Genomic DNA, 55,975 nt, shown 5'->3' with positions numbered 1-55,975 from the left:
CTGCATTTTTCGTCATCATAAAAAACACCGCCCTTCTGATATTTATTATATCAGAAAAGCGGTTCCAACAATAGCAAAACCCTGCAAAAGCAGGGCTTTGTCTACAGTCTGAAATGGCGGACATCACTATGAAGTGATGCCCGCCATTGCTTTTGATGTCATAGTATGCAAGAAAAATTGTCGGTGGCAAGTTCTCTGGTTGCGGTAATTTAGTTGTCAGCGGCGTCTTCTTCGTTAACCTGGAAGACGTGACGTTTTTTAGCCATTTCATCACTTGCGAGATATTCGTCATAAGTGGTGATCTTGTCAACCAGTGTACCGTTTGGAAGGATTTCCATGATACGGTTTGCAGTAGTCTGTACGAACTGATGGTCATGAGAGGTGAAAAGAATAACTCCCGGGAATTTGATAAGACCATTGTTCAGTGCAGTGATGGACTCCATATCAAGATGGTTGGTCGGTTCATCCAGAATAAGAATATTGGCTCCGGAGATCATCATCTTGGATAAGAGACAGCGGACTTTTTCACCACCGGAAAGTACACGGACTTTTTTGACACCGTCTTCTCCAGGGAAGAGCATTCTGCCAAGGAAGCCACGAACATAAGTGGCATCTTTGATTTCGGAATACTGAGTCAGCCAGTCTGTGATAGTAAGATCGTTGTCAAATTCAGCAGTGTTGTCCTTCGGGAAATATGCCTGAGAAGTTGTGACACCCCATTTGTAATTTCCTTCGTCCGGTTCAAGCTCTCCCATAAGAATACGGAAGAAAGTAGTGATTGCCTGTTCGTTTGCACCCACGAATGCAACTTTGTCGTCATGACCGAGAGTAAAGGAAATATTGTCCAGGACCTTTACTCCGTCAATTGTTTTGGAGAGGTTTTCTACCATAAGTACTTCATTTCCGATTTCACGATTCGGGCGGAAATCAATATACGGGTATTTACGGCTTGAAGGACGCATGTCGTCAAGCTGGATTTTTTCAAGGGCACGTTTACGTGATGTTGCCTGCTTGGACTTGGAAGCGTTGGCACTGAAACGGGAAATGAATTCCTGAAGTTCTTTGATCTTTTCTTCTTTTTTCTTATTGGCTTCCTTCATCTGCTTGATAAGAAGCTGACTGGATTCAAACCAGAAATCGTAGTTACCAGCATAGAGTTGAATCTTGCCATAGTCAATATCAGCAGTATGAGTACATACTTTATTAAGGAAGTAACGGTCATGAGATACAACGATGACAGTATTGTCAAAGTTGATCAGGAATTCTTCCAGCCATTCGATAGCAGGAAGATCCAGGTGGTTGGTAGGCTCATCGAGAAGAAGGATATCCGGGTTTCCGAACAGAGCCTGTGCGAGAAGAACCTTAACCTTCTGGCTTCCTGTAAGGTCAGCCATCTGGCTGTAGTGGAGATCTGTTTCGATTCCAAGACCATTCAGGAGAGTAGCTGCGTCAGATTCTGCCTCCCAACCGTTCATCTCTGCAAATTCACCTTCAAGTTCGCTTGCACGGATACCATCCTCATCTGTGAAGTCTTCTTTTGCATAGATAGCTTCTTTTTCTTTCATAATCTCGTAGAGTCTTGCGTTTCCCATGATAACAGTATCAAGTACGTTATATGCGTCGTATTTGAAGTGATCCTGCTGCAGGAAAGAAAGACGCTGGCCAGGTGTAATGACAACATCACCCTTGGTAGGTTCTAGCTGTCCGGAAAGAATCTTGAGGAAAGTAGATTTACCGGCACCGTTGGCACCGATAAGACCGTAACAGTTTCCTTCTGTAAATTTGATGTTGACATCCTCAAAAAGTGCTTTTTTGCCAACACGTAATGTAATATTATTTGCTGAAATCATAAGGTACCTCTTTTCTTCATTATGGTTTCGTTGATTTTCGTTGTCAGGCATTTTGCCATACATAACCCATTGTACAGTAAACCTGGGATTTTGCAAGTATAAAAAGCATTTAAATAGAAAAAAGAATGTAACTGCTCACAGACAATGTCCGGCGAGGTGTTTTGGAATGGATTTTGACCAAGTTGCTGTGAACGGAGTGAACAGTAACAAAAGAATGTTACGAATACAGATAATAATATGTTTATTATGAATAGATAATTCATACTTGTGAAAATAATGATCGTTTTATAAGTGAATATGAGATAAAAACTGAAAAAATATTGAAATTACATAAAAGAACTGATATACTGGCTAATGGTGGGGAAAATATGAAAAAAGAAAGAAAACATGAGAATTTTCAGAAAATACAGGGAGTGTAGAATATGTTTATAACCAGAGAATGCGATTATGCTGTAAGAGTAATTCGTGCACTGGCGGGAGAAAAAAGATTAAGTGTCGGAGAAATCTGTGAAAAAGAAGCTATTACAGCACCTTTTGCTTATAAAATACTGAAAAAACTCCAGAAATCAAAACTGGTAAAGGGTTACCGGGGAGTACATGGTGGATATTCACTGAACAGAAGCCTGGAGGAAATGACTCTTTTTGATATTTATTCAGCAGTTGATCCGGAACTTCTGATCATAGACTGTATGGAAGACGGTTATGATTGTGTAAGAAATAATGGCAGTGAAGGCAACAGCTGCAAGGTTCATTATGAACTTGAAGAGATACAGAAAGAACTCTGGAGGATGCTGAGACGCCGTACAATGGGAGAACTTCTCTGAGAAAATATGATATATAGCAGGATAGTCCGAAAAGTTATAGTTCACAAAAGTTTGTGCACTGTAACTTTTTTTACGGGCAAAAATGATGCTTTGTATGTAATTATATACAGAAAATCAGGTAATCCCAGTTGAATAATTCAAGGATTGTATGCTATAATAATACACGGAATTTTAGGTCTTATACCAGACCTAGAAAAATAAATAATTTTCATCATACCTTTAAGGAGGAAAACAAAACTATGGCAAGAAAGATGAAAACCATGGATGGTAACCATGCAGCCGCTCATGCATCATATGCTTATTCTGATGTAGCTGCTATTTACCCGATTACCCCTTCTTCTGTTATGGCGGAAGCAACAGATGAGTGGGCTACCCAGGGAAGAAAGAACATCTTCGGACAGGAAGTACAGGTTACAGAGATGCAGTCTGAGGCTGGTGCTGCAGGTGCAGTACACGGATCTCTGGCAGCAGGTGCTCTGACTACTACTTATACTGCATCACAGGGTCTTCTTCTTATGATCCCGAACCTTTACAAAATCGCCGGTGAGCAGCTTCCGGGTGTTATCAACGTATCTGCCCGTGCACTTGCTTCTCACGCACTTTCCATTTTCGGAGATCATTCCGACGTTATGGCCTGTCGTCAGACCGGATGTGCAATGCTCTGCGAATCTTCTGTACAGGAAGTTATGGACCTGACACCTGTTGCTCATCTTGCAGCAATCAAAGGTAAAGTTCCATTCATCAACTTCTTCGATGGATTCCGTACATCTCACGAAATCCAGAAAATTGAAACATGGGATTATGAAGATCTGAAGGATATGGCTGATATGGAAGCTATCCAGGCTTTCCGTGATCATGCTCTTAACCCGAATCACCCATGCCAGAGAGGTTCAGCTCAGAACCCGGATATCTTCTTCCAGGCAAGAGAAGCATGTAACCCGTACTATGATGCTCTTCCGGCAGTAGTTCAGGAATACATGGACAAAGTAAATGAAAAGATCGGAACAGATTACAAACTGTTTAACTACTACGGAGCTGAAGATGCTGAGCATATCATCATCGCTATGGGTTCTGTAAATGATACAATCGAAGAAACAATCGATTACCTTGCAGCAGCAGGCAAAAAAGTTGGTGTTGTTAAAGTTCGTCTTTACAGACCATTCTGCGCACAGGCACTGATCGATGCTATTCCGGATTCCGTTAAACAGATTAGCGTTCTTGACAGAACAAAAGAGCCAGGAGCTCTTGGTGAGCCTCTGTACCTTGACGTTGTTGCTGCATTAAAAGACAGCAAATTCAAAGATGTTAAAATCTTTACAGGACGTTATGGTCTGGGTTCCAAAGATACTACACCGGCACAGATCGTTGCAGTATATGAGAACACAACAAAAGAAAAATTCACTATTGGTATCGTTGATGATGTTACAAATCTGTCTCTTGAAACAGGCGCTCCGCTTGTTACAACTCCGGAAGGAACTACAAACTGTAAGTTCTGGGGTCTGGGAGCAGACGGTACAGTAGGTGCTAACAAAAACTCCATCAAGATCATCGGTGATAATACAGACATGTATGCTCAGGCATATTTTGATTATGACTCCAAAAAATCTGGCGGTGTTACAATGTCTCACCTTCGTTTTGGTAAGAAACCGATCAAATCCACATACCTGATCCACAAAGCAAACTTTGTTGCATGTCATAATCCTTCTTATGTAAATAAATACAACATGGTTCAGGAACTTGTTGACGGTGGTACATTCCTTCTGAACTGTGCATGGGATATGGAAGGCCTTGAAAAACATCTGCCAGGACAGGTTAAAGCATTCATCGCTAACCACAATATCAAATTCTACACTATCGATGGTGTTAAGATCGGTATTGAAACTGGTATGGGACCAACACGTATCAACACAATCCTTCAGTCTGCATTCTTCAAACTGACAGGTATCATTCCGGAAGATCAGGCAATTGAACTGATGAAAGCAGCTGCAAAAGCTACTTACGGACGTAAAGGTGATGACGTTGTTCAGAAAAACTGGGCAGCTATCGATGCTGGTGCAAAACAGGTTGTAGAAGTTGAAGTTCCGGAAAGCTGGAAAGATGCAGCTGATGAAGGTCTCTTCATGGCTCACGCTGACCATGGTGCACAGGAAGCTCAGGACTTCGTAAATAACATCCAGTGCAAGATCAATGCACAGGAAGGTAATACACTTCCTGTATCTGCATTCAAAGAATATGTTGATGGTACTACACCGTCCGGAACAGCTGCATACGAAAAACGTGGTATCGCAGTAAATGTTCCTGTATGGCAGCCGGAAAACTGTATCCAGTGTAACCGTTGTGCATATGTCTGCCCACATGCAGCAATCCGCCCGGTAGCACTTACAGAAGAAGAAGCTGCAAATGCACCTGAAGGAATGGCTACTCTGCCTATGACAGGTATGAAAGAATACAAATTCACCATGACTGTATCAGCTTATGACTGTACAGGATGTGGTTCCTGTGCTAACGTTTGCCCAGGTAAGAAAGGTGCAAAAGCACTTGCTATGGAAAACATGGAAGCAAACGCAGGACTTCAGAAATTCTTTGATTATGGAAGAGAACTTCCGGTTAAAGAAGATGTTATTGCTAAATTTAAAGAAACAACAGTTAAGGGAAGCCAGTTCAAACAGCCTCTGCTTGAGTTCTCCGGAGCATGTGCAGGTTGTGGTGAAACACCTTATGCTAAACTGATCACTCAGCTGTTCGGTGACAGAATGTACATTGCAAATGCTACAGGATGTTCCTCTATCTGGGGTAACTCTTCACCGTCCACTCCATACACAACAAACGCTAAAGGACAGGGTCCTGCATGGGCTAACTCACTGTTCGAAGACAACGCTGAGTTTGGTTATGGTATGCTTCTTGCTCAGAGAGCTATCCGTGATGGCCTGAAAGCAAAAGTAGAAGCTGTTGTAGCTGATGGTAAAGACGAAGCAGTTAAAGAAGCTGGTCAGGAATGGCTGGATACATTTGCTGTAGGAGCAACTAACGGTGCAGCAACAGACAAACTCATCGCAGCTCTGGAAGCATGCGGATGTGATGCAGCAAAAGAAATCCTTGCTCAGAAAGATTATCTGTCCAAGAAATCCCAGTGGATCTTCGGTGGTGATGGATGGGCTTACGATATCGGATTCGGTGGTGTTGACCATGTTCTCGCAAGCGGACGTGACATCAACGTAATGGTATTCGATACAGAAGTTTACTCCAACACAGGCGGACAGTCTTCCAAATCTACACCTACAGGTGCAATCGCTCAGTTCGCAGCTGGCGGAAAAGAAACTAAGAAGAAAGATATGGCTTCCATCGCAATGAGCTATGGTTATGTATACGTAGCACAGATTTCCATGGGTGCTGACTTCAACCAGACTGTAAAAGCTATTGCTGAAGCAGAAGCTTATCCGGGACCGTCTCTGATTATTGCATACGCTCCATGTATCAACCATGGTATCAAGAAAGGTATGGCAAAAGCTCAGACAGAAGAAGAACTGGCAGTTAAGTGCGGATACTGGCATAACTTCCGCTTCAACCCGGCAGCAGACAAGAAATTTGCTCTGGATTCCAAGACACCAGACATGGAGAACTATATGGACTTCCTGAACGGCGAAGTTCGTTACAACTCTCTGCAGCGTCAGAACCCGGAAAAAGCAGCAAGACTGTTTGCTAAGAATGAATCTGAAGCAAAAGCAAGATATGCATATCTGAATAAACTCGTAGCTATGTACGGCGAAGAAGAATAATTCGGATTAACAGGCCGCGGTACTTTTTGTACCGCGGCTTTTTTAAGAGAGAATGATATGAAGAAAAGACTACAGAAAACAAAAAATACAGATTTTTATCTGATCTATACGATAGTTTTTCTGGTAATCTCGGCTTTTTTGATATCCAGATTTTATCTAAATGGAAAGTCACTTATATGGAAACATGACGGTGTACCACAACATCTGAATTCACTGGCATATTATGGAGAATATCTGAGAAAGATTCTTTACAGCCTGTTTGTGGAACACAAATTCAGTATCCCTATGTGGGATATGCATATAGGATATGGATCAGATATTCTTACTACACTGCATTATTATGTGATTGGAGATCCGTTGACATTACTTTCTGTGTTTATAAAACCGGAACACACAGAAGCACTGTACGGATTTTTGATTTTTCTGCGTATTTATCTGGCTGGAATTGCTTTTAGCAGATACAGTTTTTATCACAGGAATTCCAAGCAGGCTACATTTATGGGGACTATGATTTACATATTTGCAGGCTGGACAATCTATGCTTCCATGAAACACCCGTATTTTGCCAATCCAATGATTTATCTGCCTCTGATTTTGATGGGAATTGACAAAATCTACAAAAAAGAAAAACCATATGTTTATATATGGTCAGTGGCGATTGCAGGGCTGTCGAATTTCTATTTTTTCTATATGATCGTTATTTTTATGGTACTGTATGCGGTGTTCCGTTTTTTTCAGATTTTTCAGGACCATTCACTGAAAAATATAGGACACTGGCTGGGCGTATTTATTGTCTATTCTGTGATCGCATTACTGATTGCAGCAGTGATATTACTTCCCGTGTTGCTTCCTGTGTTTGGAACGGAACGGTTCAATGCGTCTAACTATGTGCCGCTGTTTTATGACAGAATTTACTACGAAAAATATCTGGGATGTCTGATCGGAGAAAATATGATTCAGTGGGGTGTTGCGGGATATTCTGCAATATCTCTTGCAGGTGTGTTTGTACTTTTTTCAAAAAGAAAAAAATACAGTACACTGAAGGCAGGATTTATTCTTTTGAATCTGTTTCTTCTGATTCCGTTTGCCGGACATGTCCTTAATGGATTTTCTTATGTATCCAACCGCTGGATATGGGCATATGGAATGATGATTTCATACATCTTTGTAAAAATATATCCTGATATATTTGCACTTACGCTAAAAGAAAAACGAAGAATTTTTGTGATGCTTCTGGTGTACTGCGGACTTGTACTTCTCCCGGATGCTGCGAGAACACCGAGAAATATGATTGGAGTTCTGATTCTTACACTTTCTGTTTTTGTGATCCTGACTTACGGATCAGTATTTGTAAAGAAGAAAAATCTGACAGTTATGTTGTCGGGACTTTTAATTGCGGGAATTGTTTTTAATATTTATTATCAGTACTCCATGGAAAAAGATTATCTTTCAGAGTATGCAGAAAAAGGAGAAGCACTTGAAAAACTGGAAGCCGGAACAGATTTTGCTGTTCTGGAAACAGGAGATAAAACGGTATATCGATACGATCAGCTGGATTCACTGACCTATGATAACTCATCCATGCAGATGGGAACTAATGGAACTTCTTATTATTTCAGTGTGGCAAGTGAGTGTATCGGTAAATTTTTTGAGGAAGTATTTTTGAATGCCCCCAAAGAACACCGTTATGAAAATCTGGATGGAAGAACAATCCTGGATCGTCTGGCGGCAGTGAAATATTTTGTCGTAAGAGAAAAGGGAACCGGATATCTTCCGTATGGATATTCAAAAAAAGCAGGAAAAGCAAAAAAAGATAACAAAAAATATCTGGCATATGAAAATGAACACAGTCTTCCGATAGGATATACTTATGATTCTTATATTCCGAGATCTGAATATGAAAAGATGTCTGCTACAGAAAAACAACAGGCACTGCTTCAGGGAGTTGTACTTGAAGACAGTTTCCTTCCGGAGACAGAACCTGTTTTCAGTGACAGAAAAATCGCTTATAAGGTTTCAACTGGTGAAGGATGCCATATGAAAGATGGTAAAATAACTGTTACAGAGGAAAATGCCAAACTTAAACTTACATTTCATGGGCTCCGTAACAGTGAAACTTATCTGATCACCGAAAATGTGGATTATGAAGCACTTTCTCCTCTTGAAATGGTAAGTGACAAAAAATGGAACAAAATGACGAAATATGAGCAGAATCAGCTCCTTTATGAAAACAGCAAATGGCGTTACTGGAAAGAAAGCCAGCAGGCTACGATTGATATAAAAGGATCTTTCCCTGAAAAAACTATTAGCATTTTTACAGATAAATACAATGCATACAGTGGAAAACATAATTTTATCTGCAATACGGGATATTCTGTAAATGGCAAAAGTTCAATTACATTAACATTTGAGAATACAGGTGTATACACCCTGGATGATCTGGAAATTGTATGTCAGCCAATGAACAAAGTAGACAGTCAGACAGATAAGCTTGCAGAGGAATCACTGACGGAGGTACAGATGAAAACAAATGAGATCACCGGAAAAATATCGGTGTCTTCTCCGAAAGCTCTTCTGATCGCCCTCCCTTATAATAAAGGGTTCAAAGCTTATGTAGATGGCAGAGAAACAGAAGTTAAACAGGCAAATACCATGTATATGGCAATTGAACTGTCTGAAGGAAGTCATGAGATCAGACTCGTGTACTGTACGCCGTATCTGAAGACAGGCCTTGGCTTGACTTGTATTGGTATCCTGTGCTACAGTTGGGTAGTATTTATGAACAGAAAGGGAAAAAGAAAGTATAAATGAGTCTGTTATCAGTAGTAATTCCTGCTTTTAATGAAGAGCAGATGATCAGCAGGATGTGTGATGAAGTGCGCAGAGTGCTGGAAGGAGCAGACATTTCCTATGAACTTGTTTTTGTTAATGACGGTTCAACAGACCGCACGGCAGAAGAAATTTCGAGTCAGGCGGCAAAAGACTCACGGATAACGGGAGTTCAGTTTTCGAGAAATTTCGGAAAAGAGGCCGCAATTCTTGCCGGCCTGGCATATGCCACAGGAGATGTAACAGCTGTTATGGACTGTGATCTTCAGCATCCGCCGGAAACACTTGTGAAAATGTACCGCAAATGGCAGGAAGGATTTCAGGTTATAGAAGGAATCAAGAAAAACCGTGGTGAGGAGAGCGTCTTTCACAGGGAAAGTGCAGGCTTCTTTTACAGAATTATGTCCGGAATCATGAAAGTAGATATGGAGAATACGTCTGATTTTAAAATGCTGGACAGGCAGGTGGTAAAGACAGTTCTGTCTATGCCTGAGCAGAAACTGTTTTTCAGGGCGATATCTTCCTGGGTGGGATATCAGACGACAACTGTTGAATTTGAGGTTCATGAACGGGCTGCTGGCATGTCAAAGTGGACGGTAGGTTCTCTTATCCGGTATGCTTTCACAAATATTGTATCATTTACAACAATTCCGCTGCAGTTTATCAGTATAGCAGGGGGAATCTGTTTTGTGGGTTCACTGGTCCTGATCATTTATTCACTTGTACAGTATTTCCGTGGACATGCAGTAGAGGGATATACAACGACGATCCTTGTGATGCTTCTCATAGGAAGCGCAATAATGCTGAGTCTTGGTATAATCGGATTTTATATAGCTAGGATTTATGAAGAAGTCCGACGAAGGCCGAGATATATTGTTTCCAGAATCATAAATGGAAATGCAGGAGAAACAAACGATAAAAAATAACAGGAGTAAAAAATGAAACCGATTAAATTTCTGATTCAGCTTTTCTGGAAATGTTACAATAATGATATTCTCAGATATATTTTCTGGGGAGGGTGTACCACACTGGTAAATCTGATCTGTTTTTACGGCCTGAGAAAAGCAGGACTTGAACTTACTGTTGCAAATATTATTTCAATCATTGTTGCTATTATTTTTGCGTATGTGGTAAACTCGAAATTTGTTTTTGAAGATAAATGTGAGACTCTGAAAGATCATATTCAACCGTTCTTCAAATTTGTGAGCGCCCGTCTTGTTACCATGGTAGTAGAAGTTGGCGGTGTATGGCTTCTGGTCGAAAAAGTCGGACTTGCAGATATGGCAGGAAAATTTATCACACAGTTTATTGTGCTTGCGCTGAATTATATTTTCAGTAAGTTTTTTGTATTCACAACAGGAAAATAAAAAGGCGGGAAAAAGAAATGTTATTGGAAGAAACACTTAAGAAAATAAAACCACTGGATAAAAGTGCAATGAAGAATGCCTCAAAACGTTGGGACAGTATTGCAAAACCGCTTCACTCACTTGGAAAAATGGAAGATCTGGTGATTCAGATCGCCGGAATTGAAGGAACAGCAGATGTTTCCATCGGAAAACGTGCTCTGGTGGCAATGTGTGCGGACAACGGGGTGGTAGAAGAAGGGGTGACCCAGACAGGACAGGAAGTTACGGCAATTGTTGCCAGAAATTTTCTGAAAGGAGATACGTCAGCCTGTGTTATGTGCAGACAGTGTCATACAGACGTATTTCCGGTAGATGTGGGAATGGTTGTTGATACAGAAGTTCCTACAGATCTGAAGGTCACTATGGGAACACGTAATATGACAAAAGGACCTGCAATGACAAAAGAAGAGGCGGTAAAAGGCCTGGAAGCAGGTGTTGAGATGGTTGTAAGGCTGAAAGAAAAAGGTTACAACCTGCTTGCAACCGGCGAGATGGGCATCGGTAATACTACAACAAGCAGTGCTGTGGCATCTGTTCTTCTTGATGAACCTGTAGAAAAAATGACCGGCCGTGGAGCAGGGCTTTCAAGTGAAGGCCTGCTCCGCAAAATTGAAGCCATCCACAGGGCAATCGAAATTAACCGGCCGGATCCTTCAGATCCGGTAGATGTGCTGGCAAAAGTAGGCGGACTTGATATTGCGGGAATGGCTGGCGTCTTTCTCGGAGGAGCGGCCCTTGGTGTTCCGGTTGTGATCGATGGATTTATTTCCTGTGTTTCTGCGTTGATCGCAATGAGAATCTGTCCACAGGCAGGAGATTATATGATTGCCTCACATGTATCGAAGGAACCGGCGGCAAAACTGATTCTTGAAGCTCTGGAAAAAGAAGCGGTGATCCATGGTGATATGTGTCTTGGTGAAGGCAGTGGCGCAGTGGCGCTTTTCCCTTATCTTGATATGGGAATGGCAGTTTACAACACCATGAGTACTTTTGAGGATATTCATGTAGATCAGTATGAGGAGCTGAAATAAATATGATGATTCTTGTAACCGGAGGCAGCGGCAGTGGAAAATCAGCATTTGCAGAGGACTGTGTACTGGCTCTTGGTGAGAAAAAAAGAATTTATATTGCAACCATGTTTCCTTTTGATGAAGAAAGCAAAAAGCGAGTGGCACGGCACAGGAATATGAGGAGTGGCAAGGGATTTGAGACTGTAGAGTGTTATACAGGCCTGCAGAATGTAAAGGTTCCGGAACAAAGCACTGTATTGCTGGAATGTATGTCCAATCTGGTTGCGAACGAAATGTTCCAAAAAGATGGTGCAGGAGAAAATACTGTTGAGGCGGTTCTGGAGGGAATCAGGAGCCTTTGCAGGCAGGCCGGAGATATTGTGATTGTCACAAATGAGATTTTTTCGGAAGCGGTAGTGTATGAAGGGGAAACAGAAACTTATCAGAAGTATCTCGGGCTGATCAACCAGAAACTTGCCAGGTTGGCAGATCAGGTTGTGGAAGTGGTATATGGAATTCCGGTGTATCACAAACAGGAACTTCCCCTGTTGGATTTCAGTGAAATACATAAGATAAGAGAGGAACTTTCATGAAAAGTTTATGGAACAGTTTTAAAATCGCATTTGCCATGTTTTCAAAAATTCCGATGCCCCAGGCTGATTGGAGTAAAGAAAATATGAAATACATGTTTTGTTTTTTTCCATTCATCGGAGCTGTGATCGGAGCGGTTTCCCTTCTGGCTGCAAAAACCGGCTGGTATTTTGGAATCGGAAACGGATTTCTTACAGTAATCCTTGTGCTTATTCCTGTCGTAATAACAGGTGGGATTCACGTAGATGGTCTTCTGGATACTTCAGATGCGTTAAGTTCCTGGCGTGATCGTGAAAAACGCCTGGAAATACTGAAAGATTCTCATGCAGGTGCATTTGCGGTGATCACAGCCTGTGTGTATTTTATGGCTTTTTACGGTGGTTACAGTCAGATAAACGATAACTGGAAGGCACTTTGTATTATGGCACTCGGGTTCTGTATTTCACGGTGTCTGTCAGGACTGGGAGTATTAAGCCTGCCTAAAGCAAATGCCTCCGGTACAGTGGCAGAGTTTTCGCGTAAAGCAGAAGACCGCCCTGTAAGGATCACACTTATAGTTTATCTGATCTTTCTTCTGGCAGCAGATGTGTATATACAGCCGATATGGGGTATTTCGGCATTTATAACAGCGCTTTTGGTGTTTGTTTTTTACAGATATAAGGCAATGAAGTATTTTGGAGGAACAACCGGAGATCTTGCAGGATATTTTCTCTGTCTCTGTGAAGTATGGTCAGTGCTGATACTGGCAGTTGTTACAGTTGTTTTTCCGTAACTGATGGGAGAAGATTTAATTATGAAAATGATCATTGGAGGAGCTTTCCAGGGCAAAAAAGAACTGGCAGAAGCAGAATATCCGGATATTACATGGGTCAGGGGCGAAGAAGCTGACCTGGAAACGCTTTTAAGAGCAGATGGAGTTCTGGGATTTCATGAATTTATCCGGAAAGAACTGAAAGAAGGCCGTGAAGTCGGCGACCTGGCCGGAAAATTAATCCGGAATAATCCAGAAATAATTCTTGTGTCTGATGAGGTCGGATATGGCGTAGTTCCCATTGATGCCTTTGACCGCAGGTACAGGGAAGCAGTGGGAAGGGTCTGTACAGAACTGGCGCTTTTTTCAGAAAAAGTAACAAGAGTTGTATGTGGTATCGGGACGGTGATCAAAAATGCTTAAAATCTGGCTGATACGGCACGGAATGACAGAAGGAAATCTTAAAAAACGATATATCGGAGTGACAGATGAGCCGCTTTGCCCGCAGGGAAAGGCTTTTCTTCGGACGCTGGTTTATCCGGAACCTGAAATGGTTTTTGCAAGTCCGCTGCGAAGATGTATGGAGACTGCGGAGATCCTTTTTCCGGATTTTGAAGTGGAAACAATAAAAGAACTTTCGGAGTGCGATTTCGGAGAATTTGAAAACAGAAATTATCTGGAACTCACTGACAATCCTCATTATCAGGAATGGGTGGACAGCAATGGAACATTGCCGTTTCCCGGAGGGGAGAGTCGTGAGCAGTGCAGGGACAGGAATCTTTGTGGATTCCACAGGGTGCTCACAAAATGTCTGGAAACAGGAATTCATGAGGCTGCCATGGTTGTACATGGCGGTACGATCATGAACGTACTGGAAGCTTATGGGGAACCGGCACGTAGCTTTTATGAGTGGCATGTGGGAAATGGAAGAGGATATCTTGTGGAAACGGAGCCGGCAGACTGGAAGGACAGCGCAGGAAGACTGAAAGTATTGAAAACATTATAAAAGTAAGTTATAATAACAGAAGCAACGGAGCTGAGAATGTTCGGTTGCTTTTTTTGTGTAAAAAAATACAAAAATTTTTAGAAAAGAAAAAAGATTTTGTGCTATAAGGTTGAAATAACCGGTGCAGTATGATACATTAATAGTATAAAATTCCTAAAATAGTTGGCGTATTTGTTTTAACATTGGGAAAAATTTACAAGACAGGGAGGGCTTCAGATGCTGGTTGTAGGAAACGGAAGGTTAATTACAAGAGATTCAGCCAATACATATATTGAGAACGGAGCTGTATTGATCAATGGCAATGTCATAGAGACAACAGGAACCACAGAAGAAATAAGACGTATGTATCCGGCTGCAGAATATATAGATGCAGCCGGTGGTGTTATTATGCCGGCTTTTATCAATACACATGAACATATTTACAGTGCTTTTGCAAGAGGACTGAATGTTAACGGATATAATCCTGAAGGTTTTCTGGATATTCTGGAGGGTATGTGGTGGAATATAGACAGGCATCTGACTCTGGAACAAACAAAACTTTCTGCATATGCCACCTATATTGACTCTATCAAAAACGGTGTGACTACTGTATTTGACCATCATGCAAGCTTTGGACATATCAGAGGATCTCTGAATGCGATAGAGGAAGCTGCGAAAGATCTGGGTATCCGGACATGTCTCTGCTATGAGATCTCAGACAGGGACGGAATGGAGAAATCACGTGAGTCTGTGATGGAAAATGTGGATTTTATCAGACATGTCCAGAAAGAGAATAATGACATGGTCGCTGCAATGATGGGAATGCATGCTTCTTTTACCATTTCAGATGAAACAATGGAACTCTGTAATGAACTGAAACCTGAGGGAGTGGGATACCATATCCATGTTGCAGAAGGGATTTATGACCTTCATCAGTGTCTGAAAGAACATGGCAAACGTATCGTGGACCGTCTTTATGACTGGAATATCCTTGGTCCGAAGACTCTTCTCGGTCACTGCATTTATGTGAATGAACATGAAATGAATCTGATAAAAGAAACAGATACCATGGTTGTACATAATCCTGAGTCAAATATGGGAAATGCCTGTGGCTGTCCTCCTACCATGGAAATCGTGCATAAAGGAATTGTGACAGGACTTGGAACAGATGGATATACCCATGACATGATGGAATCATGGAAAGTGGCAAATATCCTTCACAAACATCATCTCTGTGATCCAAAAGCAGCATGGAGTGAAGTACCGCAGATGCTTTTTGAGGGGAACAGAGAAATTGCAGGCAGATATTTCAGGAGCAGACCGGGAAGCCTGGAAAAAGGCAGTGCCGCAGATGTGATCATTGTAGATTATGATCCGCTGACACCGATAAATAAAAGTAACTTTAACAGCCATCTGCTGTTTGGAGTAAATGGAAGTATGGTAAGGACTACAATCTGTAACGGACAGGTACTTATGAAAAACAGAGAACTCTGCGTATGTGATGAGGAAAAAATCATGGCCGAGTGCAGACAGGCGGCAGGAAAACTGGCAGAGAGTATCAACGGATAAACAGCCAGGATCAGAAGGAGGCAGGAAATATGAGTGATATTATGAAAAGTATTCCGTTTGGACAGCTGATGGAATGGATACTTGAAGAACATAAAAAAACAGGACAGATATTTGGAATCCAGAAAGCCTATGTGGCAGATCCGGACAGAACCGTGGAAATTTTCGGAAGAAAACTTGAGACACCTGTGGGACCGGCAGCGGGCCCGCATACACAGCTGGCACAGAATCTTGTAGCGGCATATTATGCAGGCGGACGTTTTTTTGAACTGAAGACAGTACAGAAAATGGACGGACCGGAACTTTCCGCATGTATTCCGAAACCCTGTATAGTGGCAGAAGATGAAGCATATAACTGCGAATGGTCAACAGAACTTTATGTTCCGCAGGCGATGGAAGAATACGTAAAAGCCTGGATGGCCATTCATGTGATCGCAAAAGAATTCGGACTTGGAAGCCCGGATGGATTTCAGTTCAATATGTCCTGCGGATATAATCTGGAAGGCATTCAGGATCCCAAAATTGATGCATTTATCGAAGGGCTGAAAGATGCAAAAGACACTGAAGTATTTAAGGAATGCAGAATCTGGCTTCTGGAACATGCGGAGCTTTTTGAGCATGTGACCAAAGAAGATATTGAGGCAATTCCTTCAGAGGTGTGCAACTCCATCACGCTTTCAACCATGCATGGATGTCCTCCACAGGAAATTGAAAATATTGTCATGTACCTTCTTAAAGAAAAACATATCAATACTTATGTGAAATGTAATCCGACACTTCTTGGATATGAGTTTGTAAGAAAAGCCATGGACGGGCTGGGATATGATTACATGGCATTTACAGATTTTCATTTTAAAGATGACCTTCAGTATGAAGATGCAGTGCCTATGCTGAAACGCCTTATGGCTGCAGCTGAACAGGAAGGACTTGCATTCGGTGTGAAACTTACAAATACTTTCCCTGTAGATATTAAGAGACAGGAGTTGCCAGGAGAAGAAATGTATATGTCAGGCAAGGCGCTTTTCCCACTTTCCATTTCTGTTGCGGCACGGCTGTCAGAATCTTTTGGCGGAAAACTTCCAATGTCTTTCTCTGGCGGAGCCGATCAGAAAAATATTACTGAGATCGTGGAAACTGGAATCTGGCCTGTGACAGTGGCGACAGTTCTTCTGAAACCGGGCGGATATAAATGGCTGACTAAAATTGCGGAAAAAACAGAAGAATGCAATATCGGGAAAACGGGTGAAGTTATAACTGAAAAGGTCCGTGAACTTGCTGAAAAATCTCTGACAGATATTCATTACCAGAAGAGTCAGAAAAAGACAGCAGGAAAAAGAACTGAAGAAAAATCGCCTCTTCTTGACTGTCTGAAAAAGAAAGATGCTATAGAGAAAGAAGAATTTACCGCACATAAACGTGTCTGCGGAAACTGTGTGGATGTATGTCCAAACCGTTCCAATGTACTGATCGAGGTACCATCGATGGAACTCCTCCAGGTACTTCATGTGGATTATATGTGTAATGAATGTGGAAACTGTCATTCTTTCTGTCAGTATGCAGGAGCACCATATAAAGATAAGTTTACTTTGTTTGCGTCAGAAGAGGACATGAACAACAGCGCAAATAACGGCTTCGCTGTTCTTGACAGAGAAGCAAAAGAAATCAGGATACGTATTGATAAAAAAGAAGAAACTGTAAAAGCAGATCAGCCGTCCGGAATTCTTACAGAGGGACTGTCTGAACTCATCTGCACAGTGATCAATGATTATGCTTACCTCCTGATGTAAGCTGGAAAAGGAGAATCCGCCATGGCAACATTTATGGTAAACGGACAGACTGTGGAAACTTCCGTAAATCAGAAACTACTAAGGTTTCTTCGGGATGAACTTCACCTGACTTCTGTCAAGGATGGATGCAGTGAGGGTGCATGTGGAGCCTGTACGGTGATTATCGACGGGATGACCTGTAAGGCCTGTGTTCCTGACACTGATTCACTGGAAGGGAAAAATATAATAACAGTAGAAGGGCTGCCTGAATGGGAAAGACAGGTATATACTTATGCATATGGAAAAGCAGGTGCAGTGCAGTGTGGATTCTGTATTCCTGGAATGGTAATGTGTACCAAGGCACTTCTGGATATAAACAGAACGCCTTCCGATGAGGAGATCAGGTATGCACTTCGAAATAATTACTGCCGCTGTACCGGTTATGTAAAAATCATAGATGCAGTACGTCTGGCAGCAGCCATTCTGGAAAAAGGAGTACTTCCGGATGATGGAGATCCTTCCTGGACGCTTGGCAGCAGAGTATCAAGGGTAGATGTAGAAGAGAAAGTACTTGGAACAGGAAAATATCCGGATGATTTTTATCTGGAGGGGATGCTTTACGGAACGGCACTCAGAAGTAAATATCCGCGTGCGAGAGTTTTGTCAGTAGATACTTCGGCGGCAAAGGCACTTCCGGGAGTAGAAGCTGTCGTGACAGCTGAGGATATACCAGGAGAAAATAAAATAGGTCATCTGAAGCATGATCAGTACACGCTGATTCCTGTGGGTGGACTTGTTCATTATCTGGGAGATGCGATAGCACTTGTGGCAGCCAGAGACAGAGAAACAGCAGAAAAGGCAAAGAAACTGATCAGGGTAGAATATGAAGTACTGCCTCATATACATACAATAGAGGAAGCAGCAGCTCCGGATGCGCCAAAAGTATTTGACGAAGAAGAGAACAATATCTGCGCATATAAGCATATCAGCAGAGGAAATGCTGATGAGGCGATCAGAAATTCCAAATATGTGATTTCACATTATTTTGAGACACCATGGACAGAACATGCATTTCTTGAACCGGAATGTGCAGTGGCTTTTTATGATGAGGATGGAGATGTATTTATTTATTCTACAGACCAGTCTGCGCATCAGACACTTCATGAGTGTTCTCTGCTTCTTGGGACAGACAGGGTAAAAGTCCAGAATGCTCTGGTAGGAGGCGGCTTCGGAGGTAAAGAAGATATGACAGTACAGCATCTGGCTGCGCTGCTTACCTATGTGACGAAGAAACCGGTAAAAGTGAAACTCACAAGACAGGAGTCGCTTCTGGTGCACCCGAAACGTCATCCGTTTTATATGAATCTGACGATGGGATGTGATGAAAACGGAAACATCATGGGGGTAAAAGCTTCCGTAAAATCAGATACAGGAGCATTTGCGTCCCTTGGCGGTCCGGTGCTGGAACGTGCCTGCACACATGCGGCAGGCCCTTATCATTATGAGAATTTCGAGATTGAGGGAACTGCATATTATACAAACAATCCACCGGCAGGAGCTTTCAGGGGCTTTGGAGTTACCCAGACCTGTTTTGCAACAGAAACACTTCTGAATATGATGGCGGATAAAGTCGGGATAACACCATGGGAGATCCGGTACCGTAATGCCATTCGCCCGGGAGAGACTCTTCCGAACGGTCAGATTGTTGATAATTCCACAGGGCTTGTAGAAACTTTGGAAGCTGTAAAAGAAGACTATGATAAAGCACTTGCAGAAGGTAAACCTGTGGGTATTGGCTGTGCCATGAAAAATGCAGGTGTCGGTGTAGGAATTCCAGACACAGGTCGTGTGAAACTGATCGTGGAAGACGATGAAAAACTTCATATTTACACCGGTGCTTCCTGTATCGGCCAGGGACTTGGGACAGTTCTTGTCCAGATGGTAGTTACAAATACAGATCTGTCACATAACGATATCGTATATGAGAGAAGTAATACCTGGATTTCACCGGACTCAGGAACAACTTCAGGATCCAGACAGACCCTGATAACAGGAGAAGCCTGCCGCAGGGCCTGTGAGAAACTGATGGAAGACAGGAGAGCAGGTAAATCTCTGAAAGATATAAAGGGAATCGTATATTACGGAGAATACCTTGCAAAAACAGATCCGCTTGGTGCAAATGTACCGAATCCTGTTTCACATGTGGCTTATGGTTACGCCACACAGATGTGCATTCTGGATCCGAAAACAGGTAAACTTGAAAAAATGGTTGCTGCACATGACGTTGGAAAAGCAGTAAATCCGTTATCCTGCGAGGGACAGATAGAGGGTGGAGTAGTGATGTCCATGGGCTTTGCGCTCCAGGAACAGTATCCTATTGATGAAAACTGCCGGCCAATTGAAAAATTCGGATCTCTTGGACTGTTCCGTGCGCATGAGGTTCCGGAAGTCAAAGCGATTGTGATTGATAAACCGGGATTGAATGTCGCATGCGGAGCCATCGGCATAGGGGAGATTACCTCCATTCCTACAGCACCGGCGATTGCAGATGCATACTGCAGATATGACGGAGTACGCAGATACAGTCTGCCTCTTAGTGGAACTCCCTATGAAAGGAAGCATTAGTATGGCTAAAAAGAAAAAATTTCCATACAGGGCAGCAGTTGTTGCCTGCAATGGTGGATGCCGGGCGGCAGAAGGCGAAAATGCCTGTAAAGACGGCTGTATTGGTTGTGGAGCCTGCGTAGAAAAATGTAAATATGATGCTGTTTTTATAAATGAATATGGTGTTGCTCAGGTGGATGAAGAAAAGTGTATTGCGTGTGGAGCCTGTACACGTGTGTGTCCGCAGAAGGTGATACATATCCATGAGTGCGCAAATTATATTGTAGTGAAATGTTCCAACAGACAGAAAGGACAGGCTGCAAAAAAACAGTGTGAAGTAAGCTGCATCGGATGTGGGATCTGTGAGAAAACATGTACGGCAGGCGCCGTAAAAGTAGAGGATAACTGTGCAGTGATCGATGAAAAATACTGTCTCAGCTGTGGAATGTGTGCAGTGAAATGTCCACGACATGTGATACACGATCTCAGGGGACTTCTGACGCCAGAAAAATAGTAACAATTGTTACGAATGAAATGTTCGGTGATAGTATTGTTACTGTTCACTTCGTTTACAGTTAATATTATTTATACAATTTCAAAATGACAATAAAATATTGAAAACCATATATGAAATATGATAGAATGTTGTTAACAATTATTGAAAGCAACTGAATAGCTGCTGATTTTCAGCGGTAAAAAATAGCATGGTTCGGAGCCGGACGTCAGTTCAGAGGGGAACAGGAAGTTTCTTGGAATTGGTCCGGCTTTTTTTATAAAATTAAAAGAAAGGGTGAGAGATTATGACAGGTAAAAGTATTCCGCGTGTGGATGCTTATGAAAAAGTAACGGGAAGGGCAAAATTTACAGATGATATTGCCCCGGCGGGCTGTCTTGTAGCAAAAATCCTTCATTCAACTATCGGAAATGGAATCGTTACGTCCATTGATACAAGCGCAGCAGAAGCTCTGGAAGGTGTCGTAAAGGTAGTTACATTTAAAGATGTTCCCGATCACTGTTATCCTACACCTGGACATCCCTGGTCAGTGGAACTGGCACACCAGGATGTGGCAGACAGAAATATTCTCACAGGCCGTATACGTTATTATGGAGATGACATAGCAGCAGTTGTTGCAGAAGATGAGGTGACAGCTGCAAGAGCACTGAGATTAATTAAAGTAGAATATGAAGAATATCCGGTAGAGACCAATCCACGGAAATCCATGTACGGCTCTCATCCGCCAATCCATTTTGATAAGAAAGATAATGTACTGGTACGTTCCAACTATTTTATCGGAAATGTGGATGAAGCTCTTGAAAAATCAGATTTTGTGGTAAAAGGCACATACAAAACGCCTATGGTTCAGCACTGCCATATCGAAAATCCGATTTCCTATGCCTATATGGAAAAAGAACGTATTGTAGTTGTTGCATCTACCCAGATTCCACATATCATGCGCCGTGTCATAGGACAGGCACTTGGGATTCCGTGGGGCAGAATCCGTGTGATCAAGCCATATGTAGGAGGGGGATTTGGAAATAAGCAGGATGTTCTTTATGAGCCCCTGAATGCTTTTCTCACTATGCAGGTGGGCGGACGCCCGGTGAAACTTGATGTTTCCAGAGAGGAAACCTTCCGGAATACCAGAACACGACACTCAATAGAATATGACCTGACAGCAGGTGTTGATAAAGAAGGTCATCTTCTTGCAAAAGATATGAAAGAGTACTCAAATCAGGGTGCGTATGCTTCCCATGGTCATGCAATAGCTGCCAACGGCCTGACTTCCTGGCGTCTCCAGTACGCATGTCCGAATATACGTGGCGAGGCATATACAATTTATACCAATACACCTGTAGGCGGTGCGATGCGCGGCTATGGAATTCCGCAGGTATGTTTTGCAATAGAGTGCTTTATGGATGATATTGCATATCAGCTTAAGATGGATCCGCTGGAGTTCCGTAGAAAAAATCTCATTAAAGGTTATTATGAAGATAAATATCTGAAACCGATCGCAGCTAATACAAATGGAATTTTTGAGTGTCTGCAAAAAGGTGCCGAATATATTCACTGGGATGAAAAGCGTAAAGAATATGCAAATCAGACCGGAAATTTAAGAAGAGGTGTCGGATTGTCACTGTTTTCCTACAAAACAGGTGTGTGGCCAATTTCTCTGGAAATTGCAGGTGCAAGAATGTCCCTTAACCAGGATGGCAGCGTGCAGCTTCAGGTTGGAGCAACGGAGATCGGACAGGGTGCAGATACTGTATTCACCCAGATGGCAGCAGAAACACTTCATATGGAGCCGGAACAGATACATATTGTCAGTTTCCAGGATACAGACGTGACACCTTTTGATACAGGGGCCTATGCTTCCAGACAGTCTTTTGTTACAGGAACGGCAATAAAAGAGTGTGCAGAGCAGCTTTATGATAAAATTCTTGCCTATGCAAAAACACTTCTTCCTGAAATTGACACAAGAGATCTGACTCTTGAAAATGGCTGGATCTGTGCGGCGGGAGAACCGGCACTTGCACTGGAAGCACTTGCACAGGAATGTTATTACAGCCTTACAAATTCTTCTGTTATCACAGCAGAGGTATCCAGACAGGTGAAGAAAAATACCATAGCTACAGGTTGCTGTTTCGCAGAAGTAGAAGTAGATATATCTCTTGGAAAAATAAAAGTACTCCATATCATAAATGTTCATGACAGTGGCAAACTTCTGAATCCACAGCTGGCAGAGATGCAGGTTCACGGAGGCATGTCCATGGGTATGGGATATGGCCTGAGTGAACAGATGATCCTTGATAAGAAGACAGGAAGACTTCTGAACGGTAACCTCCTGGATTACAAGCTTATGACTGCACTTGATACGCCGGATATCAAAGCGGATTTTGTGCAGCTGGATGATCCGATGGGTCCATATGGTAATAAGGCTCTGGGTGAACCGCCGGCAATTCCGAGTGCACCTGCAATACGAAATGCCGTACTTCATGCAACAGGTGTGTCATTCCACGAAAATCCCCTGACACCGCAGAGACTGATTGACGGATTTAAAGAAGCAGGTCTGATCTGAAGGAGGAAGAGCCATGTATGATATTGAGAATTATTATAATGCAAAAACAACAGATGAAGCATCAGCTCTTCTGAAAGAGCATCCGGGTGCGAGAATTATATCCGGAGGAAGCGATGTACTTATAAAAATCAGAGAAGGTAAAATGGCAGGGACATCTCTTGTGTGTATCCGGGACATTGAAGAAATGAAAGGCATCACAGTAAAAGAAAACGGAGATATCTGGATCGGCGCAGGAACTGTTTTTTCGCATATTACCAGAGATCCTGTTATACAGGAGAGAATACCTGTACTTGGTGAAGCTGTTGACCAGGTAGGCGGACCACAGGTGCGAAATATCGGGACCATTGGCGGGAACATCTGCAATGGAGCAGTTAGTGCGGACAGCGTACCGACGGTTTTTTCATACAATGCAAAACTTCGTATAGTAAACACAGGTAAAGAGCGTATTGTTCCAATAAGAGAATTTTATCTTGGACCCGGAAAAGTAAAGCTCGAACAGGGAGATGTGATGACGCATGTTATTATCCCTTCAGAAGAATACCAGGGATATCAGGGACATTATATAAAATATTCCATGCGAAGAGCTATGGATATTGCCACTTTAAGCTGTTCTGTGGTAAGTAAGATAGAAGATGATATTCTTGAAGATGTGAGGATTACTTTTGGCGTTGCTGCTCCTGTGCCGTGGAGATGTACAGAGACAGAAGAACTGTTGAAAGGCCGTAAAATTACAAAAGAACTTTATCAGGAACTGGAAAACAGTATCCGCAGTGAGATCAATCCAAGAGATTCCTGGCGTGCTTCAAAGGCATTTCGTATTCAGATCGCAGGTGAAATTGCGAAAAGGGCATTGTACCGTACAGCAGTTCTTGCAGGAGTGCCGGAGGAACCATCGTTTGATTTTGCTGAAGAGTTTGGGGAGGTGTGACAGGTCATGAAAAAACAGATGCAGCTTGTACAATGTGTTGTAAATGGTAAAGAAGTTGCTGAATATGTTGATGTCAGAGAATCACTTCTGGATATGCTCAGGAACCGGCTTGGCCTGACTTCTGTGAAAAAAGGCTGCGAAGTAGGAGAATGTGGAGCATGTACAGTTATCATAGATGGAGAGACTGTAGATTCCTGCATATACCTTGCAGTGTGGGCAGAAGGCAAAAATATCCGTACACTGGAAGGGCTGGAAAAAAATGGAGAGCTTACCAGAATTCAGGAGGCTTTTATTGAAGAAGGCGCAATTCAGTGCGGATTCTGTACACCTGGATTTGTAATGTCTGCAACTGTACTTCTGGAACGTGGGGAAAAACTATCGAGAGAAGCAATAAAGAAGCAGATGTCCGGAAATCTCTGCAGATGTACAGGTTATCAGAATATTATCAATGCAGTGGAAAAGGTAAATAACGAAAATCAACAGAAAGGAACCGCTGGAGAATGAAAAAGCAGAATACCAGACTTGTTGTCAGAGGCGGTGGTGACCTTGCAAGCGGAGTGATACACCGTCTGTACCGTTCGGGTTATCATGTACTGATACTGGAAGGCAGAAAACCGAGTGCTATCAGAAGGAGAGTCGCTTTCTGCGAGGCGGTCTATGACGATGAAACTGCTGTAGAAGGTGTAGTGAGTCAGCTGATCAGTGATATGACCAGGTGTGAGGAAGTATGGAAAGCCGGCAAAATTCCGATAATGACAGATGAGTCAGGGGAAGCAATAAAGAAAATGAAACCGGATGCAGTGATCGATGCTATCCTTGCAAAAAAAAATCTGGGAACTACAAAAGATATGGCACCGCTTACCATAGGACTTGGGCCTGGATTCGAAGCCGGCAAAGATGTGGATTACGTAGTGGAAACCCAGAGAGGTCATAATCTCGGGAGAATTATTACAAAAGGTTCGGCAGCGCCGAATACGGGAATTCCGGGAATTATTGCCGGTTACGGAAAAGAGAGAGTCATACATTCACCGGCAGCAGGCGTAATCCATAATCTTTCACAGATTGCAGATCTGGTGGAAAAAGACCAGGTGATCGCAATGGTTGGGGAAACTCCTGTATATGCATCTCTTACAGGTGTGCTGCGGGGAATCATAAAAGAAGGTTATGAAGTGCCAAAAGGAATGAAAATTGCGGACATTGATCCTCGTAAAGAACAGAAAAAGAACTGTGATACGATTTCTGACAAGGCACGGTGTATAGCAGGAAGTGTCCTGGAAATCCTTCTTACAGAAGGAGTACTTCCCTGATGAAAAATATCAGATTTACAGAACTTCTGAACATAGAACCGCAGAAACATAAGAAAATAGCGGTTGTGGGCGGCGGCGGAAAGACCAGCCTGATCTTCCGGCTGACAGAAGAACTGAAAGAGTCAGGGAAAAAAGTGATCGTAACGACTACGACCCATATGGCCAGTGAGCCGGACCGGCCCTATGCAGAGGCAGGAGACTGGGAAAAACTTAAGTTTAATATAGATAACTTTGGCTATACAGTGACGGCAGTGGTGGAGGCACAGAAGGGAAAAATTGCTGCGCCGCGGCAGAAAATTCTGGATCAGCTTCATGAAAACTGTGATGTACTTCTTATAGAAGCAGATGGGGCAAAACGTCTCCCCTTAAAAGTCCCGGAAACATGGGAACCTGTGATACCGGATTGGACAGATCTGGTAATTGGCGTCATGGGGCTGGACAGTCTGGGAAGGTCAATACAGGAAACTGCACACAGGCCGTGGAATGTGGCAGCTTTTCTGGGAAAAAGAGAAGAGGATTTTGTAGAAACGGATGATCTGATGAAGATAGCAGTTTCGGAAGCAGGGCTCCGGAAAAATGTAAACAAAAGAGATTACAGAGTATATTTTAACAAACTGGATGCACTGAAAAATCCACAGACAGCAGAAGAACTCTGCAGGGAGCTTAAGATACAGGGAATATATGCGGTATTTGGACAGCTGAAATGAAAGCGGACAGTTAAGAGTAACAGACGAGGATTTATGATGAAAACAGTATTGATTATGCTGGCGGCTGGAAACAGCCGCCGCTTTGGTTCTAACAAACTGCTTTATGAAATAGAAGGAAAGCCTATGTATCTTCATGTTTTGGAGCAGCTGAAACAGGTACAGAAAAAGATTCCGGACAGCGGGATAATTGTAGTGACTCAGTATCAGGAAATAAAAGAAACAGCACAAAAATATGGTGCAAAAGTATATGTAAACCCTGAGCCGGAAAGAGGAATATCATCATCACTTAAGATAGGACTTGAGGCGGCACGCAGCGCAGAGTACTGCCTGTTTGCAGTGGCAGATCAGCCGTGGATCACAGCAGGGACGATTCTTGCCCTGATAGATACTTACAAAAAATCCGGCAGAGGAATGGCTGCAGTAAAGAGGGACGGTATGATTGGAAATCCCTGTATATTTTCGCAAAAATATTATCCTGAGCTTAAGGCACTTACAGGAGATACAGGCGGCAAAAAGATCATAAAAAAACATCCTGAAGATGTGGCATTCTGTGAAACAGAAAATGCCATAGAACTTCAGGACGTTGATATCAGAGAATCGCTCCTGCCACAAGCATGACCAGTGGGATTGTGATCATGGATAAAACTGTGGTAAAAGAAAAAATTTCAGAGCTGTATCTGTAATTACGATTGAAACGGATACACATCATGGTGATCGTTGTTGCTGTAGGACAGGCTGCGGCAATGATGATCGTGTATGCGACCATTTCCGGAAAATTGAGAAATCTGACCATGAGGATTGCTGCAAAGGGAACAAGAAAAAGCTTGATAAGAGCAATCCAGTAAAAATGCAGATTGGTAAATAATTTCCGAATATCAGACTGTGCAACGGAAAAACCGGCAACAGCCATTGCGAGTGGTGTATTGGTAGCTGCAATATAGTCCATGGAGTCCATAATTACAGAAGGAATATGGATCTGTGTAAAAAACAGAAAAATCGCTACAAAAGCACCAAGTACCATGGGAGCCATAAGTCCTTCTTTTATATGTCTGACTTCAAATTTGCCCTTAATGAGGGAAAGACCGTGAGTCCAGGAAAGTATATTGAAGACAGTCATAAATGCTGTCAGGTAAAATACACCTTCACTTCCAAGTACACTGTTGATCAGAGGTATGCCGATAAAACCACAGTTGGAATATGCAGCAGCATACCGGTCCAGCGTATATTCAGGATTTCCATCAGGACGGATCAGGACTCCGGAAATAATAAATGCCAGAATATGTGCGATAACAGCAGCTACAAGAGAAAGAAGCAGACCTTTGGCAAGGCGGGAATCAAAATCTACCTGGTAAACACTTATGATCAGACAGGGATTGACAATCATAAGGAGAAAATTAGAGATACAACGGTTTCCCTCCTCAGTGATCAGATTCTTCCTTGCACAGAAAACGCCTACCAGCATCAGGAGAAGCATCTTCAGCAGCTGATTAAAAATAAGAATAAACATAGCGGATACCAGTCTTATGCAAAATGATTCTTGACAGCTTCTTCTTCAACGATACGGGTTGTTTCTTCAGAAGGATTAGAGATAACAGCAGCTGCGATAACTTCACATGGCGGGTTAGTCTTAACACTTTCGACAGCGGCAGTTACAGCAGAAACATCTCCGCTTAAAAATACAGTGGCATGACCGCCGCATTTGGTCTGCCATGTACGAAAAGATACATCAGCTGCTTTCAGCATCTGGTCAATGACCAGGATGGCATTGCAGCTTCCAAGGACTTCTACGAGTCCGAATGCTCCATATGTCATGTTAGTTTCCTCTCTTTACTGATTATTTGTTGATGGTCATTGCAAGTGCAACTTCAGTGTCTCCGGTAGGAGATGCGATCACTGTATGATTGACGATTTTTGCAAGAGGGGCGGCAACACGAAGTGCCACCTCCATAGCTGCATTTACATCAGAAACAGAACCGCGCATTTTTACACAGGCGCCACTTTTGAGACGGTTTCGTTCAACACCCTGGATTTTGACATTTGCTGCTTTGGAAGCAGCGTCAAGAGCAACAAAGCAGGCAACCAGATTATCCAGTTCAAAAACTCCGACAGCCATGCCGTTATATTTTTCTGCCATAAAAACCTCCACATAAATAGATTTAAAAACCACTTAATTACTTTTATTATACAGAATATGACAGGGAAATACAAGGCTTAATTGTGTGACTTTGTGGATATTTAGAGCAATATAGTGTGGATTTGTGTGGAATCTTGGCGAGGAAAGGATTTAATACAGGCTTCTTGTTTCATAAAAAGGAAGGTAGTATAATAATAAAGAATAACAGCTTTGAGGTGAGAAATTGAAAATACATCAGACAGATTTTTCAAAAGGAAACGTATATAGAAATATTCTGGAAGTTGCAGTTCCGATGACGCTGGCACAGCTTCTGAATCTTCTATACAATGTGGTTGATCGTATGTATATCGGAAGGATACCGGAGGCAGGTACAACGGCATTGACAGGGGTAGGCGTATGTTTTCCTGTGATTACAATGATCACAGCTTTTACATATCTCTATGGAAATGGCGGAAGTCCGCTGTGTGCAATGGAACTTGGAAGAGGAAATCATGATGAGGCAAAAAAACTTATGGGAAACAGTTTTTCTCTTCTTATCGGTACAAGTGTTATCCTTATGCTGGTCGCATACATTTTTCACAAACCTGTTCTTTATGCATTTGGAGCGAGTGATATCACTTTTCCATACTCCAGCGCATATATAAAAATTTATCTTATCGGCACACCTTTTGTGATGATCTCACTTGGAATGAATCCATTTATCAACTGTCAGGGATTTGGGAATATGGGAATGCTAACCGTGCTGATCGGTGCGATATTGAATATTGTTCTTGATCCGCTGTTTATTTTTGGTTTTCATATGGGTGTGAGAGGAGCTGCGCTTGCAACGATTCTCTCACAGTTGTGTTCCTGTCTGTGGGTGCTTAATTTTCTCAGAGGAAATAGAGCAGTATTACGCCTGGAAACGGAGTCAATGAAACTGGAGTGGTTCAGGGTAAAACAGATTGTATCTCTTGGCGTTTCGGGGTTTATGATGCAGTTTACAAACAGTCTGGTTCAGATTTTCTGTAATGCAACGCTGCAGAACTGGGGCGGAGATATTTATGTAGGGGTCATGACCGTGCTCACATCCGTGAGAGAAATTGCCACGATGCTTGTTCATGGACTGTCAAACGGTGCATCACCGGTTATGAGCTTTAATTACGGAGAAAAAGCTTATGGAAAAGTAAAACAGGCCATCAAATTTGTAACGGCAGTCTGCTTTGGTTATTCTCTTTTCGTATGGGGAATCATCAAGATTATACCGGGATTCTTTATCAGGATATTTAACAGTGAACCGGAACTTGTGGCAAAAGGAATCCCTGCACTGCATATTTATTTCTTTGGATTCTGTTTTATGGCATTGCAGTTCACGGGACAGTCTGTATTTGTAGCTCTTGGAAAAGCAAAAAAAGCTACGTTTTTTTCAATTTTTCGAAAGGTTATCATAGTAGTTCCGCTGACATTGTTCCTGCCGAATATAGCAGGGCTGGGAGTTGACGGTGTATTCTGGGCAGAGCCAATCTCAAATCTGATTGGTGGCTGTGCCTGCTTTTTTACCATGCTTCTGACTGTGTTTCCGGAACTGAAAGAAAACAGAAAATAATGATCAGAAAGAAAAAAACTCCACAGGGAATCTCGGTGAATGAGTCCCTGTGGAGTTTTTTGTATGCCAAAGTATGCAAGAGAAGCTACCAGTGGCAGGTTCTCTGTATGCAGATATGGAATTCTGAAAAAGAAAAATCAGATATGAATTCTGGTTCCTGTTTTTCCCTGAATACCATCTTTTGCTTTTTCGAGAAGAGTGATCATTGCAGTACGGTCTTTGCCGGAAGAGGCGAAGTCCATGGCTGCCTGTACCTTCGGGAGCATGGAACCAGGCGCAAACTGACCTTCCTCTACATATTTCCGTGCCTCTGCCACGGACATATCATCAATCCATTTTTCGTTTTCTTTTCCAAAATTAACGGCAACTTTTTCGACAGCAGTCAGAATAATGAGCATATCAGCATCCAGTTCTTTTGCAAGAAGGCAGCTTGCAAAATCTTTATCAATAACTGCAGAAGCCCCTTTCAGATGGTCACCCTGAAGAGAAACAGGAATTCCACCGCCGCCGCAACAGATAACGATTTTATTGGCATCTACCAGACTGTTGATCGCATCCTGTTCTACGATTTCTACCGGCTTAGGAGATGCAACTACACGGCGGTATCCACGACCTGCATCTTCTTTCATGATATATCCGTAAGCTTTCTCAGCATGTTCAGCCTGTTCTTTTGTCATGAAATGACCGATTGGTTTACTTGGATTCTGGAATGCCGGGTCATTTTCGTCTACACGTACCTGTGTGACAACTGTAACGACAGGTGTACGCATAAAGCCGCGTTTACGAAGTTCTTCGCGAAGTGCATTCTGAAGGTCATAGCCGATATAAGCCTGACTCATTGCAACACATACGGAGAGTGGTGTGTTGGGCTGGTTTTCATCTTCTCTGGAAAGAGCTGCCATGGCATTATTTATCATGCCTACCTGTGGTCCGTTACCGTGAACAACAACCACCTGATGTCCCTCTTCAATCAGGTCACACAGAGCCTTTGCAGTTGTTTTTACGGCTCTCATCTGCTCCGGGAGTGTATTTCCCAGAGCATTTCCGCCGAGTGCGATTACAATTCTTTTTCTCTTATACATGTAAAAACCTTCCCCATAAGATATTTATTTAAGAATTCTCGGAGCCGCTTTTACTTCGAGTTTTTTGAGAATATCCTGTGGTTTCTCGAATTTGGAAAGCATGATCATGGCTGCGATGATATATGGTTTGAAGCTGGCTTCTTTATAAAGCGGGATTCTGTAACGGTCAAATACGGATCCGTCAACTTCGCCTGTTTCGCAGCTTACGCCTGTGATATCAGCTGGCAGGCAGTGGAGATACAGAGCTTTGCCGTCTTTTGTTGTTTTCATAAGTTCTTCTGTGCATGCCCAGTCTTTGTGTTCTGCGTTCTGAGCAAGAAGTTCTTTTTCGAGTTTATCGATTCCATCGAAGTCGCCTTCAGCATAGAGGTTTGTACGTTTTTCCATAGCTGCGAATGGAGCCCAGCTCTTCGGATATACGATGTCGGCATCTTTGAATGCTTCTTCCATGCTGTTTGTTTTTGTGAAGGATCCGCCTGTAGCTTCGGCGTTTTTCTTTGCAATTTCTTCAACTTCCGGCATTACATCGTATCCATCTGGATGAGCCAGAACTACGTCCATACCGAAACGAGTCATCAGTCCGATTACGCCCTGCGGAACGGAGAGTGGTTTGCCGTAAGAAGGAGAGTAAGCCCATGTCATGGCGAGTTTTTTGCCTTTGAGGTTTTCAACACCGCCGAATTCGTGGATAATGTGAAGCATATCTGCCATACACTGTGTAGGATGGTCAACATCACACTGAAGGTTTACGAGTGTTGGTCTCTGCTCGAGAATTCCATCTTTGTTTCCTTCTGTTACTGCATCCATGAATTCTTTCTGATATGCATGTCCTTTTCCGATGTACATATCATCACGGATTCCGATTACATCTGCCATGAAGGATACCATGTTTGCTGTTTCGCGAACTGTTTCGCCGTGTGCGATCTGGGATTTTTTCTCATCAAGATCCTGTACTTCAAGGCCAAGAAGGTTGCAGGCTGAAGCGAAGGAGAAGCGAGTACGTGTGGAGTTGTCACGGAAGATGGAGATTCCGAGACCGCTCTCGAATACTTTTGTGGAGATGTTGTTTTCTCTCATGAATCGAAGTGCATCTGCTACTGTGAAGACTGCTTCCAGTTCGTCGTCTGTTTTGTCCCATGTCCAGAAGAAGTCGTTGTTGTACATTTCTTTGAAGTTGAGTTTGTTGAGTTTGTCGATGTAGTCCTGAAGTGTTTTCATATTTATCTCCTTTATTAATATGTATGAGTTACGTATATTCACATGATATGTATGAGTTACGTGTATTCATATGATATGTATGAGTTACGTGTGTTCAAATGAAATATTCCACCGAAGAACACGCTCTCGCTCCCTTCGACTGGTAGCAGTACATAAGTGACCACAATACGGTCACTAAGTACTGACCGTCTCAGAGGATCTTCTGCGTGGAATATTTATCTCAGTCGAGAAGACTCCCACTTCTGTAAGTGGTGAGTAATAACAAGTCTTTCTCAGTGGGAGTACAATCTCCGACTGAGATAAACGCTCCGCGAGGATGTACAGTGATTCTGAGAAGAATATGTCAGCTTTCGCCGACCAGAATCACGCACCAAGTCTCACGTGTGTTCGACTTGAATTGACACACTGGATTATCAGATATTCATATTGCGTATTATCAGTATTACCTGAGTGAACAGCCCTCAGCCTTTTCACTTTCGGCAATGATATATAGGGCTTGCCCTCAGTGGCGTAGAATACAGATATGGTCAAATAACTATACGTTTGATACATGTGGAGCTACTTTGCTTTTAGCCCCAAGGGTGTGCAGAGGGAGCGGGGCTTCGCTCCCTCTGCGTAGTTCAAAGAAGTTCGTTCTTTGTTACCCTTTCTTACTTACAGTAAGACATAGGTAATGCTGCATAAACCGCAGCGCACCTTACCAGGTCGATTTTCCATGTTTTTTCGTTCGGAGCATGTGCCTGTGCTTCAGCGCCAGGTCCGAATCCGATGCATGGAATTCCATTACGTCCCATGATGGATACGCCGTTTGTTGAGAATGTCCATTTGTCTGTAAGCGGACGTGCTTTACGCATTGCTTCTGTTTCTGCGTTTCCTACACGTGTTTCTCCGTAAAGACCTTTGTAAGCGTCTTCGAGTGCTTTTGTTACTTTGTGGTCTTTCGGAATTGCCCATGTCGGGAAGTAGCATTCAATTTCGTATTTGCATCCTGTGTAAGAAGGACGGTTATAATTGTACATGGAAACCACAACATCATCACCATATTTTCTGACACTTGGAAGTGCACGGATTTCGTCGAGGCAGCTTTCCCAGGTTTCACCAAATGTCATACGGCGGTCAAGTGAAACAGCACAGGAGTCAGCTACAGCACAGCGGCTTGGTGATGTGTAGAAAATCTGGGATACAGTAACAGTACCGCGTCCGAGGAAACGTGCCTCTTCCCAGTCCGGATTGTATTTCGGGTTGAGCATTTTTACGAGGCCTTTGATTTCTGTTTCATCTGCATCGTCATTTTCGTTAAGGGAACGTACATCCTGAAGAATATCAGCCATTTTGTAGATGGCATTGTCTCCACGTTCCGGAGCGGATCCATGGCAGGAAATACCTTTGACGTCTATACGGATTTCCATACGTCCACGCTGTCCTCTGTAAATACCGCCGTCTGTCGGTTCTGTAGAAACAACAAATTCCGGACGGATCTTGTCTTCCTTGATGATATACTGCCAGCAGAGACCATCACAGTCTTCTTCCTGAACAGTTCCTGTAACCATGATCTTTACGCCTTCCGGAATCAGATCAAGATCTTTCATGATTCTTGCACCGTAAACTGCAGATACAAGTCCACCACACTGGTCAGATACACCGCGTCCGCCAACTTCTTCGTCGTTTTCGTAGCCTTCGTATGGGTCAAAAGTCCAGTTATCAATGTTCCCGATACCAACAGTATCAATATGTGCATCAAAAGCGATGATTCTGTCACCGGTTCCCATATATCCGATAACATTTCCCTGAGGGTCAATTGTAACTTCATCGAAGTTGAGCTTTTTCATTTCTGCTGCAATTGTTTCGATGTGCTCTTTTTCTCCACAGCTTTCGCCCGGATTACGAACGATAGCTCTTAAGAATTTCACCATATCGTCTTTGTAGTTTTCAGCTGCTGCATTGATTTTTGCAAAATCCATAATCTTATCCTCCTGTTATATGTATAAGAATAAATTACTTACTGAGTGATTTATCTGTTCCGTAAAGTCCGTCCCAGACGATCTCACGGTAACGTACAGGATCAGTGTCTCCTTCTGTAGAGATGACGAGTACGTTGGAGTTTTCATCAAGTTTCAGTGCTTCTTTAAGGTCTTTGGCATCTTCATCGTGAAGGGCAGTGAAGCACAGACCAAGCGGTACGGAACCGGATTCACCGGAAACGATATGTGGATCATTTTCCAGAGGATTGGCATAGATACGAGTTGCTTTTGCACTCATCCAGTCAGGGCAGGAAGCAAATACAGATACGTGGTTTCTGAGAATGTCCCAGCCAATGGTGTTTGCTTCACCGCAGGCAAGACCGGCCATAATAGTTTCAAGATCACCGGTAACATTGACCAGATCACCGTTGGCTTTTACTGCAGAACGGTACAGACAGTCAGCGGCTGATGCCTCGCATACAACCATTACCGGCGGATTTTCTTTGTATTTGTGAGCAAAATATCCGACAACGGCACCTGCAAGAGATCCGACACCTGCCTGTACAAATACATGAGTAGGACGTTCAATGCCCTGTTCTTTCAACTGCTGGTCTGCTTCCATAACCATGGTTCCGTAACCCTGCATGATCCATGAAGGGATTTCTTCGTAACCTTCCCATGCAGTATCCTGTACCATGATACCGTGTTTGGTTTTTGCTGCTTCTGCAGCTGCCATTCTTACACAGTCATCATAATTGACTTCTTCAATAGTAACAGTAGCGCCTTCTTTGGCAATATTGTCAAATCTTGTTTTGGTTGTGCCTTTTGGCATGCGTACAACTGCCTTCTGTCCGAGACGGTTTGCAGCCCATGCAACACCGCGGCCGTGGTTTCCATCTGTGGCGGTAAAGAATGTTGCCTGTCCGAATTCTTCTCTTAACTTATCAGAAGAAAGAACCGCATATGGAAGTTCACTGATGTCTTTGTCAAGTTCTTTGGCAATATAACGGCCCATTGCGTAGGATCCGCCAAGAACTTTGAATGCATTCAGTCCGAAACGGTAGGATTCATCTTTGCAGTAGATGTTTTTGACACCCAGATAAGAAGCCAGAGCGGAAAGTTTCTGCAGAGGTGTTACTGTATACTGCGGGAAACTTTTATGGAATTCATTTGCTTTTCTGACATTGGCTTCAGACATTAAGTCGAGAAATTTGTCGTCTGATCTGGCTACATTGTTGACAGTCCATTTCAAACCTTCGGTCATAAGAAAAACCCTCCTTAAAAAAATTCTTTTGTTCTCATAATTATTGCTTGTTTATGTTTCTATCATACCATAAAAAATGTATTTTGCAATAGTAAATACAAAAATTTTTAGGATAAAACAAAAAAGTTTTGGACACATGAAAAAAGTGGGTAAACATTGTAAAAAACGTATCTTTATGATAATATGTAAACATATTTATAAATACGAGACAAGATAAAGGAGACTTGAAAAATGGCAGTTTTTAGAGCGTTTCGGGCTTTGAGACCTGTGACGGACAAGGCAGAGGCAGTAGCTGCACTTCCATATGATGTGGTAAACCGTCAGGAAGCGAAGAAAATCGGAGACAGAAATCCGGATTCGTTTCTTCATGTTGACCGCGCAGAGATGGATCTTCCGCCGGAAACAGATCTTTATGACAGCATTGTCTATGACAGAGCAAGGAAAAATCTTGACGACATGGAAAAAAATGGCACAATGATGCAGGATGAAATGCCATGTTATTATATTTATGAACTGACCCGTAAGGGAAAGACTCAGACAGGGCTGGTTGGCTGCTGTTCTATTGATGACTATATGAATAATGTGGTAAAGAAGCATGAGCTCACCAGAGAAGACAAAGAACAGGACCGTATCCGCCATGTGGATGTCTGTGATGCAAATACAGGTCCGATCTATCTGGCATGCAAATACCCACAGGAGCTTCTGGATCTCATGGCTCAGTGGAAAGAAAACCATGCACCGGTTTATGATTTTGTTGCAGAAGATGAGATTGGACACCGTGTCTGGGTGATCGACGGAGAAGAAGAGAAGAAGACTGTTGCAGAGAAATTTTCTGACATTCCGGCAGTGTATATTGCAGACGGACATCACAGAGCTGCTTCCGCAGTGAAGGTTGGCCTCAAGAGAAGACAGGAACACCCGGATTATGACGGAAGTGAAGAGTTTAATTATTTTCTGTCTGTAGTATTTCCATATGATCAGCTTACGATTCTTGCATATAACAGAGTTGTACATGATCTGAACGGAATGGACGAACATGCGTTTATTGCAAGCCTGAAATTTAATTTTGAACTGATGCTGATGCCGGGATTTCCATGTAAACCTGTGGAAAAGCACTGCATTGGTATGTACACAGGAGGCCAGTGGTATCATCTGAAGGCCTGGGAGGATATTTACAGAGATAAAGATGTTGTCGGCCAGCTGGATGTTTCAATCCTTCAGGATAAGGTACTTTCTCCAATTCTTGGTATCGGGGATCCGAGAACCGATAAGAGAATCCAGTTTGTGGGGGGAAGCCATAAGCTTACAGAACTGGCAGAACTGGCGGATGCTACAGGCGGAGTTGCTTTTGCAATGTATCCGACATCTATGGAAGATCTTATGAAAATTGCAGATGAAGGCAAGCTGATGCCGCCAAAATCCACATGGTTTGAGCCTAAACTCAGAAGTGGACTGTTTATACATAAACTTTCATAAACATAAATTTAAAAGGAGGAACAGATATGGGATTAATTAAAGCAGCAGCAGGAGCTGCCGGTGGAGTGCTGGGGGATCAGTGGAAAGAATATTTTTACTGTGAAGCCATGCCGGCAGATGTGCTGATCACAAAGGCACATAAGAAGACTTCAGGAAGGTCTTCCAATAAGCATGGTTCTGAAAATGTCATCAGCAACGGATCTGTGATCGCAGTAAATGACGGCCAGTGTATGCTGATCGTAGAGCAGGGCAAAGTAGTAGATGTCTGTGCTGAACCTGGAGAATATACCTATGATATGTCTACAGAACCTTCCATATTCTGTGGAAGTCTTGGCGAAGGCGTGCATTCTGTATTCCAGCAGATTGGCAAGCGTTTTACTTTTGGTGGCGAGACTCCGAAGGATCAGAGAGTATATTTTGTGAACACAAAAGAACTGGTTGGAAATAAATACGGTACTCCGAATCCTGTTCCTTTCCGTGTGGTAGATAATAATATCGGACTGGATATGGATATTTCCATTAAATGTTTCGGCGAATACAGTTACCGGATCGCAAACCCGATTCTTTTTTATACAAATGTGTGTGGAAATGTTGAAGAAGATTTTGAGAGAGAAGAGATTGATGGTCAGCTTAAGAGCGAACTTATGACAGCTCTGCAGCCGGCTTTTGCCAAAATTTCCGAGATGGGAATACGTTACAGTGCACTTCCCGGACATACAGAAGAACTTGCAGAAACACTGAACCAGATCCTTTCCGCAAAATGGGACAATTTAAGAGGAATTCGTATTGTTTCCCTTGGGGTATCCAGTGTAAAGGCTTCTCAGGAAGATGAAGCAATGATAAAAGAACTGCAGCGTAATGCCGCATTCCGCAATCCTACGATGGCTGCTGCACAGATGGTCGGTGCTCAGTCAGCGGCAATGCAGGCGGCAGCGTCCAATCAGAACGCAGGACCGGCTATGGCATTTGCCGGAATGAATATGGCGGCAAACGCAGGCGGCATCAATGCGCAGAATCTTTTTGCAATGGGACAGCAGATGAATCAGCAGGCACAGCCTGTTCAGCAGCAGGCACCTCAGCAGGCGCCTCAGCAGAATGCAGGCTCATGGACCTGTTCCTGCGGCGCGGTAAATACAGGAAAATTCTGTCAGGAATGTGGACAGCCGAGACCGGCGGGTCCGTGGACCTGCTCCTGTGGTGCGGTAAATACAGGAAAATTCTGCCAGGAGTGCGGCAAACCGAGACCGTAACTTCACAGGGAAGGAGAAAACACCATGGAAGATGTTTTGAATTATAAATGTCCCAACTGTTCGGCAGGCCTGAAATTTGACAGTAAAAAACAGAAGATGACCTGCGAATACTGCGGTAAATCATACTCACTGGAAGAACTGGAACAGATTGCCCAGCAGAATGAAGCAGTTGAAGAAGATAAAACAGGAGATCACTGGGAAGGGTTCGATCCGGAACAGTGGCAGACTGACAGCAATATGGGAGTATGGACTTGCCCTTCCTGCGGTGCGGAAGTTGTTGCCGAAAAGACAACAGGGGCTACGGTGTGCCCGTACTGTGATACACCTATGGTGATGCCGGATCAGTTCAAAGACATGTACAGGCCGGATTATGTGATTCCGTTCCAGAAGAGCAAAAAAGAGGCAGTTGCAGCACTTAAGAATCATTATATGAACAAACCATTACTGCCGAAAGTTTTTAAAAGCGAAAGCCATCTGGAAGAGATTAAAGCAGTTTATGTGCCGTTCTGGCTGTTTGACCTTAATACAGCTGGAAGGTTCCGTTATGAAGCTACGAGAATGAGGGTCTGGGAAGACAGCGATTATAAATATACAGAAACCAAATTTTATAATGTTGTACGTGCAGGCAAAATGAATTTCTGCAAAATTCCGGTAGATGGATCGAAGGCTATTGATGATACCATGATGGAAGCAATCGAACCATATGACTACAAAGATCTGAAAGAATTTGATATGTCATATCTGTCAGGGTATATGGCTGACAAATATGATCAGGAACCGGATCAGCTTACCGGCCGTGTATATGAACGTATGGAAGAGAGCGTCAGGGACAGCTTCATGTCAAGTGTACATAATTATGCTACAGTTACACCCCGTCAGGAAAAAATATGGATCACGAAAAAAGGTGAAGTCAAATATGGGCTGTTCCCTGTATGGTTCCTGAATACGAAGTGGAAAGGCAAAACCTACTCATTTGCAATGAACGGACAGACTGGACATCTTATCGGAGATCTTCCGATCGGCAAAGATCTTGTAGTGGGATACTGGTTCAGACATCACATTCCGCTGACCCTGATCATGACAGCAGTCATTGTTCTGCTGAGAGTAACGGGGGTGATCTGAGTGAAAAAATATACCAGAATTTTAGGGATTTCAGTTTTGTGTCTGGGGCTGGCACTGACAGCTCCGATGTCAGTATGGGCTGCTTCTGCAACGGAAGATCAGGCAGAAGAGAATCAGACAACGGACTGGGTGTTTGATGAATACGGACTTTTATCAGGAGAAGAAAAAGAAGAACTGAATCAGGAACTGGCAGATATTTATGAAAAGTATGAATATGACGCCATACTTCTGATCAGCCAGGATATTGAGTCTGATGATGCGCGCCAGTATGCTGCAGAATTTATGCAGGATAATAAAATCGGTTATGGGGATACACACGAGGGAATGTGTATTTTCAATCAGCCGGACAAAAGAAATATCACGATCGTATTTCGTGGGGATACACAGAATGATTTTACTGAAACAATTCAGGATCTGATGCTCGATAATTGCCAGGAAAAGCTGAAAGAGGGAGACATGATCGGAGGATATAAATCTCTGATCAGTGATCTGAAAAAAGGACTTGCACGTATAACACAGGGCAAAAAGATTCGCCCATTGGATGTGAGTGATTCTTCACTTCCGGAAGAGGCTCTGATCTGGCTGATTATTTCTTTTGCTGTAATGGCAATTCCGACCCTGATCATGACTTTGTTCCAGGTACATAAAATGAAAACAAGAGTACCACAGCCTAATGCAAATGCGTATGAGGGAAAGGGCGGTCTCAGACTTACAGAAGAAAGAGATATGTTCCTGTACAGCACCGTATCCAGAACTGAGAAACCGAAAGATAATGACAATGACAGCGGCAGTTCAGGCAGTTTTACGAGCGGTGGTGAGAGCTTTTCGGGCTCAAGCAGAGATTATTGACAGTATAAGTATGAAAAGAGGATTTTCCGGAGGGAAAGTCCTCTTTTTTTGCATGAAATATTTATTTCATAAACGGAAAATAAATGTCAAATTTAATAAAAAATGCACAAAAACAGTATTTAAATCAGATACGAATGACAGCAATGTACAGATAAAAATACAATATACTGGAAAAATGCACAAAAATAATGATTTCATACATGGATTTATTGAATGAAAGTTCAATTGTATTTTGGAACGGTTATGATATAATTTCACCTGGTTAAAAAGGATAAAAAACTTACATGGGGGTGACATTTTTGAAAAAACTTATGACCGTCCTGACTGCAATCCTGGCGTTAATAATCAGCTGTCCGGACTATGTTTTTGCAGCATCTGCCACCGGAAATACGACGCAGGTACCAATCTGGCTCTGTATTCCGTTTGCAGGTTTACTGTTGTGTATTGCTGTGATGCCGCTTGTAAAAGGTGAGTGGTGGGAGACACATCAGCCACACGTTGTACTGATGTGGATCATCATAATGGTAATACCTTTTGCAGTAGTTTATGGTATGGGAAAAACTTTTGAAACAGTACTGGAATGTACAGTAAATGACTATTTGACATTTATCATTCTACTGTTCGGTCTGTTCTGTGTATCAGGTAATATTACAATGGAGGGCGATTTTGCAGGTTCTCCCCGAGTTAATGTCGGACTGCTTGCTCTTGGAACAATGCTTTCCAGCTGCATAGGAACTACTGGTGCAAGTATGCTGATGGTTCGTCCTGTCATCAAGATGAATTCCTGGAGAAAAAGAAAGAGCCATATCATGGTATTCTTTATATTTATGGTATCCAATATGGGAGGCTCTCTGACACCTATCGGCGATCCGCCGCTTCTGATGGGATTTATGAGGGGTGTACCTTTTTTCTGGAGTCTTCACCTGTTTCCGGTACTGATTTTCAACATGGTGATCCTTCTCTTTGTATTTTATCATCTTGACAAACATTTTTACAGAAAAGACATTGCGGAAGGACGAAAACCGGATATCAGCAAACCGGGTACAGAATTCCGTATTGAAGGATTACATAATATCATCTTTCTTGTTATGATCGTAGCTGCTGTTATCTTGAGCGGTGTACTTCCTGGAATGACAGCATTTCAGAATGCTGAAGGTGCAGTAAAAGGTATCCATCTTTTTGGAGAAGTTACATTGGGTTATCCATCGCTGATTGAGATCGTGATCATTCTGCTGGCCGCTTTTCTTTCATTTAAAACCACCAGCAGCGATATACGTACGAGAAACCATTTTACCTGGGGTGCGATTCAGGAAGTTGCAGTACTTTTTATCGGAATATTTATTACAATGCAGCCTGCACTGATGCTTCTTAAAGCTGTAGGCCCGAATCTTGGAATTACGAAACCATTTGAAATGTTCTGGGCAACAGGAGCACTTTCAAGTTTCCTGGATAATACACCGACTTATCTGGTATTCCTGACAACTGCAGGAACACTTGGATTTACCAGTGGTATTGTGACTTCTCTTGGAACGGTACCGACAAAGATTCTTTCCGCGATTTCATGTGGGGCTGTATTTATGGGAGCCAATACATATATAGGAAATGCCCCGAACTTCATGGTTAAATCAATCTCTGATGAGAACGGTGTAAATATGCCTTCGTTCTTTGGTTATATGCTCTGGTCGATTGTTTTCCTTATTCCGGTATTTATCCTGGATATGCTTGTTTTCTTTATGTAAGGGGGGTGCAGACATGGAAAATCAGGAAAAATATACAGCCCTTGCAAATCGTATTTATGATCTTGACGGAGAGGTATATAAATGTGTAGGTTCTTCTCTGGGACGTACATTTACAGGAAAAAGAGAAAATACTATCCGTACTCTCAGCATGATCATGTATACAAAACCAGACAGTCATCTGCTCAGAAGTGAGCTGGCACTGATCAGTAACATGGCACGTACGATCAAGGATAAAGAAGCCAGAAGCCGTATGATGACAGAGTATGATGAAATACTCAAAGAGCTGGAAAGTCTTCCGAATGTTTTTGGAAGTACGGATATCGTGGATAAAGAACGTGTTGCCCTGAATCTGGCGGCTAACCGTGAAAAAATGTCTCCGGATGATCATATGGTCATCTGCATCAGCCGTACACAGGGAAGCGCAGGAAATGATATCGGGTTTGAACTTGCAGACAGTCTGAAGATAAATTATTACGATGTGGAAATCTTTGACCAGGTATTGAAACGCCTGGAAGCAGAAAAAGATAATCTTAAAGATACGGAGAACTTTACGGATTTCAATAAATATGACCGTAAAGAACACAAAGATATAAAAACACGTCTTCGTGAATTCAACAGATATCATGGACTGAAAAAATCAGATGCTGTTTTCTTTAATATGAGTGATCTGATCTGTGAACTTGCGCAGAAAGAAGACTGTATCATTATGGGGCGTTGTGCGGATGTAATTCTCAAAAATAACCATATTCCTCATATCAGCCTGTTTATCAGCGCTCCGTTTTCGGTGCGTGCAAAACATATTATGGATGTACGTAATATGTCACTTGCACAGGCAACCCGTTTCCTTAAGAAAATGGATAAACAGCATCGTAAATACTATGAGTTTTATACTGGCGAAAAATGGGGAAAACCCGAAAATTATGACCTGTGTATTAACAGTGCAAGTTATGGAATAAAAGAAACTATAGATGTAATTCAGCGTATGCTGAATCAGCAGGCATAAAAAAATCCGGTGGCATCCGAAAAAGATGTGCACCGGAATTTTTTATTTGTTTACATCAATATAACTGTACAGAGTGTATTTGGATATTCCAAAGTAGCTGGCAACTTTGTCGCCGGATTTTGTAATGAGAAAAGCACCGGAATCATTAAGAAACTGGATTGCGGTTACCTTGTCTTCTTTGTTCATAAGAGCTACAGGTTTTCCTACAAGAGCCACAGATTCCTCGATAAGGTGATCCAGAAGATCATTGACACTGTGTGTGATTTCTTTTGGCTTTTCTTCTTTGTTGATCGGTGTAATGAGGTCATGCAGTGCACTTTCAATCATGGTAAGCCTGGAAATATCATAGTTGATTCCAAAAACATAGTGCAGAGTGCCGTCATCATCGCGGATATAGGATGTACTGCATTTGAGGATTTTGCCTTCAGATGTTTTCATCAGGTAACCTGAATGATCTTTCATTTCCTCCTGATCATTTTTCCGGACATGACGTTTGACGTCAAAAACAGCATTGGATGGCCCGTCACCGATTCCTCTGCCTGTGACATGTCCGTTCTCGATATATACAATGGAATGCTCCGGTTCATTTGTTTTCAGATCATGAATAACTACTTCGCAGTCAGGCCCGAACTGTGAAGCAATATCGTGTGCAATCTGCTTCAGTATAGCCAGTCGTCCCATTCGTATCCCTCCTTCTGGTAAGCTTCTGTTTAGTATTAATCATAACATAAAAAAAACACAATAGAAAGTTTTTTAACAAAAAAAGTATGGTAACCTTAAGAAATTTTATTGTATATTTTATCTTATGTGATTGCTGTTGCTGACATGGAAAAATAGTGTTATAGTAATAATATCTATGAAAATTGACAAAAATCGGACAGGTTTGGAGGGGATAAATATGAAATATTTACTGAAATACGGTACAGTAGTTTCCGCTCAGAAAACAGAAAAACTTGATGTTCTTATTGAAAATGAAAAAATTATTTCCATAGGCGCTGATATTAATGATCCAGATGCAGAGATTATCGATGTGACGGGAAAACTGCTTTTTCCGGGATTTATTGACGGACATACGCATTTTGATCTGGAAGTTGCTGGAACAGTTACGGCAGATGATTTTGAGACGGGCACTCGTGCAGCGCTTCTTGGCGGAACAACAATGGTTATAGATTACGCTTCTCAGGACAGGGGGGGACATACACTTCAGGAGGGACTGGACAGATGGCATCAGAAGGCTGACGGTAAATGTTCCTGTGATTATTCTTTCCACATGTCAGTAGTTGAATGGAATGAAGAAACAGAACAGGAAATTCAGAAAATGATCGATCAGGGAATCACAAGCTTCAAGCTTTATATGACATATCCGGCAATGATTGTAAATGACAGAGATCTGTACAAAATCCTGAAGAAACTGGGTGAGTGCGGTTGCTTTGCCGGAGTTCACTGCGAGAATGCCGGTGTTATTGATGCGCTGATTGATGAGGCACATAAAGAAGGTCGTTTTGGACCGGAGAATCATCCTCTTGTAAGACCGGATACCATGGAAGCAGAAGCTGTTCACAGACTTCTTGTAATTGCAAAAGAGGCAGACGCACCGGTTATGGTAGTACATCTTACCAACAGAAAAGCCTATGAGGAAGTAATTTCTGCGAGAAAAAACGGCCAGGAAGTTTATGCGGAAACATGTCCACAGTATCTGCTTCTTGAAGACAGCGTCTATTCGAAACCGGATTTTCAGGGAGCTGTTTATGTATGCGCACCGCCAATCCGCAAAAAAGAGGATCAGGACTGCCTGTGGAAAGCACTTTCAGATGGTGATATCCAGACAGTTGCCACTGATCAGTGTAGTTTTACACTGGAGCAGAAAGCGCTTGGAAAGAAAGATTTCACAAAGATTCCGGGAGGACTTCCCGGTGTTCAGACGAGGGGAACGCTTCTTTATACATATGGTGTGGAAACAGGAAAAATCACGAAGGAGCAGATGTGCAGACTTCTCTGTGAAAATCCTGCGAAGCTTTATGGCCTGTATCCGCGTAAGGGAGTGATCCGTGAGGGCAGCGATGCAGATATTGTTGTACTTGATTCGGAAGCCAGAAGCGTGATTTCTGCGAAAACACATGCTTATAATACGGATAATAATCCGTTTGAAGGATTTGAACTGCACTGCGGAATTGATAAGGTTTTCCTTAGAGGAAATCTCGCAGTGGAAGATGGCAGACTTGCAAAAGAGAAACTTGGCATTTTTGTACCAAGAGAAAAAAGCAGTTATCATGGAGAATAGAATGAAAGAGCTGATAGACAGGCTTTATGAAATGGAGCAGCTGAGCAGAGAAGAATGGAAAATGCTTCTTTCTCACAGATCAGAGGAAACAGATCAGTATGCCAGAAGTCTTGCAGACGAAGTACGACAGAAAGTATATGGAAATGATATCTATGTAAGAGGCCTGATCGAATTTACCAATTATTGCAGGAACGACTGCTATTATTGTGGAATCAGACGGAGTAACAAAAATGCTCAGAGATACAGACTGACAGAGGATGAAATACTTTTCTGCTGTCAGCAGGGATATGAGCTGGGATTTCGAACCTTTGTGCTGCAGGGGGGAGAAGATAGCTATTACACAGATGACAAAATGGTGGGGCTTATCCACAAAATAAAAGAAAAATATCCGGACTGTGCACTGACGCTGTCTGTCGGAGAAAAGTCAGAGAAAACTTACAGTGCGTACAGAGAAGCCGGAGCAGACCGTTATTTACTGCGACACGAAACAGCAGATCCAGCGCATTATGGAAAACTCCATCCGGATTCCATGTCATGTGAAAACCGTAAAAACTGTCTTCGGGTTCTGAAAAAACTGGGATTCCAGACAGGCGCAGGATTTATGGTCGGATCTCCGTATCAGACAGTTGATGATCTTGTAGAAGATTTTATTTTTCTTAAAGAACTGAATCCGGAAATGGTAGGCATCGGACCGTTTATCGCACATCAGGATACGCCTTTCAGGGAAGAAAAGAGTGGAACTCTTGAAGATACACTTTTTTATCTGGCGCTTCTGAGACTGATGCTTCCACAGGTATTGCTTCCGGCAACGACAGCACTTGGGACGATCCATCCTAAGGGCAGGGAACTTGGGGTAAAATCCGGCGCAAATGTGGTAATGCCAAATTTGTCCCCTGTTTCTGTCCGTAAGAAATATATGCTTTATGACGGAAAAATCTGTACAGGAGATGAGGCGGCAGAGTGCAGGCACTGTCTTAGCAGAAGAATGGAAATGATCGGCTGCCGGATCGTAAGTGACAGAGGAGACTATAAGTCAAAATAAGCTGCTGTGAACGGAGTGAACAGTAACAGATTGCTGGGAACAGCAGCCGACAATAAAAAAGTCTTGCATAATGTACATGCAATGGGGTATAGTGATGATATAATGTTGCTGTGAACGGAGTGAACAGTAACGATATAATTGCTGCTGATAAAAAACGGCAATATATGGAAAGCAGGCAATGCAATAAAGGAGGATATTATTCATGAAGAAATACAGTTTCATGGTCGTTATGGCAGGTCTTGCCCTGATGGCAGCCGGATGTGGCTACAGTACAGGCGGAGAAGACACTACTGTGACAGTTATAGAAGCAACCCCTACACCAACTCCGGAACCGACACCGGAAGCAACACCGACACCGGAAGCAACACCGACACCTGCACCGGTTACAGCACAGACAGCTGGTGGTACGACAATTGTTAAACAGGATGCAACTTATTATGCAACTTCTGATGTAAACCTTCGTACAGACTGCAGTACAGAAGCTGAGATCATTCAGGGTGTGGCAGCAGGTACTGCCCTGACAAGTACGGGTGTAAGTGAAGACGGACAGTGGGTTGAGGTAAACTTTAACAACCAGACCTTATATATCAGTGCACAGTATGCATCCACAACAGCACCGGAAGGCGCAGCAACAGCAGATGCAGCGGCAGCAGATACTGCTACAGCACAGCAGTAAGCATATCAGCCGGAAATACTGTGATTAACGAAAGAAAACCTCCGAAGAATTCGGATTCCTGAAAGAATCTGAACCGTTCGGAGGTTTTGCTGTTCTGATAAGAAGCTGTTCAAAAAATCAATTCAGGTAAGGTGATACTTATTCAGGGTAGATAAGTCTTTCCGGTTTGATGTCATAGAGAACTTCTTTAAGGTACTTGTCGGCAAGATATTTTGCCATACCAGGATTCATATCAAGGTAGTTGCCGCAGTCTTTAGGGGAAGCTCCCGGGATTTCTCCCTCAAAATCACGAATGAATTCAAACATTTCAGTCATCAGAGGAACGATATCGCTGGATTCATAATCACCGGCAAGAAGGAGATAGTTTCCTGTACGGCATCCCATAGGTCCCCAGTAAATGATTTTTGGCCCGAATTCTGTGTGATTACGGAGAAAAGTAGCTGCCAGATGTTCCATAGCATGCAATTCAGCAGTGTTCATGACTGGTTCTTCATTAGGTGAAGTCATACGGATGTCAAAGGTAGTGATGACTTCATTTCCAAGATAATCCTTACGGGATACATAAATGCCTGGCTGAAGTTTAATATGGTCTATGGTAAAACTTGCTATTTTTTTCATGGTGAAAATCCTTCCTATATAAAATATATTTTCTGTATTGTCTGTGAACAGTTACTTCTTATATTTTAGCAGACAGAGGACAGGGTTACAAGTAATTGACTTTATTTTCATGGAATGATAAACTGATAACTGTTCACTGGTAATATCCCGCGAGGTGTTTTGCCATGAATATGGCAAAATCCCGAGACATACAGGGCAAATTTCATCACCGAAGGTGATTTGGAATGAATTTTGACCAAGTTGCTGTGAACGGAGTGAGCAGTAACACTAGTAGGGCAAAATTGTTGCTTACAAAATCTCAGACAGATCAGGAGGAAAAGCAAATGAAATCCAGAACAGTAGCAGTGCTTTGTGCACTTGTGCTTACAGCAGGAGCTCTTGCAGGATGTGGAAACAGCAAGGCTTCCGATACAAAAGAAAAGACAAAGACAGAAAATACAGCAGATGACAGCGAGGATGAGATCACTGTAGAGGAAGAAGAGCCTGTAAGTGATGAAGAAGCGGAAGATGCAGGCTTCAGTGACGGATCTGATGGTTCAGATTCAGAAACAGTACTTGATACAAGCGAAGAACTGACAGGAATCCATCATGCAAATATCAGTATTAAGGATTATGGCGATATTTCTGTTGAACTGGATGCAGATACAGCACCGATCACAGTAACTAATTTTGTAAAACTTGCGCAGGATCATTTTTATGATGGACTGACATTCTGGCGTATTATTGACGGATTTATGATCCAGGGCGGCGATCCGAAGGGAAATGGCACCGGTGGATCAGGAGAAAATATTAAGGGTGAATTTTCCAGTAATGGTGTAAAAAATGATATTTCCCATACAAGGGGAACGATTTCCATGGCAAGAGCAAATGACTATGACAGTGCAAGTTCGCAGTTCTTTATTGTTCAGTCAGACAGTCCGATGCTTGACGGAGAATATGCAGCTTTCGGGCATGTGACAGATGGAATGGATATTGTAGATGAAATCTGCAAGAATGCCCAGCCGGTTGACAACAACGGAACAATTAAGGCTGAGGAACAGCCGGTGATCGAAAGCATTACAATTACAGATTGAGAAAAAGAGATTCAGACACGGTTCGTTTATTTTCTGACTCTATCCACAGATCCCCATGCAAATGCTGCATCGGGATTTGTATAAAACAGAAGATAACGGGCATCGGAAATTTGTAAATAAAAAAGAAAACACTTGTTCTGGAATCCGGATTGTATTATAATAAAAAAGAACATATTGTTCAAAAACAATAATTGAAACCATTTATATATAGGAATAAGGTGAGAAAAATAAATCGGGCAGTAAAAATAAGAATCTATCCAAATACAGAGCAGCGTGTGCAAATAGAAAAAACAATCGGCTGCAGCCGATTTATCTATAACTGTATGCTTGCAGCTAAAATGGAACATTATAAAAAAGAAAAGAAGATGTTGAGGAACACACCAGCCAGCTATAAGAAAGAATATCCATGGCTGAAAGAGGTGGATTCGTTGGCTTTAGCAAATGTACAGATGCATCTGGAAAGTGCATTCCGTAAGTTTTTTCGTGAACCATCGGCAGGATTTCCACATTTCAAATCAAAGAAGTCATCAAGAAAATCTTATACAACAAACGTGGTGAATGGAAACATCTTTCTGGAAGGAAAATATCTGAAACTGCCTAAGATGACGGCTGTCAGAATGAAGCTTCACCGTCCAATATCAGAAAAATGGAAATTGAAATCTGTGACAGTCAGCAGGGATCCATCCGGAAAATATTATGCCAGTCTTTTATTCTGCTGTGAGAACCAAACAGCAGAAAAAAGACCGGCAGAAAAATTTATCGGGATTGATTTTGCCATGCAGGGAATGTGTATTTTTTCTACCGGTGAAAGCGCCAAATACCCGATGTTCTATCGGAACACAGAGAAAAAGCTTGCACAGGAACAGAGAAAACTGTCCAGATGTCAAAAAGGCAGTCAGAATTATAAAAAACAGAAGAAACGAGTTGCACTGTGCCATGAAAAGACCCGAAATCAGAGAAAAGACTTTCAGCATAAACTCAGTACCAGTCTTGCCGAGAGCTACGATGCAGTATGCGTGGAAGATCTGGATCTGAAAGGGATGGCAGGAGGACTTCATTTTGGAAAAGGCGTACATGATAATGGATATGGCCGGTTTCTGTCTATGCTGGAATATAAACTGGAGGAAAGAGGAAAATATCTGATCAAAGTAGATCGTTATTTTGCATCCAGTAAGATTTGCAGTGCATGTGGAAAGAAAAAATCAGAATTGTCTTTATCTGAAAGGATTTATTACTGCGAATGCGGAAACAGAATGGACCGTGATGTAAATGCGGCAGTTAACATCATGAAAGAGGGAAGAAGAATCCTGGCAGAATGTGCATGACAGCACGATAAAAAGTCCGTAACCGGACTAATAAAAATCGCGGGGCACGCGAGGATAGCTTGTAGATACTTGGCTCAGTAGAGCCATTGAGCAAGAAGCCCCCACTTCAAAATCTGGGATTTAAGTGGTGGGAGCATGTCACGAACAGAATCAAACGAAAAAAGTGGAACTTATCTGCAAAAGAAAGAAGAAAAGAAAATCAGAACTTTTCTGCAGAAGAAATATGACGAAGATACTATAAAACAAGTAAAACTTGAAATAAAAAATATCGAAACTTTTCTGAAAAAATCTAACTTCAATATACAAAAGAACTATTCAAAATATCCCCCAGAAATAAAAAAATATATCAATCCAATTGACATATCAGATGAAGATTATATCAGATGTGAGATGACTCCCACCTCTGTAGGTGGCGAGCAACAAATCAGTATCAGTGGTGGGAGTCAATCCCCCATCTGATATAGCCTCCGGCAGGATTGCAGAGATGCGCAGAAGAAGTATGTCATGCATTGCATGACGCGCATCTCGCAGCAAGAATGCAGAGGCATTCTTGAAACAAGAATGGCTGTCGGAGCCCTATACTCACAAGACTATTTCTCAGGATGTACCAGTATATCTGACTAATAATGGAGAACGTGTACGCTCAAAATCAGAACTGAATATTGCAAATATGCTACAAAAAATGAACATACCATATAAATATGAATGTCCGCTCATGCTTTCGAATGGAAAAATAATTCATCCGGATTTCACGGTTTTGGATGTCCGCAGGCGCCGGGAAGTATACTGGGAGCACCGTGGAATGATGGACGATCGCATATATCTGAAGCATGCCGTTCAAAGAGTAAAAAAATACAGGAAAAATGGTATCTATCCAGGCGACAACCTGTTGCTTACAGAAGAAACCTCCACAATTCCTCTGGGAACAGATGAGATAGAAGATGTAATAAAACATTTTCTGGTATCCAGCACAACGTAACAAAACTGTACATTGTACTGGCAAATAAAAATCAGAGCCTGATAACAAGCACCGGAATTGGAGGATTGTTGGGGCGGTTGTAATACTCACTTTTAATGACAAGATATTTCCTGGAATCCAGCTGCGCCAGCCAGTCAAGAACATCATCTCTTTCTTTGAAACCTGAATCCCCGCCACTGTAAATACAGAGAGAAAGAAGTCCACCCTTCTTCAGCAAAAGAAGGCTTTGCTCCAGAGCCTGAATACTGGTTTCGCTCCGGGTTGCTTTTGCATGATCACCACCAGGCAGATAGCCAAGGTTAAAAACAATGCAGCTGATGGATTCCTCGTCAGCATATCTATACATATTAGAATGAGATTCCAGTAGCAAAGTATAATTCACCGGAGAACCTGCGTTTTGCAGACGTTCTTTTGTTCTGCACAGAGCCTGTTCCTGTATGTCAAAGGCAAGAACATGACCGCTCGCTCCGCAGAGCTTACTCAGAAGAAGAGTATCATTGCCATTTCCCATGGTTGCATCAATGCAAAGATCACCAGGCTGTACCTGCTGATTGATAAAATGACTGCACCATTCTGTGATCTGATAATTTTTCATGAAACCTCCCCAAAAAAAGATGTGAAAACAATGTTTTATATGCATTATAACATAATTTTTAACAGAGAAAAGATATAAACGAAAAAAATGCTCAAAAATTGATCAAAAATGACATAAATGGTGGCTTTTCTGACGGAAATCTGTGCTATAATTAACTCAAAATAGAGTTTCTATGCTCTGCAATAATAGAAAGGAGTTTAGCATGAAGAAGCATCCAAGTAAATTGAAACGAATTTGTGCAATGACTTTGGCGGCATTAATGGTAATGCAGCAAAGCAGTGTCAGTTCATTTGCAGAAGGGCAGACAGTTCAGAATGTTGCTGAACTTCAGCCAGAACAGGCGGGAACCGAGGCTGCTGACAATGAAGCAGTGACCGAATCAGAAAATACGGCTACAGCGCCTGCTGAGACAGCAGAACAGACTGACACACAGGAACCGTCTGCACAGCCGGAGACAACACCGGAAGCGGTTCAGCCGGAAACAACACCGGAGGCAGAACTGCCAGCAGCAACAGAAGCACCGGCACAGGAAGTAAAACAGGAGGAAGCAGCACCGACAGAGGCTCCTGCTCAGGAAACACCAGCTGCAGAAGAACCTTCCACAGAGGTGGCGGCACCGGCAGCTGGAACAGAGGTAGCACCAACAGAGGCAGCACCAACGGCAACACCGGAAGCTGAAAAGACAGCTTTTGAGTGTACCGTAGATAATGTGACAGCAGCAGTGACACTTTCTTCTCCTGTTTCCGACAAGGCAGCTTTTGTGATAAAAGCATACGGAGAGGGAACAGACTATTATGAAAACGCTGCAGCAGTTGCAGGTCAGTGGGTTGAAAGTCAGGGACTTATGCCATTGGAAGCAGCAGTCTATGACATGCACTTTGAACAGGAGGGACAGGAACTTCCTGTAGCACAGAATGCAAGTGTAAACCTTAACTTTGCCTGTCCAATCCTTACTCAGACGCCGGATACAGATACACAGACAAATGTCTATGTACTTCATATTGTAAACGGTACAGCAGTGAGTGCAGGTACTGCAAACTGCAATGGTGACGGCGCAGTGACATCAGCGGCGATCAACACGAATGGATTTTCACCATTTGTATTTGTAAAAGCAGCAAGCGGAGATGTTATGGCAGTGCAGGAAGGTGCAGATGAAAACATGGAAGATCAGGCCGGAACAGGTACAGGTGTTAATCTTGCGAATGTAGGTTCTGGTAATCTTTCAATTTCAGTTATCCCAAGTTCAGATCCGCTTAACAGGGAGAATGGATCCATAAAAGGTGTTATTAATTATTCAATTCCTAATACAATGAAGGATGGATCCTGCAGAGCTTATTATACAATTCCGACAGAGTATCTTGCTCTCAGTGACAGTGCAGAAGGAACTATATACAGTTCATCGGGTGTGGAAATTGGAACATATACACTGAATACAGAGACAGGACTACTTGAATTACTTTTTAAAAAAGAGTTTTATGAAAAAAGCAATGACATAGAAGGTTATTTTAAATTCAATGCATCTGTAAAAACAGATAAGATTAAAAATAAAAATGATATTCCACTGGTGTTCCCAGGCTTTGGAACAGTTGACATTAAGGTAGAACCTGGAAAAGTAACCGGAAATAAATCTGGTAAAATCAAATATGACGAAAACGGCAAACCGTATCTGGAATATACTGTAAATCTTAATGCAACATCAGATCTCAAAGACTTTGAACTTACAGATACTCTGGGAAAAAATCTTGAATTTATAAAAGGAAGTTTTACCTTTGATGACGAACCTGTTGATGTAACAATAGACGGAAATACTGCTAAATATACAAGAGACTCTATCAAAAGTGGAAAGCATACTTTTAAATACAGAGCAGCTGTCAAAGATACATCAGATAAACAGGCTCTGGTAAATGAAGCAGAGTGGACATGGACTGGCGGTAAAGGAGAGGCTTATCCGTCTACTAATTATATAGATGACTATACAATCAGTAAAAAAGGAAATAACTTTACCGGAAGAACTGCGAAATGGAATGTTACTTTGACAAAGGGAACTTATTCAACGAAGGATCAGATGGGCAAGGCAAGTTATTCTGATAAATTTCCTTCGGATATGAAATTTGACAGTGATTCACTGGTAGTGAAGGATACGGAAAATGGTGTGACACTGACAAAAGATGTGGATTACACTGTAACCGAATCCGAGGGTGAATTTGAAATCAACTTTACTTATACGAATGCACAGAATGTTCCTTCATATTCTATTGAGTATACAACTACATTAAAAGATGATGTTGAAACACCGGAAGATACGAAAGAATATAAGAATAAAGGAACATTTACTCCTGAGGGTGAAGAACCGAAATCGGCTGAGGGAACATCCAAGTGGGAAAGTGGCGATACAGGATATACACCTGGAACATTGACAAAAACAGTAGACAATGTCACATATGATGGGGAAAATGCTATATCTGAGTGGACACTGACAATAGATCCACAGGGAAAAACTATTGACAAGGTGCAGCTGATTGATGAATTCCTCAGACAAAATATAGAAGGAATGCCTTATCTGGAAAATGCTACAGGAGTAAAGGCAGATTCTATTACGATAACAGATAAAGATGGCAAAGAGATTTCCTATACATTGGGTGCTAATCCATATGAAGTAAAACCTGGATATTATGCTTATTGGGTAATCAATCTGACCGAACCGGTTTCTGATGTAATAATGATTCATTATACAGCGGTTACATTCGGAGATATGATAAATAACAGTTCCATGCTGGTAAGAAACAATGCCGGATTAACATGGAAATGTGATGGAAAAGACAAAAAAGATAATGCTTCTGATCAGTTTACATATGTAAAAAGATTTGGGGTGCTTCAAAAAGAGGGAAAGAAAGTTAGTGATAATCTGTATGAATGGACTGTCAGGTTAAATGTCAACAGCGATGGTCAAAATCCTGCTATGGATTACGGAACTGATCAGCTGGTATTTTTCTCTGATATTCTGCCAGAAGGTATGGAATTTGTTACAGATGAAGGTCATACACCAAAGTATGGATATGTTGATACGATATATTATTCGGCAAATACAGATGCAGCAGGTATTTATTCTGTAAAAGATGGAATTATTTCTGCCACATTTAAAGGCATCGGAAAGAAAGTTATTATCTTCACATATTATACCCAGATAAAAGACGGGTATATGGATGGAAAAGGAGATGTCGAATTTACAAATAAAGCTTCTTATGGTGATGCAGACGGAAATATTGCTGATGGAGCGGTCACTATTAAGGAAAGTGGAAATACCATAACGAAGACAAGTAGTCAAAAAGATAATTTAATCATTTATACTATAGATATAAATCCAAATGCTGATACTTTGAACGATGGTGAAGATCTTGAATTGACAGATGCTATTCCAGAAAGCTGTGCATATGTGCCTGATTCATTAGAAACCACAGAAAATGGAACAGAGATTAAAGTATCCCATAAATATTCAAACAGAACAATTACTGTAAAGATTCCAGATAAAAAGCACATTGTATTAACATATCGTGTTAAAGTAAATGGAACCCAGGGACAGAATATAGAGGTTACTAATACTGCATATTTAAGCGGAAAGGTAACTATTCACAGTACAAACAAATATAAGATAACAATCCAAGATACAAGTGCCGGAGCAGGTGGAACCAGCGGTGTGATGAATCTTCACAAGATTGCTGAAGAAGATGAAACAAAAAATCTGCAGGGAGCAACATTTAGACTTCAGAAAATGAAATATAATGCCGACAGGCAGATTTTTGAAGCAGATGGTGACCCGGTAGAAGAAATTTCTGATAAAAATGGTTATGTATCATTTGGTAAAGAAAATGGCGATGGTACAATTCTTACAGATACTCTGTATTATTATGAAGAAATCAGTGCGCCGGAGGGTTATATAACTGATAAAACAAGACATTATTTCTATGTTGGCGGTAATGATGTTACTAATTTTGAGAAGCAGTTAAAAGCTGCTGAAATTGTTGCCTCACAGGAAAACTGGGGAGAGATTCTGATATCTAATAAGAAGGAAGAAGAGAAACCGGAAACGACAGCAGTCTTAAGTGTAAGCAAGGCAGTAGACGCAACACCAGCAGGAAGCTATAAAGGAAATGATAAGTTTACTTTCGTACTTGCAGGTGAAAAAGCAGACACTCCGATGCCGGAAGGAACCGGAAACGAGGTAACAGTAACAGCAGGAGGAGAAGCCAGAAGTTTTGGAAGCATTAAGTACACAGAAGCCGGAAAATACAAGTACACCATCACAGAAACAGTACCGGAGAATAAGATCCCAGGAATGACCTATGATGGAACACCACATGAAGTAACGGTAACAGTAAGTGCAGATGCAGACGGAAACTTGAGCACAGCAGTGGATTATGGAACAGGGGGAGCAACGAGTCTGACCGTAACGAACACATATGAGCAGCCAAAGGTATCCACAGCCTTCTCTGTTGAGAAAAAAGTATCTGGTGAGGAAGGTTTTGATCCTGAAGAAACGTACAAATTTGAGCTTACACCTGTGACAGAGGGCGCACCGATGCCGAAAGATGAATCTGGCAAGACGGTATCTGTAGCTAACGGTGAGACAGGAACATTTGGTCAGATCACATATACGGAAGCCGGAAAAACTTATGAGTACAATATCACAGAAAAAGCAGGAAGTACTCCTGGAATGTCCTATGATACA

The 55,975-nt window shown here is 42.3% G+C and carries 45 protein-coding genes and 1 pseudogene; 35 read left to right on the top strand and 11 right to left on the bottom strand.

What is annotated here, in order from left to right:
- Positions 1-209 precede the first annotated feature (209 nt).
- On the bottom strand, positions 210-1,850 hold the full coding sequence (locus ACTNB8_RS10830; RefSeq protein ID WP_441054581.1) for an ABC-F family ATP-binding cassette domain-containing protein: 1,641 nt from the start codon (positions 1,848-1,850) through the stop codon (positions 210-212).
- 422 nt (positions 1,851-2,272) lie between these two features.
- Here ACTNB8_RS10830 and ACTNB8_RS10825 point away from each other — a divergent pair, with 422 nt between their 5' ends.
- From ACTNB8_RS10825 to ACTNB8_RS10730, 20 genes and pseudogenes are all read left to right on the top strand, one after another.
- Positions 2,273-2,674 (top strand): RrF2 family transcriptional regulator, encoded by a 402-nt coding sequence (locus ACTNB8_RS10825; protein ID WP_441054579.1) that lies wholly within the window; start codon positions 2,273-2,275, stop codon positions 2,672-2,674.
- 239 nt (positions 2,675-2,913) lie between these two features.
- Positions 2,914-6,450, top strand: coding sequence for a pyruvate:ferredoxin (flavodoxin) oxidoreductase (gene nifJ / locus ACTNB8_RS10820; RefSeq protein WP_441054577.1), 3,537 nt, complete (start codon positions 2,914-2,916; stop codon positions 6,448-6,450).
- Between the two features lie 57 nt (positions 6,451-6,507).
- Positions 6,508-9,261 carry a YfhO family protein gene (locus ACTNB8_RS10815; protein ID WP_441054575.1) on the top strand — a complete coding sequence of 918 codons (2,754 nt, stop codon included), beginning with the start codon at positions 6,508-6,510 and terminating at the stop codon, positions 9,259-9,261.
- Positions 9,258-10,205, top strand: coding sequence for a glycosyltransferase family 2 protein (locus ACTNB8_RS10810; RefSeq protein ID WP_441054573.1), 948 nt, complete (start codon positions 9,258-9,260; stop codon positions 10,203-10,205). Before ACTNB8_RS10815 ends, ACTNB8_RS10810 begins: the two co-directional genes overlap by 4 nt.
- A 12-nt stretch (positions 10,206-10,217) precedes the next feature.
- Complete coding sequence (locus ACTNB8_RS10805) at positions 10,218-10,646, top strand: GtrA family protein (RefSeq protein ID WP_441054571.1); 429 nt, start codon at positions 10,218-10,220, stop codon at positions 10,644-10,646.
- A 17-nt stretch (positions 10,647-10,663) separates the two neighbouring features.
- Entirely contained in the window at positions 10,664-11,716 is a 1,053-nt protein-coding gene (cobT, locus tag ACTNB8_RS10800) for a nicotinate-nucleotide--dimethylbenzimidazole phosphoribosyltransferase (protein ID WP_441054569.1), read from the top strand.
- Between the two features lie 2 nt (positions 11,717-11,718).
- A complete protein-coding gene (locus tag ACTNB8_RS10795) occupies positions 11,719-12,288 on the top strand; it encodes a bifunctional adenosylcobinamide kinase/adenosylcobinamide-phosphate guanylyltransferase (RefSeq protein WP_441054567.1) in 570 nt (189 codons plus the stop codon).
- Positions 12,285-13,058: an adenosylcobinamide-GDP ribazoletransferase gene (gene cobS / locus ACTNB8_RS10790; protein ID WP_441054565.1), complete on the top strand. Its 774-nt coding sequence runs from the start codon at positions 12,285-12,287 to the stop codon at positions 13,056-13,058. The genes ACTNB8_RS10795 and cobS overlap by 4 nt, the downstream gene beginning before the upstream one ends.
- Positions 13,059-13,079: 21 nt before the next feature.
- The gene (locus ACTNB8_RS10785) at positions 13,080-13,460 is read left to right on the top strand and encodes a bifunctional adenosylcobinamide kinase/adenosylcobinamide-phosphate guanylyltransferase (protein WP_441054564.1); all 381 of its coding nucleotides are present in this window, start codon (positions 13,080-13,082) and stop codon (positions 13,458-13,460) included.
- Positions 13,453-14,043, top strand: a complete 591-nt coding sequence (locus tag ACTNB8_RS10780) for a histidine phosphatase family protein (protein ID WP_441054562.1) — start codon at positions 13,453-13,455, stop codon at positions 14,041-14,043. The genes ACTNB8_RS10785 and ACTNB8_RS10780 overlap by 8 nt, the downstream gene beginning before the upstream one ends.
- A gap of 216 nt (positions 14,044-14,259) precedes the next feature.
- Complete coding sequence (ssnA, locus tag ACTNB8_RS10775) at positions 14,260-15,591, top strand: putative aminohydrolase SsnA (RefSeq protein WP_441054560.1); 1,332 nt, start codon at positions 14,260-14,262, stop codon at positions 15,589-15,591.
- A 29-nt stretch (positions 15,592-15,620) separates the two neighbouring features.
- A pseudogene (locus ACTNB8_RS10770) lies at positions 15,621-16,955 on the top strand (selenate reductase); the annotation flags it as partial.
- Between the two features lie 441 nt (positions 16,956-17,396).
- On the top strand, positions 17,397-19,979 hold the full coding sequence (xdh, locus tag ACTNB8_RS10765; RefSeq protein ID WP_441054558.1) for a selenium-dependent xanthine dehydrogenase: 2,583 nt from the start codon (positions 17,397-17,399) through the stop codon (positions 19,977-19,979).
- A 1-nt stretch (position 19,980) separates the two neighbouring features.
- Positions 19,981-20,472, top strand: coding sequence for a 4Fe-4S binding protein (locus ACTNB8_RS10760; protein WP_441054556.1), 492 nt, complete (start codon positions 19,981-19,983; stop codon positions 20,470-20,472).
- A gap of 286 nt (positions 20,473-20,758) precedes the next feature.
- The gene (xdhA, locus tag ACTNB8_RS10755) at positions 20,759-23,035 is read left to right on the top strand and encodes a xanthine dehydrogenase subunit XdhA (protein WP_441054554.1); all 2,277 of its coding nucleotides are present in this window, start codon (positions 20,759-20,761) and stop codon (positions 23,033-23,035) included.
- Between the two features lie 13 nt (positions 23,036-23,048).
- Positions 23,049-23,963: a xanthine dehydrogenase subunit XdhB gene (xdhB, locus tag ACTNB8_RS10750; protein ID WP_441054552.1), complete on the top strand. Its 915-nt coding sequence runs from the start codon at positions 23,049-23,051 to the stop codon at positions 23,961-23,963.
- 6 nt (positions 23,964-23,969) lie between these two features.
- Positions 23,970-24,467 carry a xanthine dehydrogenase subunit XdhC gene (xdhC, locus tag ACTNB8_RS10745; protein ID WP_296155512.1) on the top strand — a complete coding sequence of 166 codons (498 nt, stop codon included), beginning with the start codon at positions 23,970-23,972 and terminating at the stop codon, positions 24,465-24,467.
- Positions 24,464-25,270: a selenium-dependent molybdenum cofactor biosynthesis protein YqeB gene (gene yqeB, locus ACTNB8_RS10740; protein WP_441054550.1), complete on the top strand. Its 807-nt coding sequence runs from the start codon at positions 24,464-24,466 to the stop codon at positions 25,268-25,270. The genes xdhC and yqeB overlap by 4 nt, the downstream gene beginning before the upstream one ends.
- The gene (gene yqeC / locus ACTNB8_RS10735) at positions 25,270-25,977 is read left to right on the top strand and encodes a selenium cofactor biosynthesis protein YqeC (RefSeq protein WP_441054548.1); all 708 of its coding nucleotides are present in this window, start codon (positions 25,270-25,272) and stop codon (positions 25,975-25,977) included. Before yqeB ends, yqeC begins: the two co-directional genes overlap by 1 nt.
- Positions 25,978-26,010: 33 nt before the next feature.
- Positions 26,011-26,595 carry a nucleotidyltransferase family protein gene (locus ACTNB8_RS10730; RefSeq protein ID WP_441054546.1) on the top strand — a complete coding sequence of 195 codons (585 nt, stop codon included), beginning with the start codon at positions 26,011-26,013 and terminating at the stop codon, positions 26,593-26,595.
- Here the strand turns inward: ACTNB8_RS10730 and ACTNB8_RS10725 are convergent.
- From ACTNB8_RS10725 to ACTNB8_RS10715, 3 genes are read right to left on the bottom strand one after another with little or no spacing between them, the layout of a single operon-like run.
- Complete coding sequence (locus ACTNB8_RS10725) at positions 26,567-27,484, bottom strand: AEC family transporter (protein ID WP_441054544.1); 918 nt, start codon at positions 27,482-27,484, stop codon at positions 26,567-26,569. The genes ACTNB8_RS10730 and ACTNB8_RS10725 overlap by 29 nt on opposite strands.
- Positions 27,485-27,498: 14 nt before the next feature.
- The gene (locus ACTNB8_RS10720) at positions 27,499-27,789 is read right to left on the bottom strand and encodes a BMC domain-containing protein (protein ID WP_296155501.1); all 291 of its coding nucleotides are present in this window, start codon (positions 27,787-27,789) and stop codon (positions 27,499-27,501) included.
- 22 nt (positions 27,790-27,811) lie between these two features.
- Positions 27,812-28,111 (bottom strand): BMC domain-containing protein, encoded by a 300-nt coding sequence (locus ACTNB8_RS10715; RefSeq protein ID WP_296155499.1) that lies wholly within the window; start codon positions 28,109-28,111, stop codon positions 27,812-27,814.
- Between the two features lie 223 nt (positions 28,112-28,334).
- Between ACTNB8_RS10715 and ACTNB8_RS10710 the strand changes: the two genes are divergently transcribed.
- The gene (locus ACTNB8_RS10710; RefSeq protein ID WP_441054542.1) at positions 28,335-29,696 is read left to right on the top strand and encodes an MATE family efflux transporter; all 1,362 of its coding nucleotides are present in this window, start codon (positions 28,335-28,337) and stop codon (positions 29,694-29,696) included.
- Positions 29,697-29,833: 137 nt separating this feature from the next.
- On the opposite strand, the gene arcC is transcribed toward ACTNB8_RS10710, so the two are convergent.
- The 4 genes from arcC to dpaL form a co-directional block, all read right to left on the bottom strand.
- The gene (gene arcC, locus ACTNB8_RS10705; protein ID WP_441054540.1) at positions 29,834-30,778 is read right to left on the bottom strand and encodes a carbamate kinase; all 945 of its coding nucleotides are present in this window, start codon (positions 30,776-30,778) and stop codon (positions 29,834-29,836) included.
- 24 nt (positions 30,779-30,802) lie between these two features.
- On the bottom strand, positions 30,803-31,996 hold the full coding sequence (gene ygeW, locus ACTNB8_RS10700) for a knotted carbamoyltransferase YgeW (protein WP_441054538.1): 1,194 nt from the start codon (positions 31,994-31,996) through the stop codon (positions 30,803-30,805).
- A gap of 650 nt (positions 31,997-32,646) precedes the next feature.
- Complete coding sequence (locus tag ACTNB8_RS10695; protein WP_441054536.1) at positions 32,647-33,957, bottom strand: YgeY family selenium metabolism-linked hydrolase; 1,311 nt, start codon at positions 33,955-33,957, stop codon at positions 32,647-32,649.
- A gap of 34 nt (positions 33,958-33,991) precedes the next feature.
- A complete protein-coding gene (dpaL, locus tag ACTNB8_RS10690) occupies positions 33,992-35,221 on the bottom strand; it encodes a diaminopropionate ammonia-lyase (RefSeq protein WP_441054534.1) in 1,230 nt (409 codons plus the stop codon).
- A 231-nt stretch (positions 35,222-35,452) separates the two neighbouring features.
- Between dpaL and ACTNB8_RS10685 the strand changes: the two genes are divergently transcribed.
- The 6 genes from ACTNB8_RS10685 to ACTNB8_RS10660 all read left to right on the top strand — a co-directional run bounded on the left by ACTNB8_RS10685 (position 35,453) and on the right by ACTNB8_RS10660 (position 42,660).
- On the top strand, positions 35,453-36,697 hold the full coding sequence (locus ACTNB8_RS10685; RefSeq protein ID WP_441054532.1) for a DUF1015 domain-containing protein: 1,245 nt from the start codon (positions 35,453-35,455) through the stop codon (positions 36,695-36,697).
- Between the two features lie 26 nt (positions 36,698-36,723).
- Positions 36,724-37,947 (top strand): SPFH domain-containing protein, encoded by a 1,224-nt coding sequence (locus ACTNB8_RS10680; protein ID WP_441054530.1) that lies wholly within the window; start codon positions 36,724-36,726, stop codon positions 37,945-37,947.
- A 24-nt stretch (positions 37,948-37,971) separates the two neighbouring features.
- Positions 37,972-39,069, top strand: a complete 1,098-nt coding sequence (locus tag ACTNB8_RS10675) for a hypothetical protein (protein ID WP_441054528.1) — start codon at positions 37,972-37,974, stop codon at positions 39,067-39,069.
- On the top strand, positions 39,070-39,918 hold the full coding sequence (locus ACTNB8_RS10670) for a TPM domain-containing protein (protein ID WP_441054526.1): 849 nt from the start codon (positions 39,070-39,072) through the stop codon (positions 39,916-39,918).
- 299 nt (positions 39,919-40,217) lie between these two features.
- Entirely contained in the window at positions 40,218-41,657 is a 1,440-nt protein-coding gene (locus tag ACTNB8_RS10665; protein ID WP_441054525.1) for a sodium:proton antiporter, read from the top strand.
- 13 nt (positions 41,658-41,670) lie between these two features.
- A complete protein-coding gene (locus tag ACTNB8_RS10660; RefSeq protein ID WP_441054523.1) occupies positions 41,671-42,660 on the top strand; it encodes an AAA family ATPase in 990 nt (329 codons plus the stop codon).
- A 42-nt stretch (positions 42,661-42,702) separates the two neighbouring features.
- Here the strand turns inward: ACTNB8_RS10660 and ACTNB8_RS10655 are convergent, their stop codons facing one another.
- Positions 42,703-43,341, bottom strand: a complete 639-nt coding sequence (locus ACTNB8_RS10655) for a helix-turn-helix transcriptional regulator (RefSeq protein ID WP_441054521.1) — start codon at positions 43,339-43,341, stop codon at positions 42,703-42,705.
- A gap of 217 nt (positions 43,342-43,558) precedes the next feature.
- On the opposite strand from ACTNB8_RS10655, the gene hydA reads away from it, so the two are divergent.
- The 3 genes from hydA to ACTNB8_RS10640 all read left to right on the top strand — a co-directional run bounded on the left by hydA (position 43,559) and on the right by ACTNB8_RS10640 (position 46,659).
- Positions 43,559-44,941, top strand: a complete 1,383-nt coding sequence (hydA, locus tag ACTNB8_RS10650; RefSeq protein ID WP_441054519.1) for a dihydropyrimidinase — start codon at positions 43,559-43,561, stop codon at positions 44,939-44,941.
- 1 nt (position 44,942) lies between these two features.
- Positions 44,943-45,983 (top strand): [FeFe] hydrogenase H-cluster radical SAM maturase HydE, encoded by a 1,041-nt coding sequence (gene hydE / locus ACTNB8_RS10645; RefSeq protein WP_441054517.1) that lies wholly within the window; start codon positions 44,943-44,945, stop codon positions 45,981-45,983.
- Positions 45,984-46,185: 202 nt separating this feature from the next.
- On the top strand, positions 46,186-46,659 hold the full coding sequence (locus tag ACTNB8_RS10640; RefSeq protein WP_441054515.1) for an SH3 domain-containing protein: 474 nt from the start codon (positions 46,186-46,188) through the stop codon (positions 46,657-46,659).
- A 138-nt stretch (positions 46,660-46,797) separates the two neighbouring features.
- Here the strand turns inward: ACTNB8_RS10640 and ACTNB8_RS10635 are convergent, their stop codons facing one another.
- Positions 46,798-47,277 (bottom strand): S-ribosylhomocysteine lyase, encoded by a 480-nt coding sequence (locus ACTNB8_RS10635; protein ID WP_441054513.1) that lies wholly within the window; start codon positions 47,275-47,277, stop codon positions 46,798-46,800.
- Between the two features lie 323 nt (positions 47,278-47,600).
- On the opposite strand from ACTNB8_RS10635, the gene ACTNB8_RS10630 reads away from it, so the two are divergent.
- From ACTNB8_RS10630 to ACTNB8_RS10615, 4 genes are all read left to right on the top strand, one after another.
- The gene (locus ACTNB8_RS10630) at positions 47,601-48,350 is read left to right on the top strand and encodes a peptidylprolyl isomerase (protein ID WP_441054511.1); all 750 of its coding nucleotides are present in this window, start codon (positions 47,601-47,603) and stop codon (positions 48,348-48,350) included.
- 218 nt (positions 48,351-48,568) lie between these two features.
- The gene (locus ACTNB8_RS10625) at positions 48,569-49,675 is read left to right on the top strand and encodes an RNA-guided endonuclease TnpB family protein (protein ID WP_441054509.1); all 1,107 of its coding nucleotides are present in this window, start codon (positions 48,569-48,571) and stop codon (positions 49,673-49,675) included.
- Positions 49,676-49,810: 135 nt separating this feature from the next.
- Complete coding sequence (locus ACTNB8_RS10620) at positions 49,811-50,134, top strand: hypothetical protein (protein ID WP_441054507.1); 324 nt, start codon at positions 49,811-49,813, stop codon at positions 50,132-50,134.
- Positions 50,135-50,225: 91 nt separating this feature from the next.
- On the top strand, positions 50,226-50,654 hold the full coding sequence (locus ACTNB8_RS10615; RefSeq protein ID WP_441054505.1) for a hypothetical protein: 429 nt from the start codon (positions 50,226-50,228) through the stop codon (positions 50,652-50,654).
- 31 nt (positions 50,655-50,685) lie between these two features.
- Here ACTNB8_RS10615 and ACTNB8_RS10610 read toward each other — a convergent pair whose 3' ends face one another.
- Complete coding sequence (locus tag ACTNB8_RS10610) at positions 50,686-51,249, bottom strand: class I SAM-dependent methyltransferase (protein ID WP_441054503.1); 564 nt, start codon at positions 51,247-51,249, stop codon at positions 50,686-50,688.
- A 202-nt stretch (positions 51,250-51,451) separates the two neighbouring features.
- On the opposite strand from ACTNB8_RS10610, the gene ACTNB8_RS10605 reads away from it, so the two are divergent.
- A partial coding sequence (locus tag ACTNB8_RS10605; RefSeq protein ID WP_441054501.1) for a Spy0128 family protein occupies positions 51,452-55,975 on the top strand: 4,524 nt, incomplete at its 3' end.

This window comes from Blautia sp. HCP28S3_G10 (assembly GCF_052065235.1).
In the GTDB taxonomy this organism is placed as follows: domain Bacteria; phylum Bacillota; class Clostridia; order Lachnospirales; family Lachnospiraceae; genus Blautia_A.
This window is presented reverse-complemented; position numbering and strand designations above follow the sequence as displayed.

What these genes read in the sequence shown, in the direction of transcription:
- ACTNB8_RS10830 (WP_441054581.1), bottom strand. Translation starts at nt 1,850, where the DNA reads ATGATTTCAGCAAATAATATTACATTACGTGTTGGCAAAAAAGCACTT.
- ACTNB8_RS10825 (WP_441054579.1), top strand. Translation starts at nt 2,273, where the DNA reads ATGTTTATAACCAGAGAATGCGATTATGCTGTAAGAGTAATTCGTGCA.
- nifJ (WP_441054577.1), top strand. Translation starts at nt 2,914, where the DNA reads ATGGCAAGAAAGATGAAAACCATGGATGGTAACCATGCAGCCGCTCAT.
- ACTNB8_RS10815 (WP_441054575.1), top strand. Translation starts at nt 6,508, where the DNA reads ATGAAGAAAAGACTACAGAAAACAAAAAATACAGATTTTTATCTGATC.
- ACTNB8_RS10810 (WP_441054573.1), top strand. Translation starts at nt 9,258, where the DNA reads ATGAGTCTGTTATCAGTAGTAATTCCTGCTTTTAATGAAGAGCAGATG.
- ACTNB8_RS10805 (WP_441054571.1), top strand. Translation starts at nt 10,218, where the DNA reads ATGAAACCGATTAAATTTCTGATTCAGCTTTTCTGGAAATGTTACAAT.
- cobT (WP_441054569.1), top strand. Translation starts at nt 10,664, where the DNA reads ATGTTATTGGAAGAAACACTTAAGAAAATAAAACCACTGGATAAAAGT.
- ACTNB8_RS10795 (WP_441054567.1), top strand. Translation starts at nt 11,719, where the DNA reads ATGATGATTCTTGTAACCGGAGGCAGCGGCAGTGGAAAATCAGCATTT.
- cobS (WP_441054565.1), top strand. Translation starts at nt 12,285, where the DNA reads ATGAAAAGTTTATGGAACAGTTTTAAAATCGCATTTGCCATGTTTTCA.
- ACTNB8_RS10785 (WP_441054564.1), top strand. Translation starts at nt 13,080, where the DNA reads ATGAAAATGATCATTGGAGGAGCTTTCCAGGGCAAAAAAGAACTGGCA.
- ACTNB8_RS10780 (WP_441054562.1), top strand. Translation starts at nt 13,453, where the DNA reads ATGCTTAAAATCTGGCTGATACGGCACGGAATGACAGAAGGAAATCTT.
- ssnA (WP_441054560.1), top strand. Translation starts at nt 14,260, where the DNA reads ATGCTGGTTGTAGGAAACGGAAGGTTAATTACAAGAGATTCAGCCAAT.
- xdh (WP_441054558.1), top strand. Translation starts at nt 17,397, where the DNA reads ATGGCAACATTTATGGTAAACGGACAGACTGTGGAAACTTCCGTAAAT.
- ACTNB8_RS10760 (WP_441054556.1), top strand. Translation starts at nt 19,981, where the DNA reads ATGGCTAAAAAGAAAAAATTTCCATACAGGGCAGCAGTTGTTGCCTGC.
- xdhA (WP_441054554.1), top strand. Translation starts at nt 20,759, where the DNA reads ATGACAGGTAAAAGTATTCCGCGTGTGGATGCTTATGAAAAAGTAACG.
- xdhB (WP_441054552.1), top strand. Translation starts at nt 23,049, where the DNA reads ATGTATGATATTGAGAATTATTATAATGCAAAAACAACAGATGAAGCA.
- xdhC (WP_296155512.1), top strand. Translation starts at nt 23,970, where the DNA reads ATGAAAAAACAGATGCAGCTTGTACAATGTGTTGTAAATGGTAAAGAA.
- yqeB (WP_441054550.1), top strand. Translation starts at nt 24,464, where the DNA reads ATGAAAAAGCAGAATACCAGACTTGTTGTCAGAGGCGGTGGTGACCTT.
- yqeC (WP_441054548.1), top strand. Translation starts at nt 25,270, where the DNA reads ATGAAAAATATCAGATTTACAGAACTTCTGAACATAGAACCGCAGAAA.
- ACTNB8_RS10730 (WP_441054546.1), top strand. Translation starts at nt 26,011, where the DNA reads ATGATGAAAACAGTATTGATTATGCTGGCGGCTGGAAACAGCCGCCGC.
- ACTNB8_RS10725 (WP_441054544.1), bottom strand. Translation starts at nt 27,484, where the DNA reads ATGTTTATTCTTATTTTTAATCAGCTGCTGAAGATGCTTCTCCTGATG.
- ACTNB8_RS10720 (WP_296155501.1), bottom strand. Translation starts at nt 27,789, where the DNA reads ATGACATATGGAGCATTCGGACTCGTAGAAGTCCTTGGAAGCTGCAAT.
- ACTNB8_RS10715 (WP_296155499.1), bottom strand. Translation starts at nt 28,111, where the DNA reads ATGGCAGAAAAATATAACGGCATGGCTGTCGGAGTTTTTGAACTGGAT.
- arcC (WP_441054540.1), bottom strand. Translation starts at nt 30,778, where the DNA reads ATGTATAAGAGAAAAAGAATTGTAATCGCACTCGGCGGAAATGCTCTG.
- ygeW (WP_441054538.1), bottom strand. Translation starts at nt 31,996, where the DNA reads ATGAAAACACTTCAGGACTACATCGACAAACTCAACAAACTCAACTTC.
- ACTNB8_RS10695 (WP_441054536.1), bottom strand. Translation starts at nt 33,957, where the DNA reads ATGGATTTTGCAAAAATCAATGCAGCAGCTGAAAACTACAAAGACGAT.
- dpaL (WP_441054534.1), bottom strand. Translation starts at nt 35,221, where the DNA reads ATGACCGAAGGTTTGAAATGGACTGTCAACAATGTAGCCAGATCAGAC.
- ACTNB8_RS10685 (WP_441054532.1), top strand. Translation starts at nt 35,453, where the DNA reads ATGGCAGTTTTTAGAGCGTTTCGGGCTTTGAGACCTGTGACGGACAAG.
- ACTNB8_RS10680 (WP_441054530.1), top strand. Translation starts at nt 36,724, where the DNA reads ATGGGATTAATTAAAGCAGCAGCAGGAGCTGCCGGTGGAGTGCTGGGG.
- ACTNB8_RS10675 (WP_441054528.1), top strand. Translation starts at nt 37,972, where the DNA reads ATGGAAGATGTTTTGAATTATAAATGTCCCAACTGTTCGGCAGGCCTG.
- ACTNB8_RS10660 (WP_441054523.1), top strand. Translation starts at nt 41,671, where the DNA reads ATGGAAAATCAGGAAAAATATACAGCCCTTGCAAATCGTATTTATGAT.
- ACTNB8_RS10655 (WP_441054521.1), bottom strand. Translation starts at nt 43,341, where the DNA reads ATGGGACGACTGGCTATACTGAAGCAGATTGCACACGATATTGCTTCA.
- hydA (WP_441054519.1), top strand. Translation starts at nt 43,559, where the DNA reads ATGAAATATTTACTGAAATACGGTACAGTAGTTTCCGCTCAGAAAACA.
- hydE (WP_441054517.1), top strand. Translation starts at nt 44,943, where the DNA reads ATGAAAGAGCTGATAGACAGGCTTTATGAAATGGAGCAGCTGAGCAGA.
- ACTNB8_RS10640 (WP_441054515.1), top strand. Translation starts at nt 46,186, where the DNA reads ATGAAGAAATACAGTTTCATGGTCGTTATGGCAGGTCTTGCCCTGATG.
- ACTNB8_RS10635 (WP_441054513.1), bottom strand. Translation starts at nt 47,277, where the DNA reads ATGAAAAAAATAGCAAGTTTTACCATAGACCATATTAAACTTCAGCCA.
- ACTNB8_RS10630 (WP_441054511.1), top strand. Translation starts at nt 47,601, where the DNA reads ATGAAATCCAGAACAGTAGCAGTGCTTTGTGCACTTGTGCTTACAGCA.
- ACTNB8_RS10620 (WP_441054507.1), top strand. Translation starts at nt 49,811, where the DNA reads ATGTCACGAACAGAATCAAACGAAAAAAGTGGAACTTATCTGCAAAAG.
- ACTNB8_RS10610 (WP_441054503.1), bottom strand. Translation starts at nt 51,249, where the DNA reads ATGAAAAATTATCAGATCACAGAATGGTGCAGTCATTTTATCAATCAG.